Origin of the sequence: Streptomyces sp. MNU89 (assembly GCF_020982505.1) — a bacterium.
GTDB lineage: Bacteria > Actinomycetota > Actinomycetes > Streptomycetales > Streptomycetaceae > Streptomyces > Streptomyces xinghaiensis.
The window spans coordinates 6,657,272-6,714,479 of record NZ_JAJKLL010000001.1 but is presented as its reverse complement, the minus strand read 5'-3'; the positions used below and the strand labels follow the sequence as shown (position 1 = coordinate 6,714,479).

Genomic DNA, 57,208 nt, shown 5'->3' with positions numbered 1-57,208 from the left:
CCGGGGCCTGGATGTACCACTGCCACGTCCAGAGCCACGCGGACATGGGGATGGCGGGGCTCTTCCTGGTGACGGAGGAGGACGGCTCGATCCCCGGCCACGATCCGGGGCACGGGCACTGACCGGCCCCCGGCCCCCGGCGGAACCGGGGGCCGGGGCGCGGGCGGCGGGCGGGTTCAGCCCGCGGTGGCCTCCGGAGCCGGGGCCCCGGCTCCGCGCAGGCGGACCGGGAGTTCCCGGTAGTCGTTGCCGATGAAGGAGGGCTGCGGCCGCAGGTCCCCCGGCTCGCAGGCGAGGCTCAGCCCGGGGAAGCGCTCGAAGAGGGCGGGCAGGGCGATCCGGCCCTCCAGCCGGGCCAGGGGCGCGCCGAGGCAGAAGTGGACGCCGTGTCCGAAGGCCAGGTGCTGCTTGTCCTCGCGGTCGATGTCGAACGCGTCCCGCCGGTCGTGGAGTTGCGGGTCGCGGCCGTGGGCGCCGAACGCGATGAGGACGAGGTCGCCGGCGCGGAGGGTGACGCCCTCGCCGAGGTCGATGTCCGCGGTGGCGTAGCGCAGCGGCAGATGCATGATCGGGGGGTGCAGGCGCAGGCTCTCCTCGATCACGTCGTCCCAGCGGCCGGGATCGGCGAGCACGGTGGCGAGCTGCTCCGGGTGGGTGAGCATCGCCTCGACGGCGTGGTCGATGAGGGAGACGGCGGTCTCGCTGCCGGCGCCGATCATCAGGATCAGGGTGGAGACCAGCTCCTCCTCGCTGAGCTGGTCGCCGTCCTCCTCGTGGGCCGCGAGGAGGAGGCCGGTCATGTCCTCGGCGGGCCCGTTGCGCTTGCTCCCGATGAGGTGGTGCATCGCGGCGAACAGGTCGCGGCGGGTGGCCATGGCCTGCTCGGCGGTGGCGCTGGTGTCGAGCACGGCGTCGATGACGCGGAGCATCTCGGGGCGCTGCCCGGCGGGCACACCGAACAGGTCGCAGATCACGCGGGTGGGCACCGGGTAGGAGAAGCGGGCGCGGAGGTCCACCACGGGGTGCCCGCCCGGCTCCAGCGCCTCCAGTTCGTCGAGGAGGCCGGTGACGACGGCCTCGACCGCCGGGCGCATGGCCTCGATCCGGCGCGGGGTGAACGCCTTGCCGACGAGGGAGCGGAGCCGTTTGTGGTCGTCGCCGTCGCTGGTGAACATGGAGACGACGTCCACCCAGGAGGCCAGCCACGGATGGGAGCCGGGCCGGTACCCGGGCCAGCTCTTGCGGGCGTCCTTGGATATGTGCGGGTGGGTCAGCAGCTGCTTGGCCACCTCCCCGCGGGTGACGGACCATGCGGTGAGGTCGCCGGGCAGCCGGACCCGGGTGGCGGGCCCGGCCTCGCGGAGGCCGTCGGTCTGCGCGTAGAGCCGGCTGCCGCTGGTGTCGAGGGTGACGGGGGCGGACGCGGCGGGGCCGGCGGTCGCGGTGCCGTCGGGCGGGTGCTGACGGGGGTGCTGGTCACGCGGTACCTCCTGAGGACGTGGCGGCAGGTATCGGTACGTCTTCCGGCTGCGGCCGGAAGGTGACGTGCATCGAGGCGGGGCACTGGTGGAACGGCCCGTGCCGGTTGGGCACGGGGCCCTCGGCCAGCTCCAGGTCCCAGAGCCGGTCGAGGACGGTCTCGATGGCGGTCCGCGCGACGACCGTGGCCTGGCCGGTGGCCGGGCAGCGGTGCGGTCCGGCGGACCATGCCAGGTGGGAGCGGTTCTCGTAGCCGAGGCCGGCCAGGGCCGGGTCCGTGTTGGCGGCGGCGTGGCTGATGAGGATGGGCACGCCCGGCGGGATCGGCACCCCGTGCAGCTGGGTGGGGTACCGGGCGAAGTGCACCGAGAAGTTGGCCATGGGCGAGTGGGTCCACAGCGCCTTCTCCAGGGCGCGGCCGACGGTGACGGCGCCACCGGTGAGGTCACCGGCGTAGCGGTCGTCGCTGAGCAGGAGCCGCAGGCCGTGGGCGATCCAGGCGGCGGTGGGGATGGTGCCCGCGCCGACGGCCACGACGAGCTGGTGCAGGATCTCGTCGTCGGTGAGGCCGCTGGGGTGGGCGAGCAGCCAGGAGGTGAAGTCCTGCCCCGGGCGGGCCTTCTTGAGCTCCCGGAGCTCCGCCAGGCAGGCGGCCAGGTCGGCCGCGGCGAGGCCCGCCTCCGGTCCGGCGTTGATCATGCCCTGGCAGGCGGTGACCATCCGGTTGGAGAACTCCGGCGGGCAGCCGAGGATGTCGGCGAAGACCAGCAGCGGCACCATGTCCGCGAACCCGGTCATCAGATCCGCCCGCCCGTCCGGGGCGAAGCGGGCCACCAGCGCGGCGGAGTGGGCGCGGGTGGTCTCCCGGAGCTGGTGCGGGCTGATCCGGGCGAGGCAGTCGTCCATGGCCCGGCGGAGGCGTTCGTGCCGCTCCCCGTCCGCGTAGAGCAGGCTCGGGCGCCAGGCCATCAGGGCGAGGACGGGGCTGTCCGGCGGGACCTGCCCCTGCTGCAGGGCCGCCCAGGCGCGGGAGTCCTTGGCGTAGGTCTCGGTGTCGTTGAGCAGGTCGATCGCGGCGCGGTGGCCTGTGACGACCAGGGCGTGCACCCCGTCGGCGATCTCCGCCCAGGCGACCGGCGCGGTCTCCCGCAGGGCGGCGTAGGCGTCCTGCGGGCGGGCCGCGAAGTCCTCGCCGTGCAGCACGGGGCAGCGGGGGGTGGCGGACCGGTTCATCGGGCGGGCTCCAGGCTGGGGCGGCGGAGGATCTGGGTGACGAGGGAGATGAGGCCCTGCTTGGCGGAGTCGCGGAGGCGGGCGTCCAGCCGGACCAGCGGCGTGTCCTCGTCCATGCTCAGGGCGTCGCGCAGTTCGGCGTCGCTGTACACCGGGGCGCCGTCGAACTCGTTGACGGCGACGGTGTAGGGCAGCCCGGTGTCCTCCAGCAGGTCGATGGAGTCGAAGCTCTGGTCGAGACGCCGGGTGTCGGCCAGCACGAGTCCGCCGAGCGCGCCCTCCATCAGCGAGCGCACCATGGACTGGAAGCGGGGCTGGCCGGGGGCGCCGAAGAGGTAGAGGACGATGTCCTCGGTGAGGGTGAGCCGGCCGAAGTCCATGGCGACGGTGGTGGTGTCCTTGCCCTCCATCCCCCGGAGGTCGTCCACGAGTTCGCCGGCCCGGGTCATCCGCTCCTCGGTGCGCATCGGCCGGATCTCCGACACCGAGCCGACGTAGGTGGTCTTGCCGACGGCGAAGGGCCCGAGAACGATGATCTTCACCGACCGGGCACCGGCGGGCAGATAGCGGTCAGAGCGCGTGGAGTGCATCCAGGATCCTCTCCAGCAGTGCCATGTCGTGCTGCTGAGCGGCGGGAACGGGTGAGCGGGCGACCAGGTGGCCGCTGTCCACCAGCCCGGAGACGATCACCTTGGTGACCGCGCCCGGGAGTTGCAGGTGGTGGCCGACCTCCGCCACGGAGAGCACTCCGGGCAGACAGAGGTCCATCACCCGGTGCGCGTGGGGGTTCAGACCGGTCAGGGGCATCTTCTGGTCGGCGATGAGCAGCGTCGCCTCGTCGAGGCTGGTACGGGAGGGGGTGGCGCGGCCGCCGGTGACGGTGTACGACCGCACCATCCCCCGGCGGCGGTGCGCGGGCGGCGTCATGAGGTGCCGGCCGGGGCCGGCCGTTCCCGGGCTTCCAGCACCGGGCGCAGCCCTCTGATCATCTTCATGGTGGCGGTGATGGCCACCGCCACCTCCTGGCTCATGGAGTCGCCCCGCACCGAGACGCCGACGCCGGTGCGCCGGCCGGCGGCGAAGACGAGGACGGTGTGGTCCTTCATGTCGCTGACGATGTGCCGCCACGTCAGCCGTCCGTCGCCGTCGCCGTCCTCCTCGGCCTGGCCGCAGAAGCCGGAGAGGTCCTGGTTGAGCGCCTTCATGCCGGAGAAGGCGGCGCAGGCGCGCTCGGCGTCCTCCCGGGACAGGCCGTCGGAGGCGGCCAGCAGCAGGCCGTCGGAGGTGAACAGCAGGACGTTCACGACCCCGCGCTCCTTGGCGAGTTCGTTGAGGGCCCAGGTCATGTCCACGGTGTCGGCGGTGTGCTCAGTCATCGGTGGGGGTTCCTCCGGTGTCGGGCGCGGCGTATCCGGCGCTGAGTGCGCGTCGCATCTGGTCGAAGCCGGCAGCGAGGGTGTCGGGGTCGGTGGTGTCGGAGGCCGCCTCCTGGAAGGGGCCCTCCGCGGTCCGGGTACGGCTGCGGCGGCGCCGTTTCGGCAGGCCGGACTCGGTGGACAGCGGAGGCTCGGCGGGGATGCCCCGGCTGCCCGCGGGGTCGGGGGCGGGTGCGGCGCCTCGCCGGCCGGCGGCGCGTCGCCGGTCCGGGGTCTCCAGGGGTCTCCGGGCGGACGGCGGTCTCCGGGCGGACGGCGGTCCCGGCGGCCGGGGCGTCCCGGCCGATGTGCACCGCTCCGGTGTCCTCCGGGGCGTCCCCCATCAGCGCGTTGGGCACCAGGATCACGGCTTTGACCCCGCCGCCCGCGGAGGGGGCGCCGACATCGGCGCGGAACCCGTAGTCGCCGGCGAGGCGGCCCACGATCGCGAAGCCGAGCTGCCGCTCGTCGCGCAGGTTCGTGACGTCCATGACGGTGCTCCGGCGCAGCAGCCGCTCCGCCTCCTCCCGCTGGAAGACGTTCATGCCGAGGCCGGTGTCCTCGACGACGATGCTGAAGCCGCTCTGCACCTCCTGGACGTAGACCGTCACCCGGTCGCTGGAGTAGGAGGTGGCGTTGTTCAGCAGTTCGGTGAGGGCGACGGTGACGGGCTCCACCACCCGGCCCTCGACGAACAGCTCGGCGGTGCGCGGGAGATAGGTGAAGGAGACCCGGTCGTAGGCGTCGATGCGGCCCCGGGCGCTCTCGACGATCTCGCGGAACGTGCAGTTGGCGCGCTGGACGCCGGGCCAGGAGCCGGCGAGGATCCGCAGCCGCTGCAGGGTGTGCAGGGCGCGGGTCGCGAAGTGGTCGATGTCCGTGAGGCTCTGGTGATAGGCGCCGGCCGACGGGTACTTGTCCAGTTCCTCGTCGATCTTCATCTGCAGCCGGACGAGGTAGGTCTGCGCCTCGTCGGCGATCCCCCGCACCCCGGCGCGCGCGTCCCGGCCGATGCTCTCCCGGGTGATCGCCACGGCCTCCCGCACGAGGTCTTCCGCCGCGCTGTACGCGGTGTCGACCGGGGTGCCCTTGAGGTCGGGCTCCAGCAGTCCGGGGACGACGACACCCGGATGGCCCCGTGCCTCGACATCGACCACGGCGGGCAGCCGCCGTTCGACGAGGTGCCGGGCCTCGGACTCCGCCGCCCGGTTGGCGTACCGCTCCAGCTCGGCCCGCTGCCGCGCCCGTTCGCTCTGCTCTTCCACGGCGGCCTTGGCGCGTTTCAGACGGTGTTTGCCACGGGTCTGCAGCACCAGTGCCACCAGGGTGGCGGCCAGACCGCCCCCCAGGAAGAGCTCCGGTAAGAGATGGGATTCGATCATGGACGTCCTTGAACTGGTGAACGAGACGGCGGACACGGAACCCCGGCGGCCGGAGACGGCGGCAGGTGCCCTGGCATGGCGGTCACGTTCCCCACGCTTCCCCTGCTCCCCGGTCCGGTTTTCGGAAGAAAAACGTCAACATTGCCCCCAAGAAGGCAAGTTGGCGACGCTCCGAGGCAAAAGCGGACCTTCGGAGAGTCGGCGGCGCCGACCCTATCGAACGTCTGCGCCCGGCCGGGAGGTAGCACCAAGATGTTGCCTGCGCACACACGGTCGTCACATGGTGTGCGAACGGAATCGGACCGGAACCCCTGGGGCGTCGCCGCGCCGCCGCGGACGGCCGGGCCACCCGCGCCGGGCGGCCGGTCGCGGGCAGCTCCCCGGCCCGTCCGGGCCGGCGGACCCCGTCAGCTCCGCGGCCCGGTACCGGGGCCCGGCCGCCCCTGCGGTACGGGCAGCGGCCCGGCGGCGGGGGCGTGAGCGGAGACGGGCGGGGACACCGCGGCCACGGGCGTGGGTCCGGGTTCGGGTTCGGCGGCGTGGATGCTTCCCGTCAGGCCGGAGAGGCGGCTGCCGGTGGCGCCCGCGCGGTCGGCGATGATCTCGGCGGCGATGCTCACGGCGGTCTCCTCCGGGGTGCGCGCACCCAGGTCGAGACCGATGGGCGAGGCCAGCCGGGCGAGTTCAGGCTCGGTGAGGCCGGCCGCCCGCAGCCGGCCCAGACGGTCCCGGTGGGTGCGGCGGGAGCCCATCGCGCCGACGTACGCCAGCGGCAGGCGGAGCGCGGTCTCGAGCACCGGGACGTCGAACTTGGGGTCGTGGGTGAGGACGCAGACGGCCGTGCGCGCGTCGGTCCGTCCGGCCGCCGCCTCGGCGCGCAGATAGCGGTCCGGCCAGTCGACCACCACCTCGTCCGCCTCCGGGAAGCGGCGGCGGGTGGCGAAGACCGGGCGGGCGTCGCAGACGGTGACGCGGTGGCCGAGAAAGACGCCGATCCGGGCCAGGGCGGCGGCGAAGTCGACCGCGCCGAAGACGATCAGCCGGGGAGGCGCGGCGTGGACGGCCACGAAGAGCCGCACCTCCTCGCCGGGACACCGCCCGTCGTACCCGTACCGCAGCGTGCCGCCGCGCCCGGCGGCGAGCATCGCGCGGACGTCGGCGGTGACGGCGGCGTCCAGCCCGGGGCTGCCGAGGGAGCCGGTCACGCGGCCGGGCCCAACCACCAGATGCCGGCCGAGGCGGCCCTCGGGGTCCGGGCCGTCTCCCGGTCCCGCGTCCGGACCGCCTCCCGGGCTCCCGTCCGGACGCGCGGCGCTGCCGCCGGTGCGGGCCGCGGCCACGCAGGTCACCACGGCCACCGGCTCCCCCGCCCGGATGGCCTCGGCCGCCTCGCCGAGCTCCGGGAACGTCGTCCGGTCCACGCGCTCGACGAAGAGTTCGACGGTGCCGCCGCAGGTCAGCCCGACGGCGAAGGCGTCGTCGTCCGCGACTCCGTAGGACTGGAGCAGCGGCGGCGCCCCGGCCGCCACGTCCGACGCCAGCTCGTGGACCGCGGCCTCCACACATCCGCCCGACACACTGCCGACCGCCGTGCCGCCGGGGCCGACCAGCATGGTCGCGCCCGGCTGCCGGGGCGACGAGCGCCAGGTGGCCACGACGGTGGCCACCCCGACCGTTTCCCCGGCCCGCCACCAGCGCTCCAGGTCCTCCACCACATCCCGCACGGGCGATCTCCGATCCGTTGGCCGCCACCCGACTCCCGCAATGTAAGAGGATGATACATTGCATGTATGAGTCTCTTACATACCGCCTCGACCAGCGAGATCACGCTGCGTGTCAACGGGGAGGAGCATCATCTGACCGTGGACAACCGTTCCACGCTGCTCGACACGCTGCGCGAACAACTGCGCCTGACCGGCGCCAAGAAGGGCTGCGACCACGGACAGTGCGGCGCCTGCACGGTTCTGGTGGACGGCGAGCGGGTCAACAGCTGCCTGACGCTCACGGTGACCGCCGAGGGCCGCGACGTCGTCTCGATCGAAGGGGTGGCCGGTCTCGCCGACGGAGCGGCGGCCGGCACGGAGACGGCGGAGACGGCGGCCGGGACCGCGGACGGCCTCCACCCCGTCCAGCGGGCCTTCCTCACCCACGACGGCCTCCAGTGCGGCTACTGCACCCCCGGCCAGATCTGCTCCGCGATCGGCGCCCTCGGCGAGGCCGCCCGCGGCTGGCCCAGCCGGGTGACCGAGGACCTGGTGGCGGGCGTGACCGGCACCACCGGGCTGACGCCCGAGGAGGTCCGCGAGCGCATGAGCGGCAACCTCTGCCGCTGCGGCGCCCATCCGGGCATCGTGGCCGCCGTCCTGGAGGCCGCGGGCGCGGGCCCCGGCGAGCACGGCCCCGCCGCACCGGCCGGATCCGCCGGGCCGTCCGCAAGGAGCCCGCGATGAAGGAGTTCGCCTACGTACGGGCGTCCGACGCCGACGAGGCCGCGGCCCTGGTGGCGGACCGGCCCGACGCCGTCTATCTGGGCGGCGGCACCAATCTCGTCGATCTGATGAAACTCGGCGTCGCCCGGCCCGGCCTCGTCGTCGACGTCTCCCGGCTGCCCTACGACCGCGTCGAACACCGCTCCGACGGCTCGGTGCTGATCGGCGGGGCGGTGCGCAACAGCGTCCTGGCCGGGGACGCGGGCATCCGGTGGCGCTTCCCGCTGCTGTCGCAGGCGCTGCTCGCGGGCGCCTCCGGGCAGCTGCGGACGGCGGCCACGGTGGCCGGGAACCTGCTGCAGCGCACCCGGTGCGGCTACTTCCAGGACGTCACCAAGCCCTGCAACAAGCGGGAGCCCGGCTCCGGTTGCCCGGCAGCCACGGGCGCGCACCGCGAGCTGGCGGTACTCGGCACCTCCGAGCACTGCGTGGCGAGCCATCCCTCCGACATGGCGGTGGCGCTGGCCGCGCTCGACGCGACCGTCCATCTGCGCTCCCCCGGCGGCACGGAGCGCACGGTGCCGGTGGAGGAGCTGTATCTGCCACCGGGCCGGACACCGCACCGGGAGACCGTGCTGGCGCCCGGCGAGCTGATCACCGCCGTGGAGTTGCCCGCCCCGCCGCCCGGCGCCCTGATGCGCTACCGCAAGGTGCGCGACCGCTGGTCGTACGCCTTCGCCCTGGTGAGCGTGGGGGTGTCGGTGCGGCAGGCGGACGACGGGACGCTGGACCGGGTGGCGATCGCCCTCGGCGGCGTGGCCCCGCGGCCCTGGCGCGCGAGGGCGGCCGAGGAACGACTGCTCGGGCACCGCCCGGAGGACGCGCTGCTGCGCGCCGCCGCCGGAGCCGAACTCGCGGACGCCCGCCCGCTGCCCGGCAACGCCTTCAAACTCGGCCTGATCACCGATCTGGTCGCGGCCACGGTGCGCGATCTCGTCACCGGCGCGGATTCCGCCGCCGGCGGCCACGGGGAGGAGCAGTCATGAGGACGGACACCGCCGCCGGGACCGGGGCCGCCGGGACCGGCACCACCGCACCGGCCGGAACACCGGCCACCGCACAGACGACCGCACCGGCCGCACCGGCCGCGCCCCGCGCCGACCGCGCCCCAACGGCGCACGCCCCGGCGATCGGCGCCCCTCTGGTGCGGGTGGACGGCCTGGACAAGGTCACCGGCGCGGCCCGGTACGCGTACGAGTTCCCGGTGTCCGGCGCCGCGTACGTCTGGCCGGTCGGAGCCACCGTCGGCCGGGGCCGGGTCACCGGCGTCGACGCGGAGGCGGCGCTCGCCGTCCCCGGCGCCCTGGCGGTGCTCGACCACACCAACGCGCCCCGGCTGCGCGCGGACTTCGCCGATTCCGGACAGCTCCTGGGCGCGGGCGACCACATGCTCGTCCTGCAATCCCCCGAGGTGGCGCACCACGGCCAGATCGTGGCGGCGGCCGTGGCGGAGACCCTGGAGGCGGCGCGGGAGGCCGCGGCGGCGGTGGCCGTGACCTACGAGCGGGAGCCGCACCACGTGGTGCTGCGGGAGGACGACGAGGGGCTGTACGTACCCGAGGTCTCGACGAACGACGGCACCCCGGGGTTCGTGGAGCGCGGTGACCCGGACGGGGCGCTGGCCGCGGCGCCGGTCCGGGTGGAGGCGCGGTACACCACCCCCACCCAGTTCCCCAGCCCGATGGAGCCGCACGCCACCATCGCCGCCTGGGACGGCGACGGGCGGCTGGTGCTGCACAACGCCGACCAGGCCCCGTTCATGAGTTCCCTGACGCTGGCGGCGCTGTTCGGGCTGGACCCGGGCGCGGTGGAGATCGTCTCCGAGCACGTGGGCGGCGGTTTCGGTTCCAAGGGCTCTCCGCGGGCCTCGGTGGTGCTGGCGGCCCTGGCCGCGCGGGCGGTCGGACGGCCGGTGAAGATCGCGCTGACGCGACGCCAGGTGCCGGTGCTGACGGGCTACCGGACGCCGACGATCCAGCGGGTGCGGCTCGGCGCCGGCCGCGACGGGCGGCTGACCGCCGTCGACCACGAGGCGGTGATCCAGAGTTCGCGGTCGACGGAGTTCGTCGAGCAGGTCGTCTCCTCGACCCGGATGATGTACGCGGCGCCGCACGCCCGGGCGACGCTGCGGCTGGCCCGGCTGGACGTCATGACGCCCGTCTGGTTCCGCGCCCCCGGCCACACCCCGGGCATGTTCGCCCTGGAGTCGGCGATGGACGAACTGGCGTCCGAGCTGGACATGGACCCGGTCGAGCTGCGGATCGTCAACGAGCCGGAGAACGACCCGGAGAACGGGCTGCCGTTCAGCAGCCGCGGCCTGGTGGCGTGTCTGCGGGAGGGCGCGGCCCGCTTCGGCTGGGCGGACCGCGACCCGGCACCGGCGGCGCGCCGCGAGGGGCGCTGGCTGGTCGGCACGGGCGTCGCCGCCTCGCACCACCCGGACTACGTCTATCCCTCGTCGGCGCTGGCCCGGGCCGAGGCCGACGGCACGTACCGGGTGCGGGTGGGCGCGGCCGACCTCGGCACGGGGGCCCGTACGGTGCTGACGCAGGTGGCGGCGGACGCCCTCGGGACCGCGCCCGGCCGGGTCCGGCTGGAGATCGGCCGGGCCTCGATGGGCTCGGTGGCGTTCGCGGGCGGCTCGATGGGCACCGCCTCCTGGGGCTGGGCGGTGGACAAGGCGTGCCGGGCGCTGACGGCCGAACTGGCGGCGGCCGGCGGTGCCGTACCGCCGGGCGGGCTGGAGGTGCGCGCCGACACGACGGAGGACATCGCGGGCCGGGCGGAGCTGTCCCGGCACTGCTTCGGCGCCCAGTTCGCGCAGGTGCGGGTCGACACGGACACCGGGGAGATCCGGGTGGACCGGTTGCTGGGCGTCTTCGCCGCCGGGCGCATCCTCAACCCCCTGACGGCGCGCTCGCAGCTGGTCGGCGGGATGCTGATGGGCCAGTCGATGGCGCTGCTGGAGGGCGCCGAGGTCGACCAGGAGTTCGGGGACTTCGCGAACCCGGACCTCGCCGGCTACCACATCGCGTCCCACGCGGACGTGCGCGGCATCGAAGCGGTCTTCCTGGACGAACGCGACGACCGGCTGAACCCGGTCGGCGGCAAGGGCATCGGGGAGCTCGGCATCGTCGGCGCGGCGGCGGCCGTCGCCAACGCCTTCCACCACGCGACCGGGAGCCGGGCCCGCGACCTGCCGATCCGCATCGAGGACGCGCGCCGGGCCCTCACGGCGGCGAGGGAAGCGGCGCGGGGATGAGCGGCGGAGCGGCGGCTCCGGCCCCGGCTCCGGTCCGGGGGCGCCGTTCCCCGTCCCGTGCCCGGGGTGCCGGCGGGCCGGGGCCGTCCTCGCGCGCCCCGGCCCGCCGGGCCACCGGTATCGGCGGAATCACCGGGACCGCGGGAATCGGCGGCCTCACCCGGCGCGGCGCCCCCGGGGACTTTGAGTAGGCTCTACGGGATGGTGACCAGGGCGAAGGGACGGCGCGACACGTACCACCACGGCGATCTGAGCGCCGCGCTGGTCCGTGCCACGCTGGAGATCGTCGACGAGTCCGGGGTGCGCGGTTTCTCCGTGTCGGAGGCCGCGCGCCGTACCGGCGTCAGCCCTGGCGCCCCGTACCGCCACTTCGCCGACCGGGACGCGCTGCTGGCGGCCGCCGCGCTGGAGGTGTCACGGCGGGTCAACGAGATGTACGTCGAGGCGGTCGCGGACATCGTCACCCCGGAGGACCGGCTCGCGGCGGTGGGCGAGGTCTACGTCCGGGCGGCCGCCCGCTTCCGGGGCGGCTTCGACATCCTCTTCCACGCCGACCTGCGCGCGGCCCACCCCGAACTCCGGGACAGCGGGCGGGCGTTCATCGACATGCTGCTGCCGGACGCGTTCGCGCTCGTCCCCGACGGCGGCCATGAGCTCGCCACCACGCTCCTGGAGGCCCTGGCCGCGCTGACCCGTGGCTATGCGGCCCTGCTGCTCAGCGGTCTCTTCGGCGAGCCGGGTGAGGCCGCCGACAAGGTGGCCGCGCGGGCGACGACGACTGCGAGGGCGCTGGTCCGCGGCTTCTGCGGTTGATCGGCCCCGCGGCGCGGGGTGCGCGTGCGAAGATCGCGAAGGTCCCGGCGACCGCGGGCCGCCCCGCCCGGCGCCCGGTCTCCGGAGCCGCCACCGCCGCCGGCCGATCGACGAAAGGTCCCCCGTGCGCAAGCTCGTCTACTACATCGCCTCCACCCTGGACGGTTTCATCGCGGGCCCGGACGGGGCCGACCCCACCGGTCCCGGCGGCTTCTGGCCGATCCCGGAGGACTACCTCGCCCACATCGTGGCCGAGTACCCGGAGACCCTGCCCGCCCCGGCGCGGGCCGCGCTGTCCGTCACGGGGGAGGCCAAGCGCTTCGACACCGTCATCGAGGGCCGGCGCACCTACGAGATCGGCCTCAAGGCGGACATCACCGATGCCTACCCGCACCTGCGGCACCTGGTGGTCACCCGCACCCTGAGCGAGAGCCCGGACCCGGCGGTCGAACTCGTCCCCGGGGACCCGGTGGCGAAGGTCCGGGAGCTCAAGCGGGAGGACGGCGGCAACGGCAAGGACATCTGGCTGATCGGCGGCGGCGCACTGGCCGGGGCGCTCTACGGCGAGATCGACGAACTGATCATCAAACTGAGCCCGCTGACCGTCGGCAACGGTGTCTCCCTCTTCTCCCCCCGTGCCGCCTTCGACCCCCGCCGCTGGGAACTCACCGGCCACACGGTCCTGGGCAGCGGCGCGGCCTTCCTGACGTACGCGCGCACGACCGGCGCGTAGCGCCCGGCGGACCGGGGACGGACGGGACCCGTCACCCCGTCACCCCGGCGCCGGCACCACCGTCGTGACCACCCGCACCAGGGCGGGCCCGCGCGGAGTGGAGCCGAAACCGAACCGGACCGGGGGCGCGACGGGCGCAAGGGCGCCGAGGTCCTCGCCGTCGAAACGGGCGGTGGCCCCGACGACGGGCAGCAGGTCCCGCGCCCCGTACCACTCGCGGCTCCCCCCGGCGGCGCTGCCCCTGGCCCGCACCCCGGGCAGCAGCCGGGCGGGGACGTCGGTCAGCGCGACCCAGGCGGGACGGGCGGCGAGCGGTGCGGGCACGCAGCGCAGCAGCCATCCGAGAGGGCCGCGCCGCCCGGTGGTGAACCGCAGGCTCAGCGGCCGGGCGGTGACGTTCCACACCGCTCCGGCCGTGCCGACCGCCACCGGGGTGACGAGCACCCGGTCGAAGCGGTAGACACCGCCGACGAAGTCGGCGGTGTGCCGGGTCGGTGCGAGCAACAGCCGCTCCCCGTCCGGCCGTTCGACCATGACATCACTGAACGGCCCGAACGGCGACCGGGGCCAGTGCCCCACCACCATGCGCGTCCCGGAGGCGGTCCCGACCCCCGCGATCCACCCGTCGAACCGCAGGGCACCCTTCATCACCACGTCCCTTTCGCGCACTTGTAAGAACCGGCCCCGCCGAGCACCTCAGGCGTTGTCCGGGCCCGGACCGTGGAGGGGCTCGTCGAAGACCGGCACCGGCCCGGGGACTCACAGCGGTGGTGGGACGTGGGTACGCCGCTCCCCGGGCGCGTCGAGCCCTTGGACGCCCACCTCGCGCGGATGACGGATCCCTTCGGCGCGGGGTGAACGGCGTCCATCCGTGGCCGCGGGCTGATGGACCGCCCGTTTCCCGGCTCGCCGGTTTCCGCCCCCGCGCTCGCCGCGAGGGGCGGCCGGGAGGTGCCCGGCCGCCCCTCGCGGGCTCCGTCGCGCCCGGCCCGCCCCTCGGGGGCCGCCGTGCGTTTCCGGTGGCGACTGTTCAGCCGAGCGTGGCCAGGAGTGCGTTGCAGGCCTCCTCACAGCGGCGGCAGGCCTCGGCGCAGACGCGGCAGTGCTCGTGCATGTCGGCGTGCCGGGCGCACTCGTCGCCGCAGGACTTGCAGACCGTGGCGCAGGCCTGGACGACGGCGCCGGTGATGTTGGCGTCGTACTCGGTGTGGCGGGAGAGCACGCGGGCCGTGGTGTCGCAGACGTCGGCGCAGTCCGTGTTCGTCCGGATGCACTTCCGCAGCGAGCCGGGGTCGTCCTCCGACAGGCAGGCGTCGGCGCACGCCGTACACGCCTGCATGCAGGCGAGGCACTCCTCGATGCAGCGTTCCATCGCCTCGCGGTCGACACCGCCGAGATCGGCCGGGTAGGTCCTCAGCATCTCCTTCACAGGGCTCACAGTCATGCCTCCGTCCGGGCCGGGGGCCGGTGCCATTCCGCACTCACTCACCCGCGGCCTCCGCCACCGGTTTACACGGAATGCGCCCGCTCAAACCCCTTGTGGGCCGATGTCCGGGTGCGGCGGGGTGCCGGAGGTACCGGCGGCCGCCCGTTACGGCCGCTCGCTCAGGGCGGCCATGGTGCGGCCGATCAGGCCCGGGGCGTCCGCGGCGCGGTCGCCGCGCATCAGCCACTCCCCCAGTTGCACCGAGGCGTCCACGACCCTGCGCACGCGCGGCATCCGGCGCTCCCGGTAGGCCGTGAGCAGCGCGTCGAGGGAGGATTCCGCCGCGTCGGCGCCGGTGAGGAGACCGGCCAGGACGGAGACGTCCTCCAGGGACATCGCGGCGCCCTGGGCGAGGGTCGGCGGGCAGGCGTGGGCGGCGTCCCCAGCGAGGACGACGCGGCCCCGGTGCCACGGCCCCTCCACCAGCAGCCGGTGGAACCAGGTGTAGTGGACCCGTTCCGGATCGGTGAGGTGCTCGCCGATCGTCTTCCAGACGCCGCCGTAGCCGGCCGCGAGGGTCCGCATCTCCTCCGCGTGGCGCGCCGGGTCGAGGGCGGCCGGGTCGCGGGCCGGCTCGACGAGGTAGGCGTAGAGGGAGTCCTCGCCGGTGGGGCAGTAGCCGGCGATCCAGCACGGGCCGCCGTAGGTGAGGTCGGTGCGCCCGACGCCCTCGGGGCGGGGTGCCGTGGCCCGCCAGATGCCCATGCCGGTGGGCTGCGGGCGGTCCGGGATCCCGATCAGTTCGCGGGTCGGTGAGTGCAGACCGTCGGTGGCCACGACGAGGTCGTAGCGGCCGGAGCCGCCGTCGGCGAAGCGTGCGGAGACACCGTCCGGGTCCTGGTCGAGCGAGCTGACGGTGGTGCCGAGCCGGACCCGGGCGCCGGACGCGCGGACGGCCTCCATCAGAACGCGCTGGAGCCGGGGGCGGCCGATGCCCAGGGTGGCGGGGAGGTCCTCGCCACCGGTGCGCAGGTCCCGCATCACCCGGAGCACCGTGCCGTCGGGGGCGGTCATCCCGAGGGTGTCGAAGGCGAAACCCCGGTCGCGCGCCTGTTCCCACACGCCGATCTCGCGCAGCACCCGCAGGGCGTTGCCCTGGAGGGTGAGGCCGGAGCCCGTCCGGGCGTTCCAGTCCGCCGCGGCCTCGACCAGTTCCACCTCGATCCCGGCCCGGCGCAGCAGCACGGTGAGGCCGTTTCCGGCCGTGCCGCCGCCGATGACGAGAACGGATCCGACGGTGCTCATGGTGTGGAGTTCCTCCCCCGGGGCCGGTGGTGAAGACCGCCGTGCGGCGGCGTCCGGCCCCCGCCGCGAGGCGGCCGGGTCCGGTCACCAGAACAAGATCCCATATCCGCACCGCGGCCGGGACGGCATGCGCCGGGGCCGGGACGGCGGGCATCGGGTATCAGGGGCCGCTGCCGGGTACCCGGGAGGGATCCGGCCGTCGGCCGGCCGGACGAACCAGATGAACCGGATGACGGAGACCGACGGAGAAGGCAGGTGGTCCCGGTGCCGGGACGCAAGGAACTCCCCTCGACCCTGGAGCGCTCCGACAAGAAGGCGCAGCGCACCTGGATCAAGGCGCACGACTCGGCCGTGGAGGAGTACGGCGAGGGCGAGCGTGCGCACCGGGTGGCGTTCGGCGCGCTCAAACACATGTACGAGAAGGTGGGCGACCACTGGGAGCGCAAGGAGAGCGGCCGCAAGGGGCCGTCCGACCGGCGGGCGGCGCAGCCGCGGCCGCAGAGCGGGCCGACCGGCGAGGGCGTCGACGAGCAGGCCTCCAAGGCGCATCTGTACGAGCTGGCCCAGCGGATGGACATCGCCGGCCGGTCGAAGATGTCGCGGCGGGAACTGCTGGAAGCCGTGCGCAAGGAGAACCGCTCGCGGACCCGCAGGAGCCGGGAGGGATGAGCGGTCGCGGTGCGGCGGCCGGCCCCGGCGTACACGGGGTGGGCCGCCGCCGGCCCGTTCAGGTGCCGGCGCGGCTGCCGTCCCGGCGGGACTCCGCCGGGCGGCGGACGACGGCCGGTTCGGCGAGCGTGTCCCAGAACATGAGTTCGTAGGTCTGGAGCAGCAGACCGTAGTGGTGCACCGCCCGGCGCCCGAACCGCAGTCCGGCGTCCAGGCCGGACTGCACGGCGTCCAGCGCCTGTTCGGTGACCTCCGGCGCGGGGGTGGCGAAGAAGTCGACGAAGCCGCAGGCCGCGTCCGTGAAGCCGTAGTGGCGGCGCAGGCCGCGGCTCATCTCCGCACAATAGTTGCCCCAGGCCGCGAAGTTGGCGGTGAGGGCGATGACGGCCTCGACCGGCTCGGCGTTGAGCGCGAGCCAGGAGACGTAGGCCGGGTAGGTCTGGCAGCCGGGCAGGGGCTCGTAGTCACGGACGGTGTCCGCGTCGAGGCCACAGGCCGCCTCCAGGTCCGCGAGCCGGTCCAGGGCCAGGGTCTCGCCCTGCGCCAGGCCGGTGAAGAACGCCTCGACGGCGGGCTCCGCGGCGGCCCGGTCCGCCAGATGGAGGAAGCTGCAGCGATCGGAACCGATGATGTGCCGTTGTTCGAGGGCGAAGACCGCGAGCGCTTCCGGGGGCGCGGTGCCCTCCGCGACGCGGGCGACGAAGCGGTTGCCCCCGGAGTCAGGTGCGAGTTCCCGTACCGCTTCGTCCAACACCTCTCGCGCCGATAGCACCATCGCGCCGCCTCCCGGACCAGTCGTATCGCTGTGCCCCAACGTTCTCACGAACGCCGCCGCCCGGGACCGTCGGTGACGTGCCACCGCAGGCCCCGAGCCCGTCCGTTCGCCCCTCCTCCACCCGCCTTCCTCCACCCGGGCGCTCCGGCCCGCTCGCCCCGCCCGGTTCCGTTTCCGCCCGCCCGTCCGCTCCCCGCCCGGTCCCCGCCCGTGCCGGGGACCGGGGCTCCAGACCAGGAGGGTCAGGAGACCGCGGCCCCCACCGGCAGCGCCGCGAGCGCCTGATGCGGGGGCTGCTGCGCCGGCCGCGGCTGCTGCGCCGCCGGCTGCGGCTGCGGTTGCGGCTGCTGCGGCGACGGCCGGGTGCCGTAAAGACAGGTGCGCAGGGCCGCCACGAGTCTCTCGACGTCCGCGTACGGCCTGACGACCAGCCGGAGGAAGCGGCTGCTGCTGCCGAGCTTGTTGCCGCACTCCCGGACGTAGAGGCCGTGTTCGGTCAGCAGCCGGTCCCGCAGGGCGACTCCGTCCACCCCGTTCGGCAGCTTGACGAGCAGAAAGTTGCCCTGGGAGAGGAAGACCACCAGCTCCGGCAGCGCCGCCAGGGCCATGGCCATGTTGGCGCGGTCGCTCGCCAGCATGCTCAGGCTCTGCTGGTACTCGGCGCCGTACTCCTTGAGCATGAAGACCACGGTCTCGGCGAAGGCGTTGAGGTTCCACTTCGGCAGCGCGTTCCGGATGGTGGCCGCGAGGGCCGGGTTGGCGACGCAGTAGCCGAAGCGGATGCCGTGCAGGCCGAAGTTCTTGCCGAGGCTCTTGAGAACGACGACATTGGGCCGGATCGTGGCCTCGTCGGCGACGGACGGGGCGCGCTCGGCGTCGACGAAGTCGATGAACGACTCGTCGATCACCACCAGGTCGAGATCGGCGAGTTCGTCCAGCAGCCAGACGATCTGGCTGCGGCGGAGATAGCCGCCGTCGGGGTTGTTGGGGTTGCACACCACGGCCACCCGGGAGCCGCGCCGCCGGATGAACCGCACGTACTCCTGGAGGTCGAGCGCGAAGTCCTGCTCCTCCCGCAGCGGGAACATGTCCACCCGCTTGCCGGTCTCCATCGGCTGGTCGGTCCAGCGGCCGAAGGTGGGGATCGGGACGGCCAGGCTCTCCTCGACCAGCAGATGGTCGATCCAGGTGATCAGCTCGGTGGAGCCGTTGCCCATGGCGACGGTCTGCGGGTTGAGGCCGAGGACGGTGCAGAGTTCGGCGGTGACGGTGTCGGCGTCGCTCGGGTAGTACTTGAGGATCGTCTCCAGGGAGTCCCGCAGCCGCCCGAACATGTGCGGGGTCGGGAAATACGGGTTGCAGGGGATGCAGAAGTCCACCCGCTGCTGTGTGCCGCCCGGCGCCTGCGGGGCCGCGCCGTTGCCGTACGGGGCCACCGGGTTCAGCGGGGTCGCCGGCGGCGGCGCGGGGGCCGCCACCCTCCCGGACCCCTCGGCCTGCCGCACGGCCCCCGCCGCGCCACCGGACGTGTCGTTCCCCGAGAGGCGGTTGAGCATGGCCCAGGACGGGCTGTGCGCGGTGCTGCGCAGCACGCCGGTATCGAGCGGTTGGGACACGGCGGGGAGCTCCTTGTCGGTTCGGTGCGCCGCGGACGCGTCCGCGGCGGCGGTGGATCGGCGGTGCCGGCGCCTGCCGGTCAGGAGCGCCGGCGGCGGAGGAGAAGCGTGACCACGGCGGCGCCGCCCGCGAGGAGCGCCGCGGCGCCGGCCGGCACCAGCCAGGAGTCCGTGGCGGAGAAGGACGAGGCCACGGCCCGCGGGGCCGGTCGCGGGGTGTCGTCCCCGGCACCCGCCGCCCCGTCCGCCGGTTCGCCGGCGTCCGGAGCCTCCGGGGTTCCGGCGGCATCCGGGCCGGCGGACTCCGTGGCCGGGGTCTTCCCGGCCGGGCCGGGCGCCGACTCGCCGCCGCGTTCGCCCCGGTCCCGGGCGGGACGGTCCCGCGGGCCGTCGTCGTCCCCGGCGCCCCCCGCCGTCCCGGCCGGGACGAGCAGCAGGTCGGAGCAGGAGTAGTAGGTGTCCGAGGAGTCCGTGGTCCGCCAGACCGTGTAGAGCAGATGGCGTCCGGTCCGGTCGGCGGGGAGGCGGCCCCGGATGCGGTAGGAGCCGTCCGCGAGCTGCGGGCCGGTGACGGACGCGAAGGGCTTGGAATCCAGGTCCGACCAGGTCAGGGGGGACGACGGATCGTATCCGGGCCGGGTCAGATACAGGTCGAAGGTGCCCGGGTGCGGGATCGTGCCCTCGTAGCCGAGGGTGAGCCGGGAACCGGCGGACAGCTCCGTGACCGGCCAGTCGGTGCGCGGGGTGTCCAGGCCGCGGTGGGCGTCGAGGCCCGCGCTGCACAGCCGGCCGTCCGGGATGACCCGGCGTTCGCGCTCCCGGCCGCCGGTGTCCGCCCGCCGGAGGTTGTCCCAGGCGCCCAGCGGCTGCCCCTTGTTGGCGGCGACGGCGGCGCGGCAGGCGGCGGACCGCGCGTACGCGCCGCCCTCCGGCCCGCAGGCGGCGGCGCGGCTGAGCGGGCCGGTCGGCGCCCCGTGGGCGGCCGCCGGGGCCGCGGTCAGGGCGGGGAACAGCAGAGCGGCGGCACCGGCGACTACGGCCGGCACAGCCGTGCGATGCGCGGTCATGCGAGGGGGACCTCCTCAGCCCGTGCGGCGGCCAGCCCGCCTGCTCCTCTCTTACGGGCGGGGGCGGCGGTGTGTTCAGCCGGAGGCATATTCCTCCGCGCCGCCGCCCCGCGGCGCGTGCACCCTCCGTACGGGCCGTGCGGCGGTTTTTCCGGCGTGCGGCAGGGCACCCGATGCACACCCACAAACGGAAGAAACAGGACGGCTTGGATGAGCGACAACCAGCAGAATCCCGTGACGCGGCACCCGCGGCCGGACTTCCCGCAGCAGGACCAGCCGCACCCCGGCCACACGGAGGAGATGCGGCCCGAACCCGACCACGGCGAGTCGTCCTACCGGGGCAGCGGCAGGCTGGAGGGTCGCCGCACCATCGTCACCGGCGGGGACTCGGGCATCGGACGGGCCGTGGCGCTGGCCTTCGCCCGCGAGGGCGCCGATGTCCTGTTCACCTATCTGGAGGAAGAGGAGAAGGACGCCCGGGAGACCGCCCGGCTCGTCGAGGACGCCGGGCGGCGGGCGGTCGCCGTCTCCTGCGACATCCGCGAGGAGGCCGAGTGCCGCGCGCTGGTGGCCCGCGCGGTCCAGGAGTTCGGGCGGATCGACGTCCTGGTGAACAACGCGGCGTTCCAGATGGCGCAGCCGGAGAGCATCGAGGGCATCACCACCGAGCAGTTCGACCGGACGATGCGGACCAATCTGTACGGCATGTTCTGGCTCTCCAAGATGGCCCTGCCGCACATCCCCGAGGGCGGCAGCATCATCAACACCACATCCGTACAGGCGTACAAGGCGAGCCCGCATCTGCTGGACTACGCGACCACCAAGGGCGCCATCGTCACGTTCACCCAGGGGCTGGCGCAGTACCTCGCCGACCGCGGCATCCGCGTCAACGCGGTGGCGCCCGGCCCGGTCTGGACCCCGCTGATCCCGGCGACGATGCCCGACACGGAGAAGTTCGGTAAGCAGGCACCGCTCGGGCGCCCGGCCCAGCCGGCGGAGATGGCCCCGGCGTTCGTCTACCTCGCCTCGCAGGACGCGAGCTTCATCACGGCGGAGATCCTGAACGCGACGGGCGGCACCCCGCTGCCGTAGCGAAGGCGCGGCAGGGCCCCGGCGGAAAACGAGGAACGCGGGGAAGGGGCTCCGGCGCCGGTGGTGACGCCACGGGCCGCAGCCCCGCCCCCGTGTCAGTCGTGGGCCACCACCGCGACGGGGCAGTCGGCGTGGTGCAGCGTCGCGTGGGCCACCGGACCCAGATGACGGCCGCGGCCCGGGTTCCCGCGGCGGCCGACGACCATGAGCCCGGCCCGGGCCGAGGCGCTCAGCAGCACCTCCGCCGCGGCACCGATGTCCACGTGCTCGACGACCTCCACCTCGGGGTACCGCTCCCGCCAGGGCTTCAGCGCGTCGTGGAGCAGCTTCTTCTCGTGCGCCTCGATGCCGCCGGACTCGTCGGCGAGCTTCATGGCCGCCGGGCTGTAGTTGAAGACCGTGGGCAGGCTCCAGGCCCGTACGGCGCGGAGCCGCATGCCGTGGGCCGCCGCGTGGGCGAAGGCGAACGCGAAGACCGGTTCACCTCCGGCCGTGAGCTGGTGCAGGCCGGCCACGACCTCGTCCCGTCGCCGCTCCGGCCGGTCGCTCTCGTCCTCGGCCGCCCGCACCATGACCACCGGACCGCCGGCCCGGCCGAGCACCTGGAGGCCGACCGAGCCCAGCAGGAAGCCGAGCAGGGGGCCGTAGCCGCGGGTGCCGAGGACGAGCATCTCGGCGTGCTCGCTCCGCTCCAGCAGGGCCGCGACGGCGGGCGCCGGGGGCTGTTCGACGGTGAGGTCCAGATCGGGGTACCGCTCCTCCAGCCCGGCCGCGGCCTCGTGCAGCATCCGCCGCGCCGCCTCCCGCTGGGTCTCCTCGTCCCGGGTGACGGGCAGGTCGACCGGTTCCCAGCTCCAGGCGTGCACCAGGGTCATCGGCAGCTCCCGCAGGAGCGCCTCCCGGGCCGCCCAGTCGGCGGCCGCGAAACTGGCCCGGGTGCCGTCCAGACCGGCGACGACGGGTCGGGGCATGGGAGTTACCTCCGTGTGCTGAGTGGGGCGGATCGGTCGTGGGGACACCGGCGCGCCGGCGGTTGCCGCGCCGGGTGTCCCGTCCGAGTCTTCCCTACCCGGCGGATCCGCCGCGCACCGCGGGGCCCCGGGCCGCGGACTCCCGGCCTACGGCTCCGTCAGCTCCAGCGTGCAGGACTCGCCGGGGTCGAGCGTGACGGACCGGTCGGGGAGCACCAGCCGGACCGGCGGTTCGTCGGACGCCGGTACGTCAATGCGGAGTTGACCAGGACTCAGCCGCATGGCCAGGCCCCAGTGGTTGTGGTAGCGGACGGTGAAGCAGTACTCGGACAGTTCCGGCAGCGGCGCGGGGTCGAGGACGAGCGCGTCGGCGCGCGGGTCCATCCCGGTCAGACCCCGCTGCACGAGGTCGAGAGTGCCGGCCATGGCGCCGAGGTGAATGCCCTCCTCGGTCGTGCCGCCCTGGATGTCGGCCACATCGCCCTTCAGCGCCTCCAGGCAGAACTCCCACGCTTCGGCCCGCCGCACCCGGGCCAGGACCCAGCCGTGCACCAGGCCGCTGAGCGTCGAGCCGTGCGAGGTGCGGCGCAGGTAGTAGTCGACGGTCCGCCGCCAGGTGTCGTCGTCGAGTTCGTAGCCCAGGTGCCGGAAGATCCCCGCGAGTTCGGCGGGCGGGAAGAGATAGCCGAGCATCAGTGCGTCGGCCTGCTTGGACGCCTGGTAGCGGTTGGCGCTGTCGCCCTCGGCCTCCAGGATGCGGTCCAGCCGGCGGATGTTGCCGTAACGGCGGCGGTAGCCGTCCCAGTCCAGCTCGGCGAGTTCGCCGTAGCCCTCGAACTGGCTGATGACCCCCCGGTGGAAGGGCACGTGCAGCCGGCGGGACACCTCCTCCCAGCGGTCCGGTTCGCCGGGGTCCGTGCCGGTCTCCTCGAAGAGCTGCCGGCGGCGCGGCTCGGGCAGGGCGCGGACGACCTCCAGGGCGCGGGTGAGCACCCAGGCGGCGGTGACGTTGGTGTACGCGTTGTCGTCGAGCCCCGGGGCGGACGCGTCCGGGTAGCCCTCGTGGTACTCGTCGGGGCCGACCACCCCGCGGATGCGGTAGCGGCCCAGCGCCGGGTCGAACTCGGCGCCGCTCGCCCAGAAGCGCGCGATCTGCGTCAGCATCTCGGCGCCCCTGGTCTGCAGATAGCCGGTGTCCCCGGTGGCCTCGCAGTAGTGCCAGACGTTGTAGGCCACCGCGGAGCCGACATGGTGCTGGAGCCGGGAGTGGTCGGGCAGCCAGCGGCCGGAGCGCGGGTTGAGATGGACCTCCTGGGTCTCCTCGCGGCCGTCGGCGGCGCTCTGCCACGGGTACATCGCGCCGAGGCGGCCCGCCTCGCGCGCGGAGCGGCAGGCGCGGGGCAGCCGCCGGTGCCGGTAGTCCAGCAGGGCGCGGGACACCTCCGGGAAGTGCAGGTTCAGATACGGCAGCACGAACAGTTCGTCCCAGAAGACGTGGCCCCGGTACGCCTCGCCGTGCAGGCCCCGCGCGGGCACGCCGACGTCGAGTCCGGCGGTGTGCGGCGAGAGGGTCTGCAGGACGTGGAAGAGGTGGAACCGCAGGATGCGGCCGGCCTCGCCGGGGACGTCCAGCTCGGCGCGCTCCCACAGTTCGTGCCAGGCCCGGCGGTGGGAGGCGAGCAGGTCCGCGTAGGGGGGTGCCTGTCCGGCCCGGTCGAGGACGGCCTGGAGCGGGTCGCCGACGGCCGGGTCGCGGGAGGTGTGCAGGGCGACGGTCTTGTCGACGGTGGCGGGCCTGCCGGGCGCGGCGGGCAGGAGCAGCAGCCGGCGGGTGTGCGCGGTGCCCGGTTCCAGCCGGGAGGAGACGGGCTGGGGTGTGGTGGTGGTCCGCGCGGCCATGCCGATGCCGATGTCGGAGCGGGTGGTACGGCAGTGGAGCCAGACGGTGTCCGGTTCCCGGATGCCGGTGGTGACGCCGGTGAGATGGCGCCCGGCGAGGTCGCGGTAACGGGCCACACCGGAGTTGGTGACCTCGCCGTCGAGTCCGGACTCGACGTCCAGGAGACCCGACCAGTTCTCCGGTTCGAGGACGGTGCGCAGCACGGCGAGGTGCGGGTCGGCCATGTGCAGGAAGCGGGTCTGTTCGACGCGGATGCGGCGGCCGGCCGTGTCCTCGCAGCGGAAGTCGCGGGTCAGCGTGCCGGAGCGCAGGTCGAGGGTCTGCTCGTGGGCGAGGAGGCTCCCGGCGTCGGGTGAGAACCAGGCGGTCTCCGGGGCGGTGTCCGCCGTGCCGTCGCTGTGGGCGCGGAAGCGCAGCGGCAGCCAGTTCGGCAGGTTGACCATGTCCTCGTTCTCGACCTCGCGTCCGGCGACGGTGGAGGTGAGCCGGTTGTAGCAGCCGGCGGCATAGGTGCCGGGGTAGTGCACGCCGTCGGCGGTGCACTCGGGGGCGGCGCCGCGGGTGGCGAAGTAGCCGTTGCCGAGGGTGCACAGGGCTTCGCGGAGGCGTTCCCGGGCCGGGTCGTAGCCCTCGTACCTCCAGGTCCAGTCGTTCATGCCGGGCCTTTCTCGGTCTCGGGGCCGGGACGGGGGCTCACCCCGGGGCCGGGGATCACACCCGGTCCGGGCCCGGACAGGAGTTCGGCGAGGTCGCGGACCACGCGGTCGGCGCCGTGCCGGCGCAGATCCTCGGCTGCGCCCTCGTCCTCGGTCCGGCTCACGCCCACGACCAGACCGAACCCGCCGCGGCGGCCGGCCTCGACGCCGGCCAGCGCGTCCTCGACGACGGCGGTTTCGCGGGCCGGTACGCCCAGCCGGGCGGCGGCCTCCAGGAAGAGCGCGGGGTCGGGTTTGCCGGGCAGCCCGAGCCGGGCCGTCTCACGGCCGTCGACGAGGGCGTCGAACAGGTCCCGTACTCCCGCGCTCTCCAGCAGTTCGCCGGCGTGCCGGGAGGCGGAGGCGGCGGCGCGGGGCACACCGGCCCGCTTCAGCGCGCGCAGCAGCCGGACGGTGCCGGGGTAGGCCTCGATGCCGCCGGCCCCGAGGCGTTCGGTGAAGAGGCGCTCCTTGAGGGCGGCGACGGCCCGCACCGTGCCGGTGCCGGGCGGGTCGCCGGGGTCTCCGGCGGGCAGGCGCAGTCCGCGTGAGACGAGGAAGGCGGCGGCACCGTCGAGACGGGCCCTGCCGTCGACGTGGCGGCGGTAGTCGTCGCCGGGGTCGAAGGGGCGGCGGGCGGCCGGGTCGGGCGGCGGGTTGTCGCGCAGGCAGGCGTCGAAGGCCGTCTTCCAGGCCGCGGCGTGCACCCGGGCGGAGTCGGTGATGACCCCGTCGGTGTCCAGGACCCAGGCCCGCGGGGCGGGCACGGGGGCCGCGGCCGCCTGCTGCGGGTCCTGCCGCGGATCCGGGCCCCGTGCGGGGGCCGGGGCGTCCGTCGCGGGGTCCTCGTGCACGGGCGTTCCCTCTCCGGTGCGGTACGGCTGCGGACGGCCGCCCGGGCCGACGCTGGTCCGGCCCGGGCGGGAGCGTGGTCAGTGCCGCTCGGGGACGACGGCCACGGGGCATGCGGCGTGGTGCAGCACGGCGTGGTTGACGATGCCGAGCTGGAGGCCGAGGTGTCCCTCGCGCCGGCGCGCGCCCACGACCAGCAGGCCGGCGGTGCGGGAGGCGTCCAGCAGGACCTTGCGCGCCGGGCCCTCGACGATCTCGTGGGTGACCTCGACCCCGGGGTGGTCGCGCCGCGGTTCGCGCAGCAGTTCCTCCAGGATCCACTCGGCCTGCTCCTCCTCCGCCTGGCCGGGGTTTCCGGTGAGCAGGGGGTGCCGCATCGGCTCGTGCGGGCGGCGCCAGGCCCGTACGGCGGTCAGTCCGGCCCCGCGGGCCTCGGCCTCGCGGAGGGCGAAGCGGGCGGCGGTGGCGCCGTCCGTCTCGTCTCCCGCGCCGAGCACGACCCGCCCGCCGGACGCGGCCGGACCGTGGTCCGTGCCGCGGACCACGACCACCGGGCAGTCGGAGCGGGCCGCCACCGCCAGGCCGACCGAGCCCAGCAGCAGACCGCTGATGGCGCCCCGGCCCCGGCTGCCGGTGACGAGGAGCGAGGCGTTGCGGCCCTCCCGGACCAGGGCGGCCGCGGGGTCGTCGGGGACGGCCTCGGTGGCGACCACCAGCCGGGGTTCCCGCTTGCGGGCGCGTTCCTCGGCGGCCCCGAGGATCTTCTCGACCGGCAGCGGCTCGGCGAAGCGGGCGGTGCCCGCGGCGGACTCGGAGCCCTCGTACGCGCCCCACAGGGAGGCGTGCACGATCCTCAGGGCCGCCCCGTGGCGGGCGGCCTCGTCCACCGCCCAGTCCAGTGCGGCCAGGCTGTGTTCCGAACCGTCGACACCCACGACCACGGGCAGTTCCATCGGTCCACCGTCTCCTCTCTCCCGCCGGCCCTCTCGCCGGCCTCACGGCTCCACCGTCGCACCCTCCCCTGTTCCCCGGCAGGGCGGTACGGCACCCCGATTCGGGGACTTTCGGCCCCGTACGGAGGCGCCCCCGCAGGCGGATCATCGACAGGGGACACCGAAGTGTGCGAAGGGAGCGGATGATGACCAACAGGAACGGCGTACTCGCCGCGCTGACGCAGGAGCAGCGCGAGAGGCTGATGGAGCTGTCCCGGGAGGTCGTCTTCCCGGCCGGGACGCGGATCTTCGAGGAGGGCCGGACGGCCGACCGCTTCTGGCTGATCAAGTCCGGCAGCGTCACGGTCGACGTGCACGTGCCCGGCCGCCGCTCCCCCACCGTGGAGACGCTCGGCACGGGCGATCTGCTCGGCTGGTCCTGGCTCATCCCGCCCCGGCGCTGGAACTTCGGCGCGGAGGCCCTCAGCCCCGTACGGGCCTACCAGTTCGAAGCGGCGGAGGTGCTGGCGCTGCTGGACGAGGACCCGGTGCTGGGCCGGGCGATGTCCACCGCGGTCGCGGGGGTCGTCGCGCACCGGCTGACGGCCGCCCGCACCCGCCTGCTGGACCTGTACGCGCCCTACGGCAGCGGCGCGGCCGCGAGCTGAGCCGCACCGTCCCCCTCGTCCGCGTCCCGCCGCAGCCACCCGCGGCGGGACGCGGACCGTCCGGTCAGCCGGTGGTCCGGGGGGCGCCGCCGTGCCGGGCCCGGTGGTCCGCGATCAGCGACCGGTACCAGTGGAAGCTGTCCTTCGGGGTGCGCTCCAGCGTGTCGTAGTCGACCCGGACGATCCCGAACCTCCGGTCATAGCCGAACGCCCATTCGAAGTTGTCGAGCAGGGACCAGACGAAGTAGCCGCGGACGTCCACGCCCGCGGCGATCGTGTCCGCCAGCACCCGCAGATGGTCGCGGAGGTACGCGACCCGGTCCGCGTCGTGGACGGAGCCGTCGTCGGCCACGGTGTCGGCCTCCGAGGAGCCGTTCTCCGTGATGAGGAGGGGCGGCAGGGACGGGTACTCCCGGGTGAGCCCGGTGAGGAGCTCGCCCAGGGCCTCCGGGACGACGGGCCAGCCCATGGTGGTCCGCCGGACGTCCTCGCGCCAGAGCTCGGCCGCGCCGATGTCCACGGCGGTGCGCGCGGCGGGGTCCGGCTCGGTGTGCGGGACGTCGCGCACGGTCATCGGGCGGTAGTAGTTGATACCGGCGAAGTCGAGCGGCTGTCCGATCAGCTCCAGGTCGCCGTCGAGCCGCCAGGAGGGATCCGCGGCGAGCTCGCCCCAGGTCTCCCGCTCGTACCGCGGGTAGCGGCCGGCGAACAGCGGGTCCAGCCAGATGTCGTTGTGCACGGTCCTCGCGCGCCGCACCGCCGCCCGGTCGGCGGAGGTGCCGCTCTCGGGGACCAGCAGCTCCGGGTTGAGCGTGATGCCGACCTCCCGGGCCCCGGCCTCGCGCAGCGCCCGTACGGCCAGGCCGTGGCCGACCAGCAGATGGTGGGCGGCGGCCAGGGCCCCGCGGCCCTCGCGCGCGCCGGGCGCGTGCCGGCCCCGCGCGTAGCCGAGGAAGGCGCTGCAGAACGGCTCGTTGAGAGTCATCCAGCGGCCGACGCGGTCCCCGAGCCGCCCGGCGACGACGGCCGTGTACTCGGCGAAGAGCTCCGCCGTCTCCCGTATCCGCCAGCCGCCGCGGTCCTCCAGGGCCTGCGGCAGATCCCAGTGGTAGAGGGTCGCGCAGGGGGTGATGCCCGCCTCCAGCAGGAGGTCGGTGAGCCGGTCGTAGAAGTCCAGGCCCGCCTTGTTGACCTGACCGTCGCCGCCGGGGCGGACCCGCGGCCAGGCGATGGAGAAGCGGTAGCTGTCCACGCCGAGTTCCCGCAGGAGGGCGATGTCCTCGCGGTAGCGGTGGTAGTGGTCGCAGGCGGTGTCCCCGGTGGCGCCGCCCTCGACCTTGCCGGGGGTGCGGCAGTAGGTGTCCCAGATGGACGGCGCGCGGCCGTCCTCGTCGTGGGCGCCCTCGATCTGGTACGCGGCGGTGGCGGCGCCGAAGCGGAAGTGCGCGGGGAAACGCGGGAGGTCCCGGGGAGTGCCGGTGTCGGTCATGGGGATGGGATGCCCTCTCACTCGTACGGAAGCGGCTCGCGGACGGGCCTACTGCTCGGACAGCTGTCCGGAGATCTCTCCGGGGACCTGCCCGGGAACCTGCTGCGCCCCGGAGACCCGCCGCTCGGGCAGCTGTTCGGTGAGCGGGGCGGAGTTCTGCTCGGGGAACGGCATGGGCGCCTGCTCGGGCAGCGGCAGCGGAACCTCGTCGGGGAGACGGCCGGTGCGGGCGACCCCTGCGTACCAGCGGGCGCTGGACTTGGGGATGCGGGCCTGGGTCTCGTAGTCGATGTAGATGGCCCCGACCCGCTTGCCGTAGCCGTAGGTCCACTCGAAGTTGTCGAGCAGCGACCAGAGGAAGTAGCCGCGCACGTCGGCGCCGTTCTGCAGCGCCCGCAGGACGGCGTCCAGATGGCGGTGGAGGTAGGCGACGCGCTCCGGGTCGTGCACCGTGCCGTCGGGGCCGGGGCGGTCGTCGTACGCCGCGCCGTTCTCGGCGATCACCAGCGGCAGGCCGGGGAAGTCGGCGGTGAAGCTCATCAGCAGGTGGTAGAGGCCGGTGGGGTCGACGGGCCAGCCCATCGCGGTCCGTTCGCCGGACGGCTGGTGGAAGACGACCCCGTCCGCCCCGGGCCACGGCGAGGCCGGGCGCGCGGTGCCGCGCGCGGTCCGCCCGTCGGGGCGGGAGGCGGAGACGACGCGGGAGGTGTAGTAGTTGATGCCCAGCGCGTCCAGCGGCTGGTGGATCGCGGCCGGATCGCCGTCGCGGACGAAGGACCAGTCGGTCAGCCGGGCGGTGTCGGCGAAGAGGTCGTCGGGGTAGGCGCCGGCCAGCATCGGGCCGGTGAAGATCCGGTTGCCGACCGCGTCGATGCGCCGGACGGCCTCCAGGTCCTCCGGCGTCTCGGAGAGCGGCCGGACCAGGTGCGGGTTGAGGGTGACGCCGATCTGGGCGGCGGGCGGCAGGGTCTCGCGGAGCACGGCGGCGGCCCGGCCATGGCCCAGGTTGAGGTGGTGCGCGGCGCGCAGCGCGGCCACCGGGTCGGCGCGGCCCGGGGCGTGGGTGCCGGAGCCGTAGCCGAGGAAGGCGCTGCACCAGGGCTCGTTGAGGGTGGTCCACAGGGAGACCCGGTCGCCGAGGGCCTCCGCGACGATCTCCGCGTAGTCGCCGAAGCGCTCGGCGGTGGCGCGCCGCGGCCAGCCGCCGACGTTCTCCAGGTCCTGCGGCAGGTCCCAGTGGTAGAGGGTCACCGCGGGCTGGATGCCGTTGGCGAGCAGCTCGTCGCAGAGTCGCCGGTAGAAGTCGAGGCCGCGCTGGACGGCCGGGCCGCGGCCGGTGGGCTGGACCCGGGGCCAGGAGACGGAGAACCGGTAGGCGCCGATGCCGAGTTCGCGCATCAGGCGGACGTCCTCCGGCATCCGGTGGTAGTGGTCGGCGGCCACGTCGCCGGTGTGGTCGCGGAAGACGTTGCCGGGGGTGTGGCTGAAGGTGTCCCAGATGGAGGGGGTGCGGCCGTCCTCGGTCGCGGCGCCCTCGACCTGGTACGCGGCGGTGGCCGCCCCCCACACGAAGCCCGGCGGGAAGGAGCGGGCCGAGGCGGCGGACCGGACTTCGTGCGCGGTCATGGGGAGAGCACTCCTTGGCTCGGTACGGACGACGGGGAGAGGCCCGGGGACCGGTGGGGGTGATGCCGGGGTCGGGCGGAGCGGGGGCGCGGGGCGGGGGCGGTGAGTCGTGAGGATCGTCGCGGAAGGGACGCTGCACGGGGATCGCAGGGGTGCTGCCGGGTGGTGCGGTATCGCGCGCGGTGGTGCGGGACGGTTCGGGGTGGTGCGGGCGGTGCCGGTGGTGCGGGCCGTGCCGGTGGTGCGGGCGGTGGTCCGGACCGCCACCGCCGGGCCGGAGCCCGCCGGGCGCCGTCGCGGCGCGGTCCTCGTCACCGCGTCAGCGCCGGAGCCACCGCGGGTGGTCGCTCCGCGGGGGCTCCGGCGCTCCGGTGTGCGGGCCGGCGCGGGTCAGCTCTTGACGGCTCCCGCGGTGATGCCGCCGACCACGTGCTTGCCCAGCAGGGCGAAGACCGCCAGCAGCGGGATCGTGGCGATCAGCGCACCGGTCAGGACGACCGCGTGGTTGACGGTGTGGTTGCCGGCGCCGAGACCCGCGAGGGCCACCTGCAGCGTCGGGTTCCCGTCCGGTGTCAGCGCGATGAACGGCCAGAAGAAGTCGTTCCACGACTGGACGAAGATGAGCATTCCCAGGACCGCCATCGCGGGCCGGGCGACGGGGAACACCACGTGCCAGATGATGCGCAGGCTGTTCGCCCCGTCCATCCGGGCCGCCTCGACGAGCTCCACCGGCAGCGCCTCCAGCAGGAACTGGCGCATGAAGAAGACGCCGAACGCGGCCACCAGGGTGGGCAGGATGACCGACTGCAGCTGGTCGACCCAGCCCAGTTCGGTGATGATCTGGTAGAGCGGGATCACACTGAGCTGCGGCGGCACGGTCATCGTCGCGATGACGACCGCCAGCAGGATGTTGCGGCCGCGGAACTGCAGCTTGGCGAAAGCGAATCCGGCCAGGGTGGCGAAGAGCACCGTGCTCATCGCGACCGTGCCCGCCACGATGGTGGTGTTGATCAGCGCCTGGCCCATGTGGACCTGGTTCCAGGCGATCTCCAGATTGGTGAAGAGCTGGTCGCCCGGCAGGAGCGGCGACGGCGCCTGGACGACGCGCTCACCGGTGTGGGAGGCGGCCACGACGTTCCAGTACAGCGGGAACAGCGAGAAGAACGCCGCCAGCGCGAGCACGATGTAGGTGACCGGACCGGCGTGGTTGTGGCCGCCGGCCCGGCCGGCCTTCCCGCCGCGGCGCTGGGCCTGCGCCCTCCGGCGGCCGGCCGGGGCCGGCGGGACCTTGGTCAGGGCGTGGGTCATGAGGGGGCCCCCGTCTTCTTGCGGTTCCTGCGGGAGATGAGGGCCTGCGCCCCGCCGACGAACAGCAGGAGCAGCAGCATCACCCAGGCGATGGCCGAGGCCTGGCCGAGGGAGCCGGTGACCCAGCCCTTCTCGTACATCAGCAGGCTCAGCGTCTGGTACTGGTTGGCGCTGCCGCCGCCGATGCCGAGGCTGCCGCCGAAGATCAGCGGTTCACCGAAGAGCTGGGTGGCGCCGATCGTCGAGACGACGATGGTGAAGAGGATCGTCGGCCGGATCGACGGGATGGTGACGCTGATGAACTGCCGCCAGCGGGAGGCGCCGTCGAGCGCCGCGGCCTCGTAGAGGTCGTTCGGCACGGCCTGCATCGCGGCCAGGTAGATCAGGGCGTTGTAGCCGGTCCAGCGCCAGGTGACGATGGTGGAGATGGCGATCTGCGCGGGCCACTTCTCGGTCTCCCAGTTGACCGGGTCGATCCCGAAGAGGCCGAGGAAGCCGTTGATCATGCCGTAGTCGGTGTTGAACAGCTGCGCGAAGACGAGCGTCGCGGCGGCGATCGAGGTGGCGTACGGCGCGAGGATCGCGACCCGGTAGAAACCGCGGCCGCGGAGTTTGTAGTTGAGCAGATGCGCCAGGCCGAGCGCCATCAGCAGCTGCGGCACGGTGGAGATGACGCCGATGGTGAAGGTGTTGGCCAGCGCGTTCCAGAAGAAGTCGCTGTCGGCGAGCCCGGTGTAGTTCTCCAGGCCGCGCCACTCCGCGTCTCCGCCGAGCTCCACCCGGTGCAGGGAGAGCCAGCCGGTGTAGATCAGCGGGAAGAGCCCGAAGGCGGCGAAGGTGAGGAAGAACGGGGCGATGAACGTGTAGGGGGTCGCCTTCACGTCCAGCCGGTACAGCTTGCTGCGCCAGGCGCTGGGGGCCTTGCGGCGCCGTGCTGGTCGGGGGCGGGCGGCGCGGGGGCGGACTGCCGTCCGCGGCCGCCCGTACGGAGGTAGCCACGAGTGGCGTCCTTCCACGGGGATCGGTTCTGACGGTGGCTCAGGCGTACGGGCCGCCCGCCGGCGAGATGCCGGGCGGGCGGCCCGCCGTCCCGTTACTGATCGATCTTGTCCTCGATCAGGTTCTTCACGTTCTTCCAGGCTTCGTCCGGGTCCGTCCCGCGCTGCTCGATGTCGAGGATGCCGTTGTCGGTGAGGAAGGTCTTCACCTGGCCGTCGTAGCGGCCGATGGGCGCCGGCTCGATCTCCTGGGCGGCGGCGGAGTAGATCTCGCCGATCGGGGTGTCACCGAAGTAGTCGATCTTGGCGGTCTTCACCTCCTCCGACTCCATGGCCTTCGTGGTGGACGGCATCAGACCGGCCTTGGCGAAGACCTTGGCCTGCTGCTCCGGGGCGGTCAGCCAGGCGGCGAGCTTGGCGGCCTCCTTGGTGTTCTTGCCGGCCTTCGGCACGGAGAGGAAGGAACCGCCCCAGTTGGCAGCCACCGGCGGAGCGGCGATGTCCCACTTGCCCTGGTTCTCCGGGCCCGCCTGGTCCTTGATGATGTTGGTCATCCAGCTCGGGCAGACCACGGTGGCGAACTTGGAGTTCTTGAACGCCGCGTTCCACGTGCCCTTCTCGTCGAACTGGCGCAGCTTGGCGGTGAGGTCCGCCTCCGCCGCCTCGACGGCCAGGTCCCAGGCCTGCTCGACCCCGGAGCTGTTCTCCCAGTCGAGCTGGCCGCGGGAGTTGGAGTACTGCTCCGACGAGCTGGAGATCACGGCGTTGAAAAGGCCGCTGGCGGAGTCGTGGAAGGCCGTGCCCTCGGGCGCGTTGGCCTTGTACTCCTTGCCCTGCTCGATGAACTTGCCCCAGTCGCCCTCCCACAGCTTGCCGACCTCCTCGCGGTCGGTCGGCAGACCGGCCTTCTCGAAGAGGTCCTTGCGGTAGCAGATCGCCATCGGGCCGATGTCCGTGCCGAGGCCGACGACCTTGTTGTCGGGCGTGGTCGCCTGCTTGATCTTCCAGTCCAGGAAGTCGGCGGTGGAGGCGCCCTCGGCGGAGGAGAGGTCGACGAACTTGCCGGCCATGGCCGGGCTCGTCGCCTCGGCGATGTAGCCCACCTCGATCGCCTGGATGTCGGAGAGACCGCTGCCCTGGGAGAGCCGGAGCTTCAGGGTGTCCCAGTACTTCTGACCGTCGGAGACGTTGTTCTCGACGATCTTGATGTTCGGATTCAGCTTCTCGTACTCGGCGTAGAGCTTGGCGCCCGTCTTGTTGTCGTAGCCGAACGATCCGAAGGTGCCGACGCGCAGCTCGATCTTGCCGTCGCTGCCGGCCCCGCCCTCGGAGTCGCTGCTGCATCCGGTGATCAAGACTGCGCAGGTCGCGAGCCCGGCCACCGCCGCTATCGCGGTTCTGCGGCTACGGCCGCGGGTCCTGCTGGAAGTGCGCATTCCACTCTCCTTGTCCAGGTGGATCTCTGGGCTGGTGCCACGGGACGGTCCGTTCCGGGGGCGGCTGCGACGGTGCGCCGCAGGGGCGCCGGCCGGTTCGGACCTCGAGGGGGCTTGACCGGCCGGCCCGGGCCTCTGGGGACCGGCGGCCTCGTGGTGCTGGACGCTGTCGAGTGCAGGCCTCCCCCCGGAAGGCCCGACTCCGCCTGGCGAGGGGTGGGAGCGCTCCCACTCGCGCCATGCCCGAAGGTTTTCGCCTCAGAGGGAAAGTGTCAAGACGTGAATACGGTTTCGTTGTGCGCATGTGTCCTAACGGCCACCCGGAGCTGCGACAGGAGGCACGTCGGGGCAGGCCGGAGGGGGTGGCCGGGCCGCGACACCGCGTCAACCACCGCGCGGACCGGCGGGATTGCCCGGTGAGGGCCCATCACTTCCCGAAGGGAGGGGACGACGGCACGAAGGTGAAGAACGGATGCCATGGCGCGCACTTGTTCGCGGTTCGTTACACGGGGCGGGGCGCCGGCCCGCCACTCCGGGGGCCCGGCCGGACGCCGGGACGGACAGCGGGCGGGGGCGGCCCATGGCGCCGTGGCGGCGCCCCGGCCACCACCGGCGGGGGCGAACCCGCCGCCCCGGCCGGCCCGGAGCACGGCACCGTACACCGGCGGGCCGCTCCCCGCCGTATCGCGGCCGGGGCCCGGCCGGGCGTACACCGGCACGCGTACCGGTGTACGCCCGTTCCGGCCCGGAACGGCCCGGCGCGGGGCGGGCGGCGGGCGGGGCACGACCGGGCCGGAGCACTTCCCGGGCGGCCCGCGTGACGGGGCGGCGTCCGGTTCCACCCGCTTCGGCCGGGCCCGGCGGCGGGGCGGTGCGCGGGCCGGGCCCGGCGCGTGTGACGGGAGGGTCTGGGGCGACGCGTGTTCACTTCAGCGGCTCGGATAGCATGGGAGCGCTCCCAAGAATGGGGCGGGATCGGGCCGGGCGCCGGTCCGAACGAGTGGCCGGAGACGGCCCTGACCGGCACGGCCGGCCCTCCCCGCGGAACCCATCGGGGCGGCCCGGACGGGGCCGACGGTGGGGAGGCCTGATGGCGGTGAACGGACGGCGGAGCCGGCAACCGACACTGGAGGAAGTGGCCGCGCGAGCGGGGGTCGGCCGGGGGACGGTGTCCCGGGTGATCAACGGCTCGCTGCGGGTCAGCGACCAGACCAAGGCCGCGGTCGAACAGGCCGTGGCCGAGCTCGGCTACGTACCGAACCGGGCGGCACGGGCACTCGCGGGGCACCGGACCGACGCGATCGCCCTGGTCGTCCCGGAGGCGGAGACCAAGCTCTTCGCCGAACCGTACTTCTCGGACATCGTACGGGGAGTCGGAGCGGAACTCGCCGAGACCGAGATGCAGTTGCTGCTGACGCTGATCCGCACGACGAAGGAGCGGGAGCGGTTCGCGCAGTATCTGCGGGCGGCGCGGGTGGACGGCGTGCTCGTCGTCTCGGTGCACGAGCACGACCCACTGCCGGACCTGCTGGAGGACCTGGGGCTGCCGGCCGTGCTCAGCGGGCGGCGTTCCGATCTGGAGTCGGTGTCGTACGTGGACTCCGACAACGTGGGCGGCGCCCGGTCCGCCGTCGCGCATCTGCTGGCCGGCGGGCGGCGGCGGATCGCCACCATCACGGGCGCGCTCGACATGTACGTCGCCCAGTGCCGGCTGGACGGGTACCGCCAGGCGCTGGAGGCCGCGGGGGTGGGGGGCGGCCGGCACCTGGTGGCGGAGTCCGACTTCACCGAGAGCGGGGGGCGCCGGGCGATGGCCGAACTGCTGGAGCGGGAACCGCGGCTGGACGCCGTGTTCGCGGCCTCCGACGTGATGGCCGCCGGCGCGCTGGGCGTCCTGCGGGCGGCCGGGCGCCGGGTGCCGGAGGACGTCGCCCTGGTGGGGTTCGACGACTCGGCGATCGCCCGCCACACCGATCCGCCGTTGACGACGGTGCGGCAGCCGATCGAGGAGATGGGACGGGCGATGGCACGGGTGCTGGTGGAGGAGATCGGGTCGCGGACGACGGCGAAGCGCCATGTGGTGCTGGGGACGCGGCTGGTGCACCGGGACTCGGCGTAACCGCCTCGCTGCCTCACCGCCTCCGGGTGCGCGGGCGCGCGGGTGCGCCGCGCGCCCGGGGCGGCCCGACCGGTCCCCGCCGCGCGCGGAGCCCCGGAGTTCCCGGCCCGGCGCGACCCCATCCCGGCGCGCCCCCGGCCCGGCGCAACCCCGGCGCAGGGAAAACCGGCGGCAAAGCCGGTGGTGGGAGGCCGGAAGCGGTGATTCATTTGTTGAATGCAGCGACCGGGACGCCCACGGCCCGGAGAAGCACCGCGCCCGCCGCCGGAGCACCGGGCACTTCTGGGCCGGGCGGGGCCGCAGATACGGCAGCGCCGGGTGTGGCGAGCAGCGGCGGTTGGGCTCTTCTTTCCGGTGGATTACGGCCCGCACACACCGGCGCGCCGGGAAAAGGCCAGGTCACCGGCGTGCGACGGGCGGTGCGGGTTGCGTCCGCACGCCCCCGGCGCGGCAGAGCGGAGGGCGTTGAAATCTTGACACCGGCTGTCGGCTCCGCCACATTTATGGGAGCGCTCCCAGTGGTTTTTCCGTCACCACCCGCCCGCTGCGACCCCGGTTGACCTGGTGGCCGCATTCCACCCGATTTTGGGAGCGCTCCCACTCGCTTCGCAGGTGCGCTGCGAGCCGTATTCGACAGTTGTTGATGACGAGGTCCGGACGTGACAATGCAGGATGAACAGACCGCTGTGGCACCCGAGGCAGAGCCTCGGGTCGCCGCCTTCCCGACCGGCTTCCTCTGGGGTGTGGCCACTTCCGCCTACCAGATCGAGGGTGCCGCGGACGCGGACGGCCGCGGACAGTCCATCTGGGACACCTTCGCGCATACTCCCGGACGGGTCGTCGCCGGTGACACCGGCGACGTGGCCGCGGACCACTATCATCGCTACCCCGAGGACGTCGCCCTCATGTCCGAACTCGGGCTGGGCGCCTACCGGTTCTCGGTCTCGTGGCCCCGCATCCAGGCGGACGGCTCCGGCCCGGCGAACGCCCGGGGTCTCGACTTCTACCAGCGCCTGGTGGACTCGCTCCTGGAGCGCGGCATCGAGCCGGCGGTCACCCTCTACCACTGGGACCTCCCGCAGGCGCTGGAGGACAAGGGCGGCTGGCTGAGCCGGGACACGGCCTACCGGTTCGCCGAGTACGCCGGGATCATGCGCGAGGCGCTCGGCGACCGGGTCAAGCTGTGGACCACGCTCAACGAACCCTGGTGCGCGGCCTTCCTCGGGTACGGGGAGGGCAAGCACGCCCCGGGCGTCCAGGACCCGCCGGCCTCCCTGCGCGCCGCCCACCACCTGCTGCTCGCCCACGGGCTGGCCGTGCCGGCGCTGCGCGCCGCGGCACCCGGACCGGTGGAGATCGGCACCACGCTCAACTTCTACCCGGTGTCGTCCGCCTCGGACGCCCCGGCGGACCTGGACGCGGCCCACCGCATCGACATCCTGCAGAACCGCCTCTTTCTCGACCCGGTGATGCAGGGCGGCTACCCGGCCGACATCCGCGCGCACCTGGAGCGGGTCTGCGGCACTGAGCACATCCTGGACGGCGACGAGGCGCTGATCGGGGCGCCGATCGACTTCCTCGGCGTCAACTACTACACCTCGTACCACGTGGCGGGGGGCGGCGAGCCCGCCGAGGGCCCCGGCTCCTGCTGGCCCGGCGCGGAGGACGTGCGGTTCCTGTCCTGCGGCCGGCCGCTGACGGACATCGGCTGGGAGATCGACGCCCAGGGGCTCCGCACCATGCTGGAGCGGATCAACAGCGACTACCCCGGCATCAAGATCATGATCACCGAGAACGGTGCCGCCTACGACGATCCGATCACGCCCGACGGCAAGGTCCACGACGAGGACCGGATCGCCTACGTGAACGCGCATCTGCGGGCCACGCACGAGGCCATCACGAACGGTGTGGACGTGCGCGGCTACTTCCTCTGGTCGCTGCTCGACAACTTCGAGTGGGCCGAGGGCTACGCCAAGCGCTTCGGCATCGTCCACGTCGACTTCGACAGCCAGCTGCGCACACCCAAGGACAGCGCCTTCTGGTACGGCGGGGTGGCCCTGCGCAACGGCCTCTCCGACGGCGGGAACGGCTGACACACCACCAGCACACCACCAGCACGGCACAGCGAACGGCAAGTGAACGGGGGACTCGTGTACGGAGCGGACGAACAACCGGAGTTACCGGGAGAACTGGGCGCGGCCGACGTGGGGCGGAAGCTCGACCTCGTCGGCAAGCTGTACCAGCGCTCGGTACTGCCGGCGGTGCGCGAGGTCGCGCAGGGACGGCGGCTGAAGTGGCCGCTGGTCGTCGATCTGGACCCGACGACCCTGTGCGATCTCGCCTGCCCCGAGTGCATCAGCTCGGGGGTGCTCAACCAGGGGCAGTTCTCCCGGGACCGGATCACCGGCCTCGCGCACGAGCTGGCCGGTTCCGGGGTACGGGCGGTGATCCTCATCGGTGGCGGGGAGCCGCTGATGCACCGGTCCATCGGGACCGTCATCGAGGTGCTGCACGGCGCGGGCATCCGCATCGGGCTGGTCACCAACGGCACCCTGATCGGCCGCTATCTCGACGAGCTGGCGTCCATGCTCTCCTGGGTCCGGGTCTCCCTGGACGCGGCCACCCCCGGGACGTATGACGTCTTCCGGCCCAGCCGCCGCAAGTCCAGTGTGTTTCCGCAGATCATCGCGGACATGCGGCGGCTGGCCGAGCGCAAGGCCGGGCGGCTCGGCTACTCGTTCCTGCTGATGCAGCGCTTCGACGACGAGGGCCGGCTCACGGCCACCAACTACCCCGAGGTGCAGCAGGCGGGGGAACTCGCCAAGGACATCGGCTGCGACTACTTCGAGCTGAAGGCGATGCTCGACGCCGACCACTTCACCGTCAACCAGGCCGCCGAGCACACGGAGCTGGTCGAGGAGCAGTGGAGCCGGCTGCGCAAGCTGGAGGACGAGTCGTTCCGGCTGCTCCGGTCCTCCAACTGGCTGGCCGTCCGGTCCGGTTCGGATCCGGTGCAGAAGAAGGAGTACGCGGCCTGCCCGGTCGCCGAGCTGCGCACCACGGTCACCCCCACCGGTGTCTACATCTGCCCGTACCACCGGGGCCACGAGAAGGGGAAGCTGGGCGACATCGCGGAGATGTCCTTCGAGGAGATGTGGGCCCGGGCCGACACCACCGCCGTGGACCCCCGCGAGGACTGCCGGTTCCACTGCGCGCGGCACCCCGTGAACGTCGAAATCGGCGGGTTGCGGCACCGCGAACCGCCCGAGCCCGTAGACGACTTCGACCCCTTCATCTGACGGCACACCGGAGACCCCCACGCCATGTCGCCCTTACCCGAACCCCGGCCGCCCCGCCCGTTCCGCGTCGCTCCCCGCGCCAGGAGACGCTCGCGGATCGCAGTCATCGGAGCGGGGCCGGCCGGTCTCACCAGCGCCAAGCAGGCGCTGGCCGAGGGCCACGACGTGGTGCTCTACGAGAAGAACGCCGATCTGGGCGGGATCTGGGACCCGGCCTCCGGCGGCGCCTACCCCGGGGTGCGGATGCAGAGCTCGCGGATGAGCTTCCCGTTCTCCGACTTCCCGCCCCGGGGCGTGGACGACTTCCCCACGCTGCCGCAGGTGCACGCCTATCTGCGCTCCTACGCCGAGGCGTTCGGGGTGCTGCCGGTCTGCCGCTTCGGCCACCGGGTGGTCCGGGTGGCGCGGGAGGCGGACGGATGGCGGGTCACCGCCCGGCACGAGGGGGGCGAGAGCACCGGGGTCTTCGACGCGGTGATGGTCGCGAGCGGTGAGCTGTGGGAGCCCCGGCTGCCGGAACACATGCCGGGCCCCGCCGCCCCGGTCCGGGTGTGGACGGCCAAGTCCTACCGGGGCCCGGCGGACTTCGCCGGCCGCCGGGTGCTGGTGGTCGGCGGCGGGGTGAGCGGCGCGGACATCGCCGCCGAGCTGTCGGACACCGGTGCGCGGGTGGACTGGTCGGTGCGCGGGCGGGCCCTGTTCCTGCCGCGCGACTGTGCGGGCGTCTACAACGACGCGCTCTTCTCGTACGCCGGCCGGGTCGCGCTGGAGGAGATGCCCTACCGGGACTACCTGGCCTGGCTGAGCGGGCTGCTGCCCGAGTACATGGCGATGTACCGGCGGACGGGCCTGCTGCCGGCGGACGGCTTCCACGGCGCCGTCCACGTGAACGAGAAGGCGATTCCCCGGGTCTACCGGGGACGGATCACGGTCCGCCCGGCGTTCGAGCGGTTCGCGCCCGACGGCACCGCGGTGCTGGCCGACGGCAGCGAACGCTCGTACGACGACGTGGTGCTGTGCCTGGGGTACGGGATGCCGGACTACGGCTTCATCGAGGGCTTCCGCCGCGAGGACCTCTACGAGCACCACTTCTTCCGGCACGACCCGACCCTCGCCGTCATCAACACCCCGGTGGACACCGAGGGGTTCGGCACCGCCTGCCCCTACTTCGAGACCATCGCCGCCTGGGCGCTGGCCGTTTTCGCGGGGCGGGCGACGCTGCCGGACGAGAGGACGAAGGCCGCCTGGTGCGAGCGGCACCTGGGCCGGCCGGGCGAGCGGCGCCACCTCGACTGCTGGCTGGAGACCATCCGCATCGGGCTCGCCGCCGGAACCCTCCCCGATCCGCGCACCTCCTTCGCCGCCTACTGGCGGCTGGTGTCCGGCACCGTGGCGCCGTCCCGGCTCCGCCCGGAGGGCCCGGCCCTGCCGCGCCCCGCCACCTACGACGGACTGCTCGACCTGGACCATCTCCGGCACCGCGTCCTCGCCTCCCTCCCCCTCGCCGACCGGGACGGTCTGCTGGCCGCCGGGGAGATCGGCCGGGCGGACTACGAGGCCGCGCTGCTCGTCCCCGACGGCCGGGAACTCCCGCCCTGGCTGCCCTACCGGCAGCGGCGCGGCTCGTGGCTGCCGACGGCCGTGCCCGGGTGATGCCCGGAGGCGTCCCGCAGCCCGGCCCCGTACCCGTTCCGCGCCAGGGAGAAGTGTGAACACCACCACCGTCACCGCCAAGACGCGCGTCGTCGGCGTCCTCAAGGACGGCGCGCTCAACAGCCTGATCGGCGTCACCGGCATGGTCGGTGTCGCCGGGGCCATGGTCGTCACCTCCACCAGCCTCTTCCTGTCCGACGCGGTGCGGGTGTCGCCACTGATGATCGGGCTGTTCTTCGCCGCGCGGGCGGCCTCCGAGATCCTCTCCGACCTGGTCGTCGGGGCACTGTCCGACCGGATGTCGAGCCGGCGCTCCCTGCTCGCGCTGTGCGCGGCCTGCTCGGCGGCCGGCGCGGTCGGCTATCTGCTGCTGCGCGACTACTACGCGCTACTGGTGACGGGCGCCCTCTTCTTCGGCATCGGCGGCGCCGTCTTCTCGCAACTCTTCGCCTACACGCGGGAGTTCGCGGACAGCCGGGGCACGGACGCCGCGTTCTTCAACTCGGCGCTGCGCTCGGTGACCTCGGTGGCCTGGATCGTCGGCCCGCCGTTCGGTTTCTATCTGATCTCCTCCCGCGGCTTCTCCAGCCTGTTCTTCGCGGCGGCCGTGTTCTACCTGCTGTCGGCGGCGCTGTGCGCGCTGGCACTGCCGGACACGGGGAAGACCCGGCCGACCGCCGTCGCGGAGGCCGGCGGGGCGGCGGACGGTACGGCGGAGGGCCTGCCGGAGAGCGCGGCCGGAGACACCGCGGCCGGCACCGAGAGGACGGCGCGGACGGCGCCCGAGAAGACCGCGGCACCCGCGGCACCCGCGGCGCCCGCCCCGCCCCGGAACGCCTTCTCCGGTCTCACCCCGCGCGTGCGGTCCCTGATGGCCGTGATCGTGCTGATGCTGACCGTCAACAGCATCTACCAGATCAACATCGCCCTGTTCGTCACCAAGGACCTGGGGCTGGGCAAGGGCTTCGCCGGGCTGCTGCTCGGGCTGGCCGCCGCGCTGGAGATCCCCCTGATGATCTACACCGGGGCCAAGGCCGAACGGATCGGCAAATGGCGCCTGGTGACCGTCGCGGCCGTCTGCGCCACGCTCTTCTTCGCCGCGCTGCCGTTCACCGAGTCGCCGGTGGCACTGCTGCTGCTCCAGGTGCCCAACGCGCTGTGGACGGCGATCGTGCTCAGCATCCCCGTGATCATCCTGCAGAACGCCATGTCCGACCGGATCGGCGCCGCCTCGGCCCTCTACGGGGCCTCCTTCAAGGCGGGCAGCTTTCTCGGCGGGATGACCGCCGGCGCCGTCGCCCAGTGGCTCGGCTTCACCCATGTGTTCTGGGCCTGCGCCGTGCTGAGCGCGGTGGCCGCCCTTCTGCTCGTCACCGGAGGAACCGATGAGTAGCACTCCCGGACCGGACGTCAGCGTCGTCGTCCCCACCTACAACCGCGCCGGCCTGCTGCGGCACACCCTGGACTCGCTCACCCGGCAGACCCTGCCGGCCGGGCGGTTCGAGGTACTGGTCGTCGACGACGGCTCCACGGACGACACCGCGCGGCTGGTGACGGAGTACGAGAACCGCCTGACCCTGCGCTACTTCGCCCACCCCGACGAGGGCTACCGCGTCGCCCGCGCCCGCAACACCGGAATCACGAACGCCCGGGGCGGCATCTGCGTCCTCGTCGACTCCGGCGTGCTGCTGCACAGCGGCGCGCTCCGCGCCCATCTGGACAGTCACGCCGCCTCCGACCGGCCCGTCGCCGTCTGCGGCTACGTCTTCTGCTTCAACGAGGACAACGAGGACGGCGCCGAGATCGAACGTGCCATCGACTACGCGGACCCGGACTCCTTCATGGCGGGGCTGCGGCGCGAGGGGCGCTGGCTGGACATCCGCGAGGAGTTCTACGAGAAGTACGGCGAGGACTTCGCCTCCCTGCCCGCGCCCTGGCTGGTCTGGTGGACCTGCAACGTCTCCGCCCGTACCGAACAGCTGCGCTCCGTCGGCCTGTTCGACGACGCGTACCGCGCCTGGGGCGCCGAGGACGTCGACCTCTCCTACCGGCTGCACCGCGACGGCGCCGTCTTCGTCATGAACCGCGACGCCTGCGCCGTGCACGTGCCGCACAGCAAGAGCTACACCGAGAACATGCGGTCGGTCGCGGCCAACTACCGCTACTTCGCCTCCAAGTACGGCACGCCCATCACCTCGCTCGTCGACGGCAACCACTTCTTCGCCGTCAACGACCTCATCCGCGAGCGAGGGCTGCCCGGATGCGCGGAGCACCTCGCCGCCGAACGCGCGCTCGCCGACGGCCCGGACGGACCGCCCCGTCAGGTGCTGGTCTTCTCCCCGCACCAGGACGACGAGGTGATCGCCTGCGGCGGCACCCTCGCCCGCCGTGCCGCCGAGGGCGCCCGGGTGCAGATCGTCTTCTCCACCGACGGCTCCCGCTCCCACCAGGCCGTGCTGGGCATCAACAGCGACCCCACCCCGGAGGAGCTGGCCGGTATCCGGCAGAAGGAGGCGGAGGCGGCGGCCCGGGCGCTGGGCCTGGGACCGGACGGGGTGCAGTTCCTCGGCTTCACCGACACCGCGCTCGCCGAGGCGCTGCCGGAGTTCCGGGCCCGCGTCCGCGCGGTGCTGGAGGCCCACCCGGAGGTCGAGGAGGTGTTCCTGCCGCACGAGATCCGGGAACTGAACGCCGACCACCGGCTGACGGGCGAGGTGGTCCTCGACTGCCTCCGGGAGCTCGGACTCACGCCCCGGCTGCGGAAGTTCGTGGTCTGGGACGAGCAGACGGAGGCCGAGTTCGGCTTCACCAACCGCAGCGAACCGGACCGCACCGTCCCCGAGGGCGGCGAGCGGCTGCTGTCCCTCGACATCCGCGAACACCTCGACACCAAGCGGGCCGCGCTGGCCGAGCACCGCACCCAGGTGACGCTCTACTGCCCCGCCCAGGACCGGCCGGTCGTGCCGGACGTCTTCGCCGCCCGCGTCCGCGCCCGGGAGGTCGAGCAGTTCTGGGTGCCGGCCTGACGGCGGTGCCGCCCGAGGGCCGGTCCCCGCCCCGTCCCCACCCGCAGCCGCCCCCAGCAGTCCCCCGCCCGCACCCGAGGAGGATCGGTGCCACCCTTCGCCCACTGGCCCGCGTGGCCACGCGTCGAGTCCGCCGTGCCGGCCGACCCGGCCGCCGAGGAGCGCGTCCGCTCGATCCTGGCGCAGATGACGCCCGAGGAGAAGATCGGGCAGCTGATCCAGCCCGAGCTGGCCGAGCTGACGCCCGAGGACGTCCGCGCGTACCGGATCGGCTCGGCGCTCAACGGTGCGGGGATCTGGCCGGGCGGCAACCGGCACGCCGATCCGGCGGACTGGGTGAAGACGGTCGACCTCTACTGGGAGGCGGCCGAAGCGGCCTACGCGGACCGGCCGTTCCGCGTCCCGTTCATGTGGGCCACCGACGCGGTGCACGGCCACAACAACGTGTACGGCGCGACGATCTTCCCGCACAACATCGGCCTGGGCGCCGCCCGCGACCCGGAGCTGCTGCGCCGGATCGGCGCGGCCACGGCCCGCGAGATCGCCGCGACGGGGATGGACTGGACGTTCGCGCCCACCGTCACCGTCCCGCGCGACCGCCGCTGGGGCCGCTACTACGAGGGCTGGTCCGAGGACCCGGAGCTGGTGCACGCCTACGCGGGCGAGATGGTGGCCGGCCTCCAGGGCGGCGGCGGCCCGGACGGTCCGACCGCCGGGGCCCGGGTGATCTCCTGCGTCAAGCACTGGGTGGCCGACGGCGGCACCGCCGAGGGCGGCGACCGCGGCACCTGCTTCACCTCCGAGGACCTGGTGCGCAACATCCACGCCGCCGGTTTCATCGCCGGGCTGGCCGCGGGCGCCCAGTCGGTGATGGCCTCCTTCAGCAGCTGGGAGAACCCGGCCAACTACGACCACTCCCCACACCACGGCCCGCCGTACAACGCCAAGGTGCACGGCAGCCGTTATCTGCTCACCGATGTGCTCAAGAGCGCGATGGGCTTCGACGGCATCGTCATCAGCGACTGGGACGCCCACGCGGAGGTCTCCGGCTGTTCCATCGGCAACGCCAACTACGCGCTCAACGCCGGGCTGGACGTCCTGATGGTCGCCGGGCGGGAGGCGTGGCAGTCGGTGTACCGCAACGCCCTCGCCGGGCTCCGCGACGGGGAGATCCCGGCCTCCCGGATCGACGACGCGGTGACGCGGGTGCTGCGGGTGAAGATGCGCGCCGGTCTGTGGGAGCGCCCCCGGCCCCGCGACCGGGCCCTGACGCACGACACCGCCGTTCTGGGCTGCGCGGAGCACCGGGCGCTGGCGCGGGAGGCGGTGCGCAAGTCGGTCGTCCTCCTCAAGCACACCGGCGGAGTGCTGCCGCTGCCGCGCTCCTCCCGGGTGCTGGTGGCGGGGAGCGGCGCGGACGCCATCCAGAAGCAGACCGGCGGCTGGACCCTCACCTGGCAGGGCAATGACGTCGAACTGCCGGACCTGCCGGGCGCCGTGACGATGGCGGGAGCGGTGCGGCAGATCACCGGCGAGGGGCGCTGCACCGTGGACCCGTTCCCGGGCACGGTGGACCCGACGGCACACGACGTGGCGCTGGTCGTCATCGGCGAGGACTCGTACGCGGAGATGCGCGGCACCGTCAAGCCGTGGCGCTCCCTGGCCTACTCCGAGCTCAAGGCGTCCTACGCCCGCGATCTGGAGACCCTGCGGCGGCTGCGCGCGGCGGGGCTGCGGGTGGTGACGGTGATGCTCACCGGCCGCCCCCTGTACACCACCGAGGAGATCAACCTCTCCGACGCCTTCGCCGTCGCCTGGCTGCCCGGCACCGAGGCCGGGGGCATCACGGACGTCCTCTTCGCCGGCCCGGACGGGGAGCGGGCCCACGACTTCCGCGGCCGGCTCGGCTTCACCTGGCCGGGCAGCCGCCGCGCGTCGGCCGCCAACCGGATCCCGCCGCACATCCCCGGCTACCGGGTCCCGCCGGAGGAGCAGGAGCCGGCGGGCGAGCACGCCCCGCTCTTCCCGTACGGCTACGGCCTGTCGCTGGACGACACGGACCCGCACCGCCACCCGCTGCCGCTCGACACCTTCGAGGACACCACTCCCCCGCCCCCGGCGGCCGGGCCGCTGCCGGTGCTGGGCGCGGGCTCCGGGTACCGCTTCCGGATCGGCGGCCACAACACCTGGTCGCGGGTGGACGTCTCAACGGAGGAGCCGGTGGACTGCCTGATCGTCCGCTCCGAGCCGGGCGGACCGGACGATCCCCCGGGCACCCTCACCTTCGCCTTCAAGGGCTATCCGGTCGCCTTCGTCTACGCCGAGCGGCCGGAGCCGGACGCGCAGCCGCTGGACCTGCGCGGCTACGCGGAGGCCGGCGGGCGGCTGGCCTTCCGCCTCCGGATCGGCGAACCGCCCTCCCAGCCGCTCCTGCTGGCCTGCCACGACGACTACCCGGCCCAGCCGGGCCTGGACCTGACGGAGCGGCTGGGGGGCCTCGCACCGGGCCGGTGGCACGAACTGGCCGTCCCGTTGGCTGAGTTGGCGGAGCTGGGCATGGATCTGCGCCATGTCGACGTCCCGTTCATGCTCTACACCGAGGGAACGGCGGTCGTCTCCGTCGCCGAGGTGCGCTGGCTGCCCGGCGGGGAGGGGTGAGCCGCCGATGCCCTTCCGCTCCCCGCCCCGCCCCCGTCGCCCTCTCCGTCCCCGTACTCCGGGCCGCCGGGGCCACCGCCGGTCCCTTCCTGGGCCGTCCGCGGCGAGCCGCCCGCGCCGTCCTCCGGGCACCGGGCCCGCGCGTCCCACCGGCGGCGCCGGATCGCGCGTGTCCCGGACCGCTACGAGCGCGTGTTCAGCTCGGTGACGACCGCCGCGGCGGCGGTGGCGGTGCTGACCCTGGCGGGCGAGGTCCGCCCGGCGCCCCCGCCGGCCGACGGCACGGATCCGGCCGTCTGTGACGCGGCCCCCCGGTACGGAACGGCGGCGGACCGCCCGGCTCCGCCGCACCGGCCGCCCGTTCACGGGCGGGACCTCACCACCGCCCTCGGCCCGCTGACCGGCCACCACACCGGTTAGCCCCGCAACAGCCCGGGCCGCTCTTCCGCCCCCGCCGGGCGGCCCGGGTCCGCGGGCCGGTGCGCGGGGACCGATCCCGGCGCACCGGCCCGCACCTCCGGGCACACCCGATCAGCCGTGCCCGCCGGCGCGGGCCCGGGCCGGGAGTCCCGCGCCCTCCCTGCGGAGGGAGCGCGCGGGCCCGGACCCGCACCGGATCGGACCGGGCGCAGCACGACCGGCCGGGACACACCGGGTCCCGACCCAGGAGATCCGTGGAGGATCCGCAGCAGACCGGTGCCCCACCAGACGAGGGCGGCGAGTTCCAGCAGTCCGCTGACCCCGACGACGGCGAAGGAGAACGGATGCCGGTCGGTGAGGGTCTGCAGCGAAACCCGCAGCGCGCAGCCGACGTTGATCAGGACGAACGGGCCCGTGAGCGAGTTGAGGGTGCCGGGGTGGATGCCGCGCAGGGTGGGCGCCACGCGGGCCGCGACCCCCGTGATCATCATCGAGACGAATCCGACGGTGATCGCGTGCCGGAACGCCCCGTAGTAGGCGTGGCTGAACGCGAGACCGCTGACCAGCTGGTACACGGGCATCAGCAGCATGACGAGCGAGAGCAGAACCGGACACGGCCCGGGTGCGTCTAGGGGATTGGTCTGGTCCACCTGTACCGGGCCCGGTCAGTGACCACCCCCTCACCCGTCAGGAGTCACGGTCTTGAACACGGCACACGGAACCCGTCCGGCCCGCCGCGCGCTGTTCGTCCTGGGCGCCGGAGCGGCCCTGGCCGCCTGCGTCCCCTCGGGCGGAGCGGCCTCGGCGGCCTCGGCGGCAGGACCGGAGTCACCGGCCTCACCCACGGCGTCGCCGCCGCTCTCCGGACGCGCGCGGGAGGCCTCCCGGCGGCTCCGGGCCCTCGAATCCGAACACGGCGCACGGCTGGGGGTGTTCGCACGGAATCTCGACACCGGTGAGACCGTCGTCCGCCGCGCCGACGAGCGGTTCCCGATGTGCTCGCTGTTCAAGCCGGTCGCCGCCGCGGCGATCCTCCGCGACCACGACCGGCGCGGCGAGTTCCTGGCCCGGCGCATCCGCTACGGCACGACCGATCTCGTCGAGCACTCCCCCATCACGGGCAAGCACGTGGCGCAGGGCATGACCGTCGGGGAACTCTGCGACGCCGCCATCCGCTACAGCGACAACACCGCCGCCAACCTCCTCCTCCGCGAACTCGGCGGCCCGCGCGCCGTCACCCGGTTCTGCCGCTCGGTGGGCGACCGCACCACCCGCCTGGACCGGTGGGAGACGGAGCTCAACTCGGCGGAGCCGTGGCGGATGGAGGACACCACCAGCCCCCGCGCCATCGCCCGCACCTACACCCGGCTCATCGTCGGCGACACGCTCTCGTCCGCCGACCGCGAGCGGCTCACCGGGTGGATGCTGGCCAACACCACCAGCGGCGAGCGCTTCCGCGCCGGCCTGCCCGCCGACTGGGACCTGGCGGACAAGACCGGCGGAGGCGCTTACGGCACCAACAACAACGCCGGCGTCGCCTGGACCCCGGACCGCGCCCCGATCGTGCTGGCCGTCCTCACCACCAAGCCCGCCCCCGACGCCGCACCGGACAACGAGCTGATCGCCGAGACCGCCGAACTCCTCGCGTCCGCCCTGGGCTGACCCGGGTGCCCCGGACGCCCCGGGCATCCCGCGCTCCCGGCCCGCCGGCCACGCCCGGGCCGGGAGCGCGGCGGACTACCTCCGGTCGGCGCCGCGCACGATGTCGAGGAGATCCGAGGGACGCGGAATGCCGATGCCGTACGTCACGACCAGGGCCGTCGTGACCGTGACACCGAGCAGCGGACCCATGACCTCCGCCGGCACACCGCTCCACGAGGCCGCCCCCAGCACCCCCAGCACCAGGGCACCCGCCGCGGCGAACCGGAAACCCGCGCGGTCGACGACCGGTTCGGCCCCGGCCAGGTCGGCCTCGTCCAGCAACTCCCCTATCCGGCCCTCGGCATAGCGCTCGGCGATCGTCAGCAGCATGACGGCCAGATCGCGGTAGGCGGCGTCACTGTCCCGGTCCTGTCTCACCTCGACGGCCCGGAGCGCGCCGACGACCCGCGCGGCATGGGCTCTCAGGTGCCGCTTGTGATGACGCCGGACGGAACCGTTGCGGGTGCGGTACGCCCGACGGATCACACGCTCGGCCACCCGCAGGGAGACCCGCGGCGGTGTGCCGAGCCGGGACCTGTTCTCCCACGTCCGGCAGGCGCGCGCGCTCTGCACAGCCGCCGCCACGAGCACCACCACGGGCCAGTACCGACGCCCGGGCGCCGCGGAATCGGGCGAGGACGGCAACTCCTCACCGGCGGCCGTCCCGGAGTGCAGCACCGACGCCAGCAGCGGACGGACTATCAGAAACAGAGCGAGGAGCAGCAGAAGCAGCATCGCGGAGACGCGCACCGCGCCGAGCGATCCCAGCGGGTCGCCCAGGTACCCGGCCACCGGCGCGCCGATCCTCTCCTCCACCTCTGCCACGAACAGCCGTGCCGCGTCCGCGAGTTCCTGCCGGGCCTCGGACAGGGAGCCGCGGAAGGACGAGGCGGATTCGAGCAGGATCCACACCTCCGCTGCCCCGTTGAGGAGCACCACGGGCACCACCACGAAGACCAGGAGCCGGAACGGAACCGTGGCCAGAAGGCTTTTCCACCAGTGGGTGATGCACAGCGGAATCCGGTACGGGTCGGTCGCCACGCGGTCGCCCACCACCGGGAGCAGGACGTCCCTGGTGTCCCGAATGAGCCGGCCGGCGAACTCCCGCACCAGCCCGGCCCGCAGTCGCAGATACGGCCGGACGACACGGCGCCGCAGCCACGGCTGGGCCCACTCCCGGACGGTGGAATCCGTCCATGCCACCAGCATCGTCAGCGCCACGACGACTGCCATCAGCACGGCGTCCGGGACCGCGGACAGGGCACTCATGCCGGAAGTATCCCCGCCCCGCCCCTCACCCGGAGCCCGGTCGGCGAACTCCGGGCGGCACGGAGCACTCCGCCCGCACCGTCTTGAGCAGCGGACGGGTCGGGTCCGACGCCTCAGCGGTCGGCGAGGGCGGAGCCGGTCACGGCGAGAGAGGCGGAGCGAAACGGCCAGCAAGCCCCGGCCCGATTCAGGCTCTGGGGCACCGGGTGGGCGGCGCGGCGGTGGTCGCGGATGCGTCGCGGGCTGTCCGGTGCCGGGCTGGTTAGTTACGGCGCCGGGTGGGCGGCGCGATGGTGGTGGCGGGTGCGTTGCGGGCGGCGGGTGTCGTTTTGGTGGGGGTTACGGCATCCGTGTCGGGGTGGGCCGGTGGTCGGTCGTCTATCCGGTGCCGCGCGCGCCCGGGGTCGTTGGGAAGAGCGATGGCGTGGCTGGTGCCGGTGGGTGGTTGCGGGGGCACACGCGCGCCTGGGCTTCTCGGCTCACCCGCCATCGTGGCGGGCTGTCGGTGGTCACGGTCGTGGCGGGTGACGGCGTGGCGGGCTCGGTTCTCTCCTCTCGACGGCTGCCGGTGGGTGGATTCTGAACACGAAGCACGCGCGTTGACGCCGAGGTGGCCGTTGCCGGTGCGCGTTGACGCCGAGGTGCGCACATGGCCCTGTCATGTCAGGTGTACACCCAATGGTGGCCCGGGACGGGTTCTCGGTCTTGGGCAGGGGTGTGGGCCCCTCCGCACGGTGGCGAAGGGGCTGATGCCGGTGGCTGCGGCCCGCTGCGGGCTGGGGCTAGGGGTGTGGGGTGGGTTGGTGTAGGTGTGGCCGGTCGGTGCCGTCCAGCGGACCTCGCCGGTATCGGGGTCGCGCTGCACCTGCCATTCGGTGCGGTGTTTGAGGAGATGGTGGCGTCGGCACAACGGCATCAAATTGTCCGGCTCCGTCGCCCCGCCCGCTTGCGGGTCCTGGTGGTTGAACGGCTCGATGTGATCGAGGTCGCAGCGGTGAGCAGGCATGTGGCAGGAGGGGAAGGTGCACGTCATGTCGCGGGCGATGACGTGGCGTTCGGTCTCGGCGGTGGGGTGGTAGGTGGTGGGGTCGGTCTTGACCAGCAGCCCGGTGGCGGGGTGGGTGATCAGACGGCGCCAGATCGTGCCCGGAGCGAAAGCCACCTCCCGTGCCGCGGTGGCGCTGACCGGGCCGTAGCCCTTGAGCTGTGCGGGCTCCTCATCCACCCCGATCAGGGTGTCCATCGACACCGTCACCTGCACCACCGCTGCCGACCGGCCACCCGGGGTCGGGTCTCCGGTGGGGCGGTTGACGACCAGGTCGTACAGGGCGTCCACCCGCTTCTGGTTCAGGGTGCGCCCGTCCTCGGTGAACGTGGCGGCGTGCGCGTCGACGGCCGCGTCCAGTTGGGCGGCCTGCGGGGTGGTGAGGAACGCGGTCCAGGTGGCCATACCGTCCTCGGCGGCCCGGTGCCAGATCGTCCGGTCCTCCCGCCGCCGGCGATGCCGCACCTCCGCCCCCCGCGGATCAGCCTTCAGGACGGCGCGGTTCAAGGCCCGCCGGGTCTGGCCGACGGACTGGCCGGGCATCTTGGGCGCGACCATCGCCTCCACCACACCTGCGGCCTCGGGGTCGAGGGTGCCGGTGACCTCCGCCACCGCCTTCGCCTGCAAGTAGCAGATCTCCCCGCGCTCCAACAGGCCCACCGTCGTGGGAAACCGCCCCTCCAAGGCGGTGGCGACCGCCAGGCGGTCCGCGGCCGTGTTCCCCGACAGCTTCAACGCACAGGCCACATCCTCACAGGCGAAGTTCCAGTCATAGTCCACCCACCCGACCTCATTCGGCGCCGCATCCAAAGCATCCGCCTCGATATCCGCCAGCAGACCAACCTGCTGCGCCTGGATCCACGCCACATGCCGCTCCCAGGCCTTCAAAGCATCGATCCGCCCAGTGGTGGAGAGCTGCCCGCGCTCCAGCAGAGCAAGCATCGCCGCCGTCTGCGGACCGGGTACGGCCGACGCCAGATGCGCGGCCCACTCATCCGCCGTCACCGGCTGTTCCGGCGAGCCGGTGGTTTCGGTCGTGGCCGTGTCGTCATGGTCGAGCAACGTGGCCTGCATCATGTCCCCCCGTCCGGATCACACGCGTGAACTCCCGCCCTCACGAAGCGGGTTCATACCCCCATTTTCCGTCACGGACGGTGATGAATCCAGGTCCAGAGCATGGAACCACCCGAACGAGTGATCGAAAGCGGAACCGGGAACTCCACCCATGGCCCACACCAAACACCAACAACGCCACCCACCCACGACCACGACCACGACCACGGCCACGGCCACCAGCAGCCCGCCACGACGCAGAGAGCCGGAGAACCCGAGCGCACAGCGCTTCCGCGCCCCCGGCCGGGCACCAGGTCATCGCCGATGCCCCACCCCCAACCGGTCCTCACCGCCAGAACGCCACCGAGAACCCCACCACCCCGAACCCCGATCCCAGCGGCGGCCGACACCCCACAGCAGCCACGACAACCGCCCACGACCGCCACCATCGACAGCCCGCCACGACGGCGGGTGAGCCGAGAAGCCCAGGCGCGCGTGTGCCCCGCAACCACCCACCGGCACCAGCCACGCCATCGCTTTTCAAGACGACCCCGGGCGCGCACGGCACCGGATAGACGACCGACCACCGGCCCACCCCCGACACGGATGCCGTAACCCCCACCAAAACGACACCCGCCGGCCCGCAACGCACCCGAGGCCACCATCGCGCCGCCCACCCGGCGCCGTAACCCCAACCAGGCACAACAACCGACAGCCCCCTCAACGCAGCAGCGCCGCGCACGGCGGGCAGCCACGACGGCCGCGCCGCAGTCGTACCAGCGTCCGCAGTGCTGCACTCGGCGGCGATACGGTTCGCCGCCGACGGGTGAGTCGCCGGGAGAACCGACGGCGGGGCGGTACCGGTGCCGCCGGTACCGCCCCGCCACTTTCGGGCTCAACCTCAGTGCACGTAGCAGACGTTGGCCTCGGACGGCGGTGGGGTGCCGTTCTTGACGAAGAAGCCGAACGTGGTCGACTCGCCGGGCTCCAGCGTCCCGTTCTTGTCGGTGTTGCCGAAGGCGACGGCGAGACCGTAGCCGCTGAGCACCGTGCGCCAGTGCTTCTCGATGTTCGCGTCGGGCGAGATGGACGAGTGCACCATCCAGTTGCCGATCTCGGTCTCGCCGGAATTCGTCACCGTCACCTTGGCGCGGTAGTCGTCGCCCTTGGTCGTGATCTTCACCTTCGCAGCGCATTTGCCGCCCGCACTCGCGGAATGGCCCTGGTGGGCGGCGTCCTGGCCCTGCTTGTCCTCCTTGTCCGCAGCTGCGGCTTCGGTGTGCTCACCGTGGCCGCCGCCGTGATCGCCGCCGTGATCGCCGTCGCCGGTCTGCTCGCGGGTTTCGGTCCGTGTCCCGGCCCCGGACTGCGCGCCCTCTGCGGCGGTTCGCTCCCCGGCATCGCCGGAGCCGCCGGATTCGCCGGAGTCGCCCGTGAACACCGCCAGGAGGAGGACGGGAAGGGCGACCAGCAGGCCGAACAGTGAGAGCCTGCGCCACAGGCCGCTCCGGATTCCGGTTCCGGAGCCGCCGTCGTCTTGCGCGCGCGAGGGTCTCAGGGATCGCTTCATGGGTGGTGCCTCTCCCTTCGGGGGGTGGAGATCCGGCGCGCGTGGGGGAAGGAATGCCGCCGGACCAGAGCTGTGGGAGCGCTCCCAGAAAGGTAACCGCCCAGCCCGCTCAGGGAAATGCCCGGGGCGGAAGACGATGCGGTACGCCTCCGGCCGGCTGCCCGCCTCCACTCCCGCCGAGCGGGGCGGGCAGCCGTTCCCACCACCCGGTCCCTCAACCGGACAGGCCGAAGAATTCGACGGCCGAGGCGGCCATGCCGCTCATCGGCAGGCTGTGCCCTGCGCCCTGGACGCTGATGGATTCCACCTTCACCTCACCGGCCTGGTCGGCGTAGCGCTGCCGCGACCAGGTGGGCTGCGGCTGGTCCGTGGAGGTCGGCGTCTGGCTCAGCCCGAAGACGTTCGTCCACTGTTCCGTCTCCTCCCGCAGAAGCTGGAACGGGATGAGGGTGTCGTTGGTGCCGTGCCACAGTTGGACGCGGGGACGGGTACCGGTGTGCCCGGGGTACGCCTGCCGGACGGCGTTGCCCCAGTCCTCCGGGGTCCGGTCCATGGAGCCGCCCACGCACTTGCTGGTCCACGGCGGGAAATCGGCCTCGTTGGCGAAACAGGTGAAGGGGACGCCCATGAACACCGTTCCGGCCTCGAACACGTCCGGGTAGAGGGCGAGGAGGGCGTTGGTCTCCATGCCGCCGGAGGAACTGCCGGTGACGAAGACCCGCTCCGGGTCGCCGTTGTAGCGCTGCTTCGCGTAGTCGACCATCGAGACGATCGAGGCGGGATCGCTGCCGCCGCCGCGGCGCTTGGACGCGTCGGACCACACGTCGAAACAGTTGGACATCGCCGTCTGCTTCGTCGCGGTCGGGTAGACGACGATGAAGCCGTGCTGGTCGGCCAGTTGCCCGAAGCCGCCCGACTGGTGGAAGCCCGGCCCCGACCCGCCGCAGCCGTGCATGGCCACCACGATCGCCGGCTGTTCGGGACGGGAGTCCGGCACATACAGGTGCATCCGAAGATTGCCGGGGTTGCTGCCGAAGTCGGTCACCTCCACCAGCGACGCGGCGGACGCCGGTGAGGGAGCGGAGATGCCCGCGAGGAAGAGCAGCAGGCTGCCGGCCACAGCCGCCAAGAGAGATCTGAGACGCGTCATGTGGGCCTCCTGTGGGGGGGAGTTGGTGACCCGACGTTAGACATTTCAGTGGCGATCAACAAGGATTCGCCGAAGGTTGGCCGAAGGGTGTTCCGCGGCCGCCGGATTCTCGTCATGATCGGGCGGGCGGGAGCCGGCCGGGTATCTGACCCGGGCGACGGTCCCCGAGGCGGGTCTGCGGGATTCCGGAGATCGCCCGGAGCCGCCCGTCCCGGAGCCGCTCCGGTCGGTATCTGCGCCGGTATCTGCGCCGGTTCCTGTACCGGTTCGGGGCGCGTACGGCTCCGGGGCGGCGCGCCCGTACACCCCGGTGGAGGACGTGTCCGTCCCGTGCGCCGGCAGGCACCCGAAGCCGGACCGCGATCCCGTCCGCGTCCTCCGCACCGGCCGGCGGCGGCTCGCGTTATCCGGCCGCCGTGGTGTCGAGCAGTTCCGCCGCCAACGTGTCTGCTGCGGGCAGGAGTTGGGGCAGCGAGGTCCGGAAGAGTTCCTGCGCCCGCACGCCCGGCCATTTCTCGGTGAGCAGATCCCGCGGCAGCCGGGGATCGTGACGGATCAGCAGCAGCCACTCGGCCGTCAGCCGGGTCCGGAGCGCCAGGCCGTCGCGCTCGCCGAGCTCCGCGCCGGACCAGCGGTCGGTGAAGCGGCGGTATCCCGCGGCCAGCGCGGACAGGTCCCAAGCCTCCCGGACGATCCTGGCCGGGTCGGTCCACAGGGCCGCCTCGGCCCGGAACACCTCGGCGTGGTCCAGCAGGTCCAGCCGGGCGAGCGTGTCCGAGAGGTCCGCCGCCCGCGTCGAGACCCACAGGCCGCTGCGCAGCGGCCCGAATCCGGCCCAGCCGAGGCGGGTGCGCAGCGCGTGCCGGTCCGCGCGCCGGCTCTCCGGCACCGAGAACGCCAGCAGCGTCCACCGGCCGTCCCAGTGCCGGTCGACGACCTCCGCCTCCAGTTTGTCCCGGCCGTCCCGCAGCACCGCCGTTCCGTGCGGCGTCAGGCCGAGATACGCCCGGCGGCCCCGCCGCACCGAGCGCAGCAGGCCGCGGCGGGCCATGCGGGCGGCGGCGGCCCGGGTGGCGTGCTCACCGACGCCGAGCTGCCGCAGTACGGCGATGACGCTGCCCGTCGACACGGCGACCCCGCGGTCGAGCACATAGTCGCCGAAGAGGGCGAGCAGGAAGCTCTCGGGCCGGGCGGTCTGCCCGGCCCCGGCCGCGGCTGGGGCGCCGGCTTCCGCCGCGGTCCAGGCCCCGGCCGCGCCGTCCCCGCGCCGTCCCCGCGGCTTCTCCTCCCGGCACGTTCCCCGTCCCCGCCTTCCGCCCGGTCCGGCCCGGCCCGGACGAGTCCAAGCTACCCGGCCGGGGCGCCACCGATGCCGGCACCCGGGGTACCGCCGCCGGGCGGGCGGTCCGTACCGTACTGCGGCCCGGCCCGGCAGCCCGACTGCCGTCGTCCCGCCTGCCGTTGCCCACCCCGGTGCCGGACTCACGGGACAGGACGGCTGGGCGGGCCGAGGTGCGGGGCGGCGCACCGAGCGCCCTCCGCCGGTCAGTGGACGGTGAACCGCACGCCGAACGGGTTGAACGTCGCCGGGAGCGGGCGGCACGGGCTCGGACGGACACGGGAGGCGAGGCGGTACGTCAACCTCTCCCCCAGCATCGCCGCCAGCCAGGTGCTGGTGTGCAGCAGCACGATGTTCTCCCCCGGGCAGACGCCCGGACCGCCGCTGAACGGGACGAGCGCCGGGTCGGACCGGGCACGGCCGTCGAGCCACATGCCGGGGGTGAACCGGTCGGCGTACGGGGCGTGCGGGTCACCGCGGTGGAAGTACGGGGCGTAGGCGAGGACGGTGGTGCGGGCCGGCACGGTCCGGCCGTCCCACTCGATGTCCTCGGTGGTCTGCCGCAGCACGGCGGGGGTCGTCGGCCAGAGCCGTACGGTGTCCAGTACGCAGGCCCGCAGGAACGGCAGCGTCCGCGGGGTGCCGGGGCCGGTGCCGCCGATCTCGTCCCGGGCGCGTCTGCCGTCCTCGGGATGGGTGGTGAGCAGCGCGAGAGTGCGGAAGACCGTCATGCCCGCCGCGTCGAAGGCGAACAGCCAGTGCGCGATCTGGCTGACGGGGTCGGCGCCGGTCTCCTCCGCACGGGCCATGGCCGCGGCCGCGAGCGTGTCCGGGCCGGCGCCCTCCGCCCGCCGGCGCAGATGCTCCAGGAAGCGGGCGCGCAGGGCACGCCGCCGCGGCAGCAGGACGGACCAGTTGGCCGCCTCGCGGAGCCGTCCCAGCTCTTCGGTGAGCCGGTGGTCGTCGCGCGCGGCGTCACCGAGGACAGTGCGCCGGACCGTCCTCCACCAGTACGCCGCGAAATCGTCCCAGGCCAGTTGCCCGGTGACGGCACACCGGTCGGCGAGCAGGCGGGCCTCCTCGCCCACCGTGCCGGCGACGGTCGGGGCGAGGTGGTGCAGCGGCCGGTCGGTCTCCAGCGCCTCCTCGTTGAGACGGCGGCGGGGTGCGCGTTCCGTTCCCCGGGTGATGAGCGAGCCGTGCGGCTGGAACTGAGTGAGCGCGCCCCGTTTCTCCCAAGAGGCCGGGCCGAAGGGCCGCGGTGTCCCGTCGAGG

48 protein-coding genes (2 of these 48 cut by a window edge) are annotated in these 57,208 nt (G+C 73.5%); 19 read left to right on the top strand and 29 right to left on the bottom strand.

Annotated features, from left to right (window positions below):
- Positions 1–122, top strand: the 3' end of a protein-coding gene (locus E4N63_RS28820) for a multicopper oxidase domain-containing protein (RefSeq protein WP_125623822.1). It extends 877 nt beyond the left edge of the window; only the last 122 of its 999 coding nucleotides appear in the window; its start codon lies beyond the left edge, outside the window; its stop codon occupies positions 120–122.
- Between the two features lie 54 nt (positions 123–176).
- On the opposite strand, the gene E4N63_RS28815 is transcribed toward E4N63_RS28820, so the two are convergent.
- The 7 genes from E4N63_RS28815 to E4N63_RS28785 all read right to left on the bottom strand — a co-directional run bounded on the left by E4N63_RS28815 (position 177) and on the right by E4N63_RS28785 (position 7,233).
- Entirely contained in the window at positions 177–1,289 is a 1,113-nt protein-coding gene (locus tag E4N63_RS28815; protein ID WP_230242097.1) for a cytochrome P450, read from the bottom strand.
- A 187-nt stretch (positions 1,290–1,476) separates the two neighbouring features.
- Positions 1,477–2,712, bottom strand: a complete 1,236-nt coding sequence (locus tag E4N63_RS28810; protein ID WP_228429657.1) for a cytochrome P450 — start codon at positions 2,710–2,712, stop codon at positions 1,477–1,479.
- Positions 2,709–3,302, bottom strand: coding sequence for an ATP/GTP-binding protein (locus E4N63_RS28805; RefSeq protein WP_125623820.1), 594 nt, complete (start codon positions 3,300–3,302; stop codon positions 2,709–2,711). Before E4N63_RS28805 ends, E4N63_RS28810 begins: the two co-directional genes overlap by 4 nt.
- On the bottom strand, positions 3,283–3,609 hold the full coding sequence (locus tag E4N63_RS28800; protein WP_230242095.1) for a DUF742 domain-containing protein: 327 nt from the start codon (positions 3,607–3,609) through the stop codon (positions 3,283–3,285). The genes E4N63_RS28805 and E4N63_RS28800 overlap by 20 nt, the downstream gene beginning before the upstream one ends.
- A gap of 26 nt (positions 3,610–3,635) precedes the next feature.
- Positions 3,636–4,088 (bottom strand): roadblock/LC7 domain-containing protein, encoded by a 453-nt coding sequence (locus E4N63_RS28795; RefSeq protein WP_230242093.1) that lies wholly within the window; start codon positions 4,086–4,088, stop codon positions 3,636–3,638.
- Complete coding sequence (locus tag E4N63_RS28790; RefSeq protein ID WP_230242091.1) at positions 4,085–5,509, bottom strand: ATP-binding protein; 1,425 nt, start codon at positions 5,507–5,509, stop codon at positions 4,085–4,087. Before E4N63_RS28790 ends, E4N63_RS28795 begins: the two co-directional genes overlap by 4 nt.
- A 407-nt stretch (positions 5,510–5,916) precedes the next feature.
- Complete coding sequence (locus E4N63_RS28785) at positions 5,917–7,233, bottom strand: XdhC family protein (RefSeq protein ID WP_230242090.1); 1,317 nt, start codon at positions 7,231–7,233, stop codon at positions 5,917–5,919.
- Positions 7,234–7,299: 66 nt separating this feature from the next.
- Between E4N63_RS28785 and E4N63_RS28780 the strand changes: the two genes are divergently transcribed.
- The 5 genes from E4N63_RS28780 (at position 7,300) to E4N63_RS28760 (ending at position 12,806) form a co-directional block, all read left to right on the top strand.
- Entirely contained in the window at positions 7,300–7,959 is a 660-nt protein-coding gene (locus E4N63_RS28780) for a 2Fe-2S iron-sulfur cluster-binding protein (RefSeq protein WP_230242089.1), read from the top strand.
- Positions 7,956–8,984: a xanthine dehydrogenase family protein subunit M gene (locus E4N63_RS28775; RefSeq protein ID WP_125623816.1), complete on the top strand. Its 1,029-nt coding sequence runs from the start codon at positions 7,956–7,958 to the stop codon at positions 8,982–8,984. The genes E4N63_RS28780 and E4N63_RS28775 overlap by 4 nt, the downstream gene beginning before the upstream one ends.
- Positions 8,981–11,260, top strand: coding sequence for a xanthine dehydrogenase family protein molybdopterin-binding subunit (locus E4N63_RS28770; RefSeq protein ID WP_230242088.1), 2,280 nt, complete (start codon positions 8,981–8,983; stop codon positions 11,258–11,260). The genes E4N63_RS28775 and E4N63_RS28770 overlap by 4 nt, the downstream gene beginning before the upstream one ends.
- Before the next feature lie 201 nt (positions 11,261–11,461).
- Positions 11,462–12,073, top strand: a complete 612-nt coding sequence (locus E4N63_RS28765) for a TetR/AcrR family transcriptional regulator (RefSeq protein ID WP_125623814.1) — start codon at positions 11,462–11,464, stop codon at positions 12,071–12,073.
- A gap of 124 nt (positions 12,074–12,197) precedes the next feature.
- Entirely contained in the window at positions 12,198–12,806 is a 609-nt protein-coding gene (locus tag E4N63_RS28760; RefSeq protein WP_125623813.1) for a dihydrofolate reductase family protein, read from the top strand.
- Positions 12,807–12,845: 39 nt separating this feature from the next.
- Here the strand turns inward: E4N63_RS28760 and E4N63_RS28755 are convergent, their stop codons facing one another.
- The 3 genes from E4N63_RS28755 to E4N63_RS28745 form a co-directional block, all read right to left on the bottom strand.
- A complete protein-coding gene (locus E4N63_RS28755) occupies positions 12,846–13,454 on the bottom strand; it encodes a hypothetical protein (RefSeq protein ID WP_125623812.1) in 609 nt (202 codons plus the stop codon).
- 382 nt (positions 13,455–13,836) lie between these two features.
- Positions 13,837–14,250, bottom strand: a complete 414-nt coding sequence (locus tag E4N63_RS28750) for a four-helix bundle copper-binding protein (protein WP_230242087.1) — start codon at positions 14,248–14,250, stop codon at positions 13,837–13,839.
- A gap of 147 nt (positions 14,251–14,397) precedes the next feature.
- Positions 14,398–15,537 (bottom strand): FAD-dependent monooxygenase, encoded by a 1,140-nt coding sequence (locus tag E4N63_RS28745; RefSeq protein WP_230242086.1) that lies wholly within the window; start codon positions 15,535–15,537, stop codon positions 14,398–14,400.
- A 264-nt stretch (positions 15,538–15,801) separates the two neighbouring features.
- On the opposite strand from E4N63_RS28745, the gene E4N63_RS28740 reads away from it, so the two are divergent.
- A complete protein-coding gene (locus E4N63_RS28740; RefSeq protein ID WP_125623809.1) occupies positions 15,802–16,206 on the top strand; it encodes a ChaB family protein in 405 nt (134 codons plus the stop codon).
- Between the two features lie 58 nt (positions 16,207–16,264).
- Here the strand turns inward: E4N63_RS28740 and E4N63_RS28735 are convergent, their stop codons facing one another.
- From E4N63_RS28735 to E4N63_RS28725, 3 genes are all read right to left on the bottom strand, one after another.
- Entirely contained in the window at positions 16,265–16,960 is a 696-nt protein-coding gene (locus tag E4N63_RS28735; RefSeq protein WP_308188758.1) for a transcriptional regulator, read from the bottom strand.
- 263 nt (positions 16,961–17,223) lie between these two features.
- Entirely contained in the window at positions 17,224–18,597 is a 1,374-nt protein-coding gene (locus tag E4N63_RS28730) for a histidinol-phosphate transaminase (RefSeq protein ID WP_374112848.1), read from the bottom strand.
- A gap of 80 nt (positions 18,598–18,677) precedes the next feature.
- Complete coding sequence (locus tag E4N63_RS28725; protein ID WP_125625839.1) at positions 18,678–19,664, bottom strand: lytic polysaccharide monooxygenase; 987 nt, start codon at positions 19,662–19,664, stop codon at positions 18,678–18,680.
- Between the two features lie 210 nt (positions 19,665–19,874).
- Between E4N63_RS28725 and E4N63_RS28720 the strand changes: the two genes are divergently transcribed.
- Positions 19,875–20,756, top strand: a complete 882-nt coding sequence (locus tag E4N63_RS28720) for an SDR family oxidoreductase (RefSeq protein WP_230242083.1) — start codon at positions 19,875–19,877, stop codon at positions 20,754–20,756.
- 95 nt (positions 20,757–20,851) lie between these two features.
- Here the strand turns inward: E4N63_RS28720 and E4N63_RS28715 are convergent, their stop codons facing one another.
- From E4N63_RS28715 to E4N63_RS28700, 4 genes are all read right to left on the bottom strand, one after another.
- The gene (locus E4N63_RS28715) at positions 20,852–21,727 is read right to left on the bottom strand and encodes a universal stress protein (protein WP_125625841.1); all 876 of its coding nucleotides are present in this window, start codon (positions 21,725–21,727) and stop codon (positions 20,852–20,854) included.
- A gap of 147 nt (positions 21,728–21,874) precedes the next feature.
- On the bottom strand, positions 21,875–24,283 hold the full coding sequence (locus E4N63_RS28710) for a glycoside hydrolase family 65 protein (RefSeq protein ID WP_230242082.1): 2,409 nt from the start codon (positions 24,281–24,283) through the stop codon (positions 21,875–21,877).
- Entirely contained in the window at positions 24,280–25,089 is an 810-nt protein-coding gene (locus E4N63_RS28705) for an HAD family phosphatase (RefSeq protein ID WP_185831329.1), read from the bottom strand. The genes E4N63_RS28710 and E4N63_RS28705 overlap by 4 nt, the downstream gene beginning before the upstream one ends.
- 165 nt (positions 25,090–25,254) lie before the next feature.
- On the bottom strand, positions 25,255–26,127 hold the full coding sequence (locus E4N63_RS28700; RefSeq protein WP_230242081.1) for a universal stress protein: 873 nt from the start codon (positions 26,125–26,127) through the stop codon (positions 25,255–25,257).
- Positions 26,128–26,312: 185 nt separating this feature from the next.
- On the opposite strand from E4N63_RS28700, the gene E4N63_RS28695 reads away from it, so the two are divergent.
- Positions 26,313–26,774 carry a Crp/Fnr family transcriptional regulator gene (locus E4N63_RS28695; protein ID WP_125625845.1) on the top strand — a complete coding sequence of 154 codons (462 nt, stop codon included), beginning with the start codon at positions 26,313–26,315 and terminating at the stop codon, positions 26,772–26,774.
- A gap of 64 nt (positions 26,775–26,838) precedes the next feature.
- Here the strand turns inward: E4N63_RS28695 and E4N63_RS28690 are convergent, their stop codons facing one another.
- The 5 genes from E4N63_RS28690 to E4N63_RS28670 all read right to left on the bottom strand — a co-directional run bounded on the left by E4N63_RS28690 (position 26,839) and on the right by E4N63_RS28670 (position 33,631).
- On the bottom strand, positions 26,839–28,263 hold the full coding sequence (locus tag E4N63_RS28690; RefSeq protein ID WP_230242080.1) for a GH1 family beta-glucosidase: 1,425 nt from the start codon (positions 28,261–28,263) through the stop codon (positions 26,839–26,841).
- A 48-nt stretch (positions 28,264–28,311) separates the two neighbouring features.
- Positions 28,312–29,889: a GH1 family beta-glucosidase gene (locus E4N63_RS28685; protein ID WP_125625847.1), complete on the bottom strand. Its 1,578-nt coding sequence runs from the start codon at positions 29,887–29,889 to the stop codon at positions 28,312–28,314.
- Between the two features lie 390 nt (positions 29,890–30,279).
- Positions 30,280–31,197 carry a carbohydrate ABC transporter permease gene (locus E4N63_RS28680; protein WP_125625725.1) on the bottom strand — a complete coding sequence of 306 codons (918 nt, stop codon included), beginning with the start codon at positions 31,195–31,197 and terminating at the stop codon, positions 30,280–30,282.
- Positions 31,194–32,219 (bottom strand): carbohydrate ABC transporter permease, encoded by a 1,026-nt coding sequence (locus E4N63_RS28675; RefSeq protein WP_374112900.1) that lies wholly within the window; start codon positions 32,217–32,219, stop codon positions 31,194–31,196. The genes E4N63_RS28680 and E4N63_RS28675 overlap by 4 nt, the downstream gene beginning before the upstream one ends.
- Positions 32,220–32,290: 71 nt before the next feature.
- Positions 32,291–33,631 (bottom strand): ABC transporter substrate-binding protein, encoded by a 1,341-nt coding sequence (locus E4N63_RS28670; protein ID WP_230242079.1) that lies wholly within the window; start codon positions 33,629–33,631, stop codon positions 32,291–32,293.
- A gap of 1,090 nt (positions 33,632–34,721) precedes the next feature.
- Here E4N63_RS28670 and E4N63_RS28665 point away from each other — a divergent pair.
- The 8 genes from E4N63_RS28665 (at position 34,722) to E4N63_RS28630 (ending at position 46,806) form a co-directional block, all read left to right on the top strand.
- Entirely contained in the window at positions 34,722–35,750 is a 1,029-nt protein-coding gene (locus E4N63_RS28665) for a LacI family DNA-binding transcriptional regulator (protein ID WP_125625723.1), read from the top strand.
- 665 nt (positions 35,751–36,415) lie between these two features.
- Positions 36,416–37,843: a GH1 family beta-glucosidase gene (locus E4N63_RS28660; protein ID WP_125625727.1), complete on the top strand. Its 1,428-nt coding sequence runs from the start codon at positions 36,416–36,418 to the stop codon at positions 37,841–37,843.
- Positions 37,844–37,885: 42 nt separating this feature from the next.
- Positions 37,886–39,049, top strand: a complete 1,164-nt coding sequence (locus tag E4N63_RS28655) for a radical SAM protein (RefSeq protein WP_230242078.1) — start codon at positions 37,886–37,888, stop codon at positions 39,047–39,049.
- A gap of 24 nt (positions 39,050–39,073) precedes the next feature.
- A complete protein-coding gene (locus E4N63_RS28650) occupies positions 39,074–40,702 on the top strand; it encodes an NAD(P)-binding domain-containing protein (protein WP_230242076.1) in 1,629 nt (542 codons plus the stop codon).
- Between the two features lie 55 nt (positions 40,703–40,757).
- Entirely contained in the window at positions 40,758–42,095 is a 1,338-nt protein-coding gene (locus tag E4N63_RS28645; RefSeq protein ID WP_230242074.1) for an MFS transporter, read from the top strand.
- Positions 42,088–43,728, top strand: a complete 1,641-nt coding sequence (locus E4N63_RS28640) for a PIG-L family deacetylase (protein ID WP_125625720.1) — start codon at positions 42,088–42,090, stop codon at positions 43,726–43,728. The genes E4N63_RS28645 and E4N63_RS28640 overlap by 8 nt, the downstream gene beginning before the upstream one ends.
- Positions 43,729–43,815: 87 nt before the next feature.
- The gene (locus E4N63_RS28635; RefSeq protein WP_230242072.1) at positions 43,816–46,386 is read left to right on the top strand and encodes a glycoside hydrolase family 3 protein; all 2,571 of its coding nucleotides are present in this window, start codon (positions 43,816–43,818) and stop codon (positions 46,384–46,386) included.
- Positions 46,387–46,590: 204 nt separating this feature from the next.
- Positions 46,591–46,806, top strand: coding sequence for a hypothetical protein (locus tag E4N63_RS28630; protein WP_230242069.1), 216 nt, complete (start codon positions 46,591–46,593; stop codon positions 46,804–46,806).
- Here E4N63_RS28630 and E4N63_RS28625 read toward each other — a convergent pair.
- On the bottom strand, positions 46,803–47,396 hold the full coding sequence (locus E4N63_RS28625) for a hypothetical protein (protein WP_230242067.1): 594 nt from the start codon (positions 47,394–47,396) through the stop codon (positions 46,803–46,805). The genes E4N63_RS28630 and E4N63_RS28625 overlap by 4 nt on opposite strands.
- A 112-nt stretch (positions 47,397–47,508) precedes the next feature.
- Here E4N63_RS28625 and bla point away from each other — a divergent pair, with 112 nt between their 5' ends.
- The gene (bla, locus tag E4N63_RS28620; protein ID WP_230242065.1) at positions 47,509–48,468 is read left to right on the top strand and encodes a class A beta-lactamase; all 960 of its coding nucleotides are present in this window, start codon (positions 47,509–47,511) and stop codon (positions 48,466–48,468) included.
- Between the two features lie 75 nt (positions 48,469–48,543).
- Here bla and E4N63_RS28615 read toward each other — a convergent pair whose 3' ends face one another.
- From E4N63_RS28615 to E4N63_RS28605, 3 genes are all read right to left on the bottom strand, one after another.
- Positions 48,544–49,776, bottom strand: a complete 1,233-nt coding sequence (locus tag E4N63_RS28615) for a hypothetical protein (RefSeq protein ID WP_125626651.1) — start codon at positions 49,774–49,776, stop codon at positions 48,544–48,546.
- Between the two features lie 658 nt (positions 49,777–50,434).
- Entirely contained in the window at positions 50,435–51,898 is a 1,464-nt protein-coding gene (locus tag E4N63_RS28610) for an HNH endonuclease signature motif containing protein (RefSeq protein ID WP_230242063.1), read from the bottom strand.
- 877 nt (positions 51,899–52,775) lie between these two features.
- Positions 52,776–53,057 (bottom strand): cellulose binding domain-containing protein, encoded by a 282-nt coding sequence (locus E4N63_RS28605; RefSeq protein WP_185831328.1) that lies wholly within the window; start codon positions 53,055–53,057, stop codon positions 52,776–52,778.
- Between the two features lie 33 nt (positions 53,058–53,090).
- Here E4N63_RS28605 and E4N63_RS28600 point away from each other — a divergent pair, with 33 nt between their 5' ends.
- Positions 53,091–53,360 carry a hypothetical protein gene (locus E4N63_RS28600; protein WP_230242061.1) on the top strand — a complete coding sequence of 90 codons (270 nt, stop codon included), beginning with the start codon at positions 53,091–53,093 and terminating at the stop codon, positions 53,358–53,360.
- A gap of 298 nt (positions 53,361–53,658) precedes the next feature.
- Here the strand turns inward: E4N63_RS28600 and E4N63_RS28595 are convergent, their stop codons facing one another.
- The 3 genes from E4N63_RS28595 to E4N63_RS28585 all read right to left on the bottom strand — a co-directional run.
- On the bottom strand, positions 53,659–54,594 hold the full coding sequence (locus tag E4N63_RS28595) for a PHB depolymerase family esterase (RefSeq protein ID WP_230242059.1): 936 nt from the start codon (positions 54,592–54,594) through the stop codon (positions 53,659–53,661).
- 403 nt (positions 54,595–54,997) lie between these two features.
- A complete protein-coding gene (locus tag E4N63_RS28590; RefSeq protein ID WP_308188757.1) occupies positions 54,998–56,080 on the bottom strand; it encodes a PaaX family transcriptional regulator C-terminal domain-containing protein in 1,083 nt (360 codons plus the stop codon).
- 59 nt (positions 56,081–56,139) lie between these two features.
- On the bottom strand, positions 56,140–57,208 hold the 3' portion of the coding sequence (locus tag E4N63_RS28585) for a cytochrome P450 (protein WP_230242055.1). 332 nt of this gene lie beyond the right edge of the window; only the last 1,069 of its 1,401 coding nucleotides appear in the window; its start codon lies beyond the right edge, outside the window; its stop codon occupies positions 56,140–56,142.

Coding starts and splice junctions, on each gene's coding strand:
- E4N63_RS28810 (WP_228429657.1), bottom strand. CDS start 2,712: ATGAACCGGTCCGCCACCCCCCGCTGCCCCGTGCTGCACGGCGAGGAC.
- E4N63_RS28805 (WP_125623820.1), bottom strand. CDS start 3,302: ATGCACTCCACGCGCTCTGACCGCTATCTGCCCGCCGGTGCCCGGTCG.
- E4N63_RS28800 (WP_230242095.1), bottom strand. CDS start 3,609: ATGGTGCGGTCGTACACCGTCACCGGCGGCCGCGCCACCCCCTCCCGT.
- E4N63_RS28795 (WP_230242093.1), bottom strand. CDS start 4,088: ATGACTGAGCACACCGCCGACACCGTGGACATGACCTGGGCCCTCAAC.
- E4N63_RS28790 (WP_230242091.1), bottom strand. CDS start 5,509: ATGATCGAATCCCATCTCTTACCGGAGCTCTTCCTGGGGGGCGGTCTG.
- E4N63_RS28780 (WP_230242089.1), top strand. CDS start 7,300: ATGAGTCTCTTACATACCGCCTCGACCAGCGAGATCACGCTGCGTGTC.
- E4N63_RS28775 (WP_125623816.1), top strand. CDS start 7,956: ATGAAGGAGTTCGCCTACGTACGGGCGTCCGACGCCGACGAGGCCGCG.
- E4N63_RS28770 (WP_230242088.1), top strand. CDS start 8,981: ATGAGGACGGACACCGCCGCCGGGACCGGGGCCGCCGGGACCGGCACC.
- E4N63_RS28765 (WP_125623814.1), top strand. CDS start 11,462: ATGGTGACCAGGGCGAAGGGACGGCGCGACACGTACCACCACGGCGAT.
- E4N63_RS28755 (WP_125623812.1), bottom strand. CDS start 13,454: ATGAAGGGTGCCCTGCGGTTCGACGGGTGGATCGCGGGGGTCGGGACC.
- E4N63_RS28750 (WP_230242087.1), bottom strand. CDS start 14,250: ATGACTGTGAGCCCTGTGAAGGAGATGCTGAGGACCTACCCGGCCGAT.
- E4N63_RS28745 (WP_230242086.1), bottom strand. CDS start 15,537: ATGAGCACCGTCGGATCCGTTCTCGTCATCGGCGGCGGCACGGCCGGA.
- E4N63_RS28725 (WP_125625839.1), bottom strand. CDS start 19,664: ATGACCGCGCATCGCACGGCTGTGCCGGCCGTAGTCGCCGGTGCCGCC.
- E4N63_RS28720 (WP_230242083.1), top strand. CDS start 19,875: ATGAGCGACAACCAGCAGAATCCCGTGACGCGGCACCCGCGGCCGGAC.
- E4N63_RS28715 (WP_125625841.1), bottom strand. CDS start 21,727: ATGCCCCGACCCGTCGTCGCCGGTCTGGACGGCACCCGGGCCAGTTTC.
- E4N63_RS28710 (WP_230242082.1), bottom strand. CDS start 24,283: ATGAACGACTGGACCTGGAGGTACGAGGGCTACGACCCGGCCCGGGAA.
- E4N63_RS28700 (WP_230242081.1), bottom strand. CDS start 26,127: ATGGAACTGCCCGTGGTCGTGGGTGTCGACGGTTCGGAACACAGCCTG.
- E4N63_RS28695 (WP_125625845.1), top strand. CDS start 26,313: ATGACCAACAGGAACGGCGTACTCGCCGCGCTGACGCAGGAGCAGCGC.
- E4N63_RS28690 (WP_230242080.1), bottom strand. CDS start 28,263: ATGACCGACACCGGCACTCCCCGGGACCTCCCGCGTTTCCCCGCGCAC.
- E4N63_RS28685 (WP_125625847.1), bottom strand. CDS start 29,889: ATGACCGCGCACGAAGTCCGGTCCGCCGCCTCGGCCCGCTCCTTCCCG.
- E4N63_RS28680 (WP_125625725.1), bottom strand. CDS start 31,197: ATGACCCACGCCCTGACCAAGGTCCCGCCGGCCCCGGCCGGCCGCCGG.
- E4N63_RS28670 (WP_230242079.1), bottom strand. CDS start 33,631: ATGCGCACTTCCAGCAGGACCCGCGGCCGTAGCCGCAGAACCGCGATA.
- E4N63_RS28665 (WP_125625723.1), top strand. CDS start 34,722: ATGGCGGTGAACGGACGGCGGAGCCGGCAACCGACACTGGAGGAAGTG.
- E4N63_RS28660 (WP_125625727.1), top strand. CDS start 36,416: ATGCAGGATGAACAGACCGCTGTGGCACCCGAGGCAGAGCCTCGGGTC.
- E4N63_RS28650 (WP_230242076.1), top strand. CDS start 39,074: ATGTCGCCCTTACCCGAACCCCGGCCGCCCCGCCCGTTCCGCGTCGCT.
- E4N63_RS28640 (WP_125625720.1), top strand. CDS start 42,088: ATGAGTAGCACTCCCGGACCGGACGTCAGCGTCGTCGTCCCCACCTAC.
- E4N63_RS28625 (WP_230242067.1), bottom strand. CDS start 47,396: ATGCTGCTGATGCCCGTGTACCAGCTGGTCAGCGGTCTCGCGTTCAGC.
- E4N63_RS28615 (WP_125626651.1), bottom strand. CDS start 49,776: ATGAGTGCCCTGTCCGCGGTCCCGGACGCCGTGCTGATGGCAGTCGTC.
- E4N63_RS28610 (WP_230242063.1), bottom strand. CDS start 51,898: ATGATGCAGGCCACGTTGCTCGACCATGACGACACGGCCACGACCGAA.
- E4N63_RS28600 (WP_230242061.1), top strand. CDS start 53,091: ATGGCCCTGGTGGGCGGCGTCCTGGCCCTGCTTGTCCTCCTTGTCCGC.
- E4N63_RS28595 (WP_230242059.1), bottom strand. CDS start 54,594: ATGACGCGTCTCAGATCTCTCTTGGCGGCTGTGGCCGGCAGCCTGCTG.